Source organism: Photobacterium indicum, assembly GCF_003026215.1.
GTDB lineage: Bacteria > Pseudomonadota > Gammaproteobacteria > Enterobacterales > Vibrionaceae > Photobacterium > Photobacterium indicum.
Window position 1 is genome coordinate 57,672 of record NZ_PYOC01000010.1, and the last position, 57,671, is coordinate 115,342.

The 57,671-nt window shown below is 42.1% G+C and carries 50 protein-coding genes (2 of these 50 cut by a window edge); 22 read left to right on the forward strand and 28 right to left on the reverse strand.

The window, feature by feature from the left end:
- The 4 genes from pdhA to ppsA form a co-directional block, all read left to right on the forward strand.
- On the forward strand, positions 1-1,751 hold the 3' portion of the coding sequence (gene pdhA / locus C9J47_RS20820) for a pyruvate dehydrogenase (acetyl-transferring) E1 component subunit alpha (RefSeq protein ID WP_107255219.1). The gene continues 277 nt to the left of window position 1, outside the view; 1,751 of the gene's 2,028 nt are visible here — the last part of the coding sequence; its start codon lies beyond the left edge, outside the window; its stop codon occupies positions 1,749-1,751.
- Positions 1,744-2,976, forward strand: a complete 1,233-nt coding sequence (locus C9J47_RS20825) for a dihydrolipoamide acetyltransferase family protein (protein ID WP_211321780.1) — start codon at positions 1,744-1,746, stop codon at positions 2,974-2,976. Before pdhA ends, C9J47_RS20825 begins: the two co-directional genes overlap by 8 nt.
- Entirely contained in the window at positions 2,973-3,218 is a 246-nt protein-coding gene (locus tag C9J47_RS20830) for an acyl carrier protein (RefSeq protein WP_107255220.1), read from the forward strand. The genes C9J47_RS20825 and C9J47_RS20830 overlap by 4 nt, the downstream gene beginning before the upstream one ends.
- Positions 3,219-3,285: 67 nt before the next feature.
- Positions 3,286-5,694 (forward strand): phosphoenolpyruvate synthase, encoded by a 2,409-nt coding sequence (ppsA, locus tag C9J47_RS20835; protein WP_107255221.1) that lies wholly within the window; start codon positions 3,286-3,288, stop codon positions 5,692-5,694.
- A 53-nt stretch (positions 5,695-5,747) separates the two neighbouring features.
- Here ppsA and C9J47_RS20840 read toward each other — a convergent pair whose 3' ends face one another.
- The 4 genes from C9J47_RS20840 to C9J47_RS20855 all read right to left on the reverse strand — a co-directional run bounded on the left by C9J47_RS20840 (position 5,748) and on the right by C9J47_RS20855 (position 10,647).
- Positions 5,748-6,599: an iron-sulfur cluster-binding protein gene (locus C9J47_RS20840; protein WP_245903561.1), complete on the reverse strand. Its 852-nt coding sequence runs from the start codon at positions 6,597-6,599 to the stop codon at positions 5,748-5,750.
- Positions 6,589-7,650, reverse strand: a complete 1,062-nt coding sequence (locus tag C9J47_RS20845; protein ID WP_107255222.1) for a 4Fe-4S dicluster domain-containing protein — start codon at positions 7,648-7,650, stop codon at positions 6,589-6,591. The genes C9J47_RS20840 and C9J47_RS20845 overlap by 11 nt, the downstream gene beginning before the upstream one ends.
- A gap of 1 nt (position 7,651) precedes the next feature.
- Positions 7,652-9,742, reverse strand: coding sequence for a formate dehydrogenase subunit alpha (gene fdhF / locus C9J47_RS20850; RefSeq protein ID WP_107255223.1), 2,091 nt, complete (start codon positions 9,740-9,742; stop codon positions 7,652-7,654).
- Positions 9,743-9,831: 89 nt separating this feature from the next.
- Positions 9,832-10,647 carry a formate/nitrite transporter family protein gene (locus tag C9J47_RS20855; RefSeq protein ID WP_107255224.1) on the reverse strand — a complete coding sequence of 272 codons (816 nt, stop codon included), beginning with the start codon at positions 10,645-10,647 and terminating at the stop codon, positions 9,832-9,834.
- A 96-nt stretch (positions 10,648-10,743) separates the two neighbouring features.
- On the opposite strand from C9J47_RS20855, the gene C9J47_RS20860 reads away from it, so the two are divergent.
- Together C9J47_RS20860 and C9J47_RS20865 are read left to right on the forward strand one after the other, a co-directional pair.
- Positions 10,744-13,449, forward strand: a complete 2,706-nt coding sequence (locus tag C9J47_RS20860) for a cation-transporting P-type ATPase (RefSeq protein ID WP_107255225.1) — start codon at positions 10,744-10,746, stop codon at positions 13,447-13,449.
- Between the two features lie 405 nt (positions 13,450-13,854).
- Complete coding sequence (locus tag C9J47_RS20865) at positions 13,855-14,844, forward strand: lipid A deacylase LpxR family protein (RefSeq protein WP_107255226.1); 990 nt, start codon at positions 13,855-13,857, stop codon at positions 14,842-14,844.
- A 72-nt stretch (positions 14,845-14,916) separates the two neighbouring features.
- On the opposite strand, the gene C9J47_RS20870 is transcribed toward C9J47_RS20865, so the two are convergent.
- Entirely contained in the window at positions 14,917-15,540 is a 624-nt protein-coding gene (locus tag C9J47_RS20870; RefSeq protein ID WP_107255227.1) for a nucleotidyltransferase family protein, read from the reverse strand.
- Between the two features lie 74 nt (positions 15,541-15,614).
- Positions 15,615-16,439, reverse strand: a complete 825-nt coding sequence (locus C9J47_RS20875) for a DUF5718 family protein (RefSeq protein WP_107255228.1) — start codon at positions 16,437-16,439, stop codon at positions 15,615-15,617.
- Between the two features lie 276 nt (positions 16,440-16,715).
- On the opposite strand from C9J47_RS20875, the gene C9J47_RS20880 reads away from it, so the two are divergent.
- Positions 16,716-17,804: a trypsin-like serine protease gene (locus tag C9J47_RS20880; RefSeq protein WP_107255229.1), complete on the forward strand. Its 1,089-nt coding sequence runs from the start codon at positions 16,716-16,718 to the stop codon at positions 17,802-17,804.
- A 168-nt stretch (positions 17,805-17,972) separates the two neighbouring features.
- Here the strand turns inward: C9J47_RS20880 and C9J47_RS20885 are convergent, their stop codons facing one another.
- Positions 17,973-21,128 (reverse strand): efflux RND transporter permease subunit, encoded by a 3,156-nt coding sequence (locus tag C9J47_RS20885; protein ID WP_107255230.1) that lies wholly within the window; start codon positions 21,126-21,128, stop codon positions 17,973-17,975.
- Complete coding sequence (locus tag C9J47_RS20890; RefSeq protein WP_107255231.1) at positions 21,128-22,252, reverse strand: efflux RND transporter periplasmic adaptor subunit; 1,125 nt, start codon at positions 22,250-22,252, stop codon at positions 21,128-21,130. The genes C9J47_RS20885 and C9J47_RS20890 overlap by 1 nt, the downstream gene beginning before the upstream one ends.
- 287 nt (positions 22,253-22,539) lie before the next feature.
- Here C9J47_RS20890 and C9J47_RS20895 point away from each other — a divergent pair, with 287 nt between their 5' ends.
- Positions 22,540-23,475 carry a precorrin-2 dehydrogenase/sirohydrochlorin ferrochelatase family protein gene (locus C9J47_RS20895; protein WP_107255232.1) on the forward strand — a complete coding sequence of 312 codons (936 nt, stop codon included), beginning with the start codon at positions 22,540-22,542 and terminating at the stop codon, positions 23,473-23,475.
- Between the two features lie 119 nt (positions 23,476-23,594).
- Here the strand turns inward: C9J47_RS20895 and C9J47_RS20900 are convergent, their stop codons facing one another.
- On the reverse strand, positions 23,595-24,080 hold the full coding sequence (locus tag C9J47_RS20900; protein WP_107255233.1) for a DUF1097 domain-containing protein: 486 nt from the start codon (positions 24,078-24,080) through the stop codon (positions 23,595-23,597).
- Positions 24,081-24,452: 372 nt separating this feature from the next.
- Between C9J47_RS20900 and nagZ the strand changes: the two genes are divergently transcribed.
- Positions 24,453-25,457, forward strand: a complete 1,005-nt coding sequence (nagZ, locus tag C9J47_RS20905; protein ID WP_107255234.1) for a beta-N-acetylhexosaminidase — start codon at positions 24,453-24,455, stop codon at positions 25,455-25,457.
- A gap of 92 nt (positions 25,458-25,549) precedes the next feature.
- Here nagZ and C9J47_RS20910 read toward each other — a convergent pair whose 3' ends face one another.
- From C9J47_RS20910 to C9J47_RS20930, 5 genes are all read right to left on the reverse strand, one after another.
- Complete coding sequence (locus C9J47_RS20910) at positions 25,550-27,091, reverse strand: EAL domain-containing protein (protein WP_245903565.1); 1,542 nt, start codon at positions 27,089-27,091, stop codon at positions 25,550-25,552.
- 986 nt (positions 27,092-28,077) lie between these two features.
- The gene (locus C9J47_RS20915; RefSeq protein WP_107255236.1) at positions 28,078-28,992 is read right to left on the reverse strand and encodes a cation diffusion facilitator family transporter; all 915 of its coding nucleotides are present in this window, start codon (positions 28,990-28,992) and stop codon (positions 28,078-28,080) included.
- Between the two features lie 216 nt (positions 28,993-29,208).
- Complete coding sequence (gene trxC / locus C9J47_RS20920; protein ID WP_107255237.1) at positions 29,209-29,691, reverse strand: thioredoxin TrxC; 483 nt, start codon at positions 29,689-29,691, stop codon at positions 29,209-29,211.
- 309 nt (positions 29,692-30,000) lie between these two features.
- Positions 30,001-30,456: a hypothetical protein gene (locus tag C9J47_RS20925; RefSeq protein WP_107255238.1), complete on the reverse strand. Its 456-nt coding sequence runs from the start codon at positions 30,454-30,456 to the stop codon at positions 30,001-30,003.
- A 298-nt stretch (positions 30,457-30,754) separates the two neighbouring features.
- Positions 30,755-31,441, reverse strand: coding sequence for a VC0807 family protein (locus C9J47_RS20930; RefSeq protein ID WP_006229656.1), 687 nt, complete (start codon positions 31,439-31,441; stop codon positions 30,755-30,757).
- A 309-nt stretch (positions 31,442-31,750) separates the two neighbouring features.
- Here C9J47_RS20930 and C9J47_RS20935 point away from each other — a divergent pair, with 309 nt between their 5' ends.
- On the forward strand, positions 31,751-33,088 hold the full coding sequence (locus C9J47_RS20935) for an MATE family efflux transporter (protein ID WP_107255239.1): 1,338 nt from the start codon (positions 31,751-31,753) through the stop codon (positions 33,086-33,088).
- A gap of 205 nt (positions 33,089-33,293) precedes the next feature.
- Complete coding sequence (locus C9J47_RS20940) at positions 33,294-34,700, forward strand: amidohydrolase (protein WP_107255240.1); 1,407 nt, start codon at positions 33,294-33,296, stop codon at positions 34,698-34,700.
- Positions 34,701-34,794: 94 nt separating this feature from the next.
- Here the strand turns inward: C9J47_RS20940 and C9J47_RS20945 are convergent, their stop codons facing one another.
- Both C9J47_RS20945 and C9J47_RS20950 read right to left on the reverse strand, forming a co-directional pair.
- Positions 34,795-35,634, reverse strand: a complete 840-nt coding sequence (locus C9J47_RS20945) for an isopenicillin N synthase family dioxygenase (protein ID WP_107255241.1) — start codon at positions 35,632-35,634, stop codon at positions 34,795-34,797.
- A gap of 395 nt (positions 35,635-36,029) precedes the next feature.
- Entirely contained in the window at positions 36,030-36,332 is a 303-nt protein-coding gene (locus C9J47_RS20950) for a hypothetical protein (protein ID WP_107255242.1), read from the reverse strand.
- Positions 36,333-36,555: 223 nt separating this feature from the next.
- Here C9J47_RS20950 and ltaE point away from each other — a divergent pair, with 223 nt between their 5' ends.
- A complete protein-coding gene (gene ltaE, locus C9J47_RS20955) occupies positions 36,556-37,560 on the forward strand; it encodes a low-specificity L-threonine aldolase (protein ID WP_211321782.1) in 1,005 nt (334 codons plus the stop codon).
- Positions 37,561-37,598: 38 nt separating this feature from the next.
- On the opposite strand, the gene C9J47_RS20960 is transcribed toward ltaE, so the two are convergent.
- Positions 37,599-38,246, reverse strand: coding sequence for a hypothetical protein (locus C9J47_RS20960; RefSeq protein ID WP_107255244.1), 648 nt, complete (start codon positions 38,244-38,246; stop codon positions 37,599-37,601).
- A gap of 263 nt (positions 38,247-38,509) precedes the next feature.
- Entirely contained in the window at positions 38,510-39,940 is a 1,431-nt protein-coding gene (gene nhaD / locus C9J47_RS20965) for a sodium:proton antiporter NhaD (protein WP_107255245.1), read from the reverse strand.
- Positions 39,941-40,188: 248 nt separating this feature from the next.
- Here nhaD and C9J47_RS20970 point away from each other — a divergent pair, with 248 nt between their 5' ends.
- The 3 genes from C9J47_RS20970 (at position 40,189) to C9J47_RS20980 (ending at position 43,058) form a co-directional block, all read left to right on the forward strand.
- A complete protein-coding gene (locus tag C9J47_RS20970) occupies positions 40,189-40,647 on the forward strand; it encodes a hypothetical protein (protein WP_107255246.1) in 459 nt (152 codons plus the stop codon).
- A gap of 89 nt (positions 40,648-40,736) precedes the next feature.
- Positions 40,737-41,936, forward strand: a complete 1,200-nt coding sequence (locus tag C9J47_RS20975; protein ID WP_107255247.1) for a D-alanyl-D-alanine carboxypeptidase family protein — start codon at positions 40,737-40,739, stop codon at positions 41,934-41,936.
- Between the two features lie 525 nt (positions 41,937-42,461).
- Complete coding sequence (locus tag C9J47_RS20980) at positions 42,462-43,058, forward strand: protein-tyrosine phosphatase family protein (protein WP_107255248.1); 597 nt, start codon at positions 42,462-42,464, stop codon at positions 43,056-43,058.
- Positions 43,059-43,079: 21 nt separating this feature from the next.
- Here C9J47_RS20980 and sgrR read toward each other — a convergent pair whose 3' ends face one another.
- Complete coding sequence (gene sgrR, locus C9J47_RS20985) at positions 43,080-44,780, reverse strand: HTH-type transcriptional regulator SgrR (RefSeq protein ID WP_107255249.1); 1,701 nt, start codon at positions 44,778-44,780, stop codon at positions 43,080-43,082.
- A 93-nt stretch (positions 44,781-44,873) separates the two neighbouring features.
- Here sgrR and sgrT point away from each other — a divergent pair, with 93 nt between their 5' ends.
- On the forward strand, positions 44,874-45,026 hold the full coding sequence (sgrT, locus tag C9J47_RS27470) for a glucose uptake inhibitor SgrT (RefSeq protein WP_342749878.1): 153 nt from the start codon (positions 44,874-44,876) through the stop codon (positions 45,024-45,026).
- A gap of 216 nt (positions 45,027-45,242) precedes the next feature.
- Here the strand turns inward: sgrT and C9J47_RS20990 are convergent, their stop codons facing one another.
- Positions 45,243-45,890: a coiled-coil domain-containing protein gene (locus C9J47_RS20990; protein WP_107255250.1), complete on the reverse strand. Its 648-nt coding sequence runs from the start codon at positions 45,888-45,890 to the stop codon at positions 45,243-45,245.
- 538 nt (positions 45,891-46,428) lie between these two features.
- Here C9J47_RS20990 and C9J47_RS20995 point away from each other — a divergent pair.
- The 3 genes from C9J47_RS20995 (at position 46,429) to C9J47_RS21005 (ending at position 48,751) form a co-directional block, all read left to right on the forward strand.
- Positions 46,429-47,175, forward strand: coding sequence for a nitroreductase family protein (locus tag C9J47_RS20995; RefSeq protein ID WP_107255306.1), 747 nt, complete (start codon positions 46,429-46,431; stop codon positions 47,173-47,175).
- Between the two features lie 94 nt (positions 47,176-47,269).
- A complete protein-coding gene (locus tag C9J47_RS21000; protein WP_107255251.1) occupies positions 47,270-47,782 on the forward strand; it encodes a hypothetical protein in 513 nt (170 codons plus the stop codon).
- A 300-nt stretch (positions 47,783-48,082) separates the two neighbouring features.
- Positions 48,083-48,751: a hypothetical protein gene (locus C9J47_RS21005; RefSeq protein ID WP_107255252.1), complete on the forward strand. Its 669-nt coding sequence runs from the start codon at positions 48,083-48,085 to the stop codon at positions 48,749-48,751.
- 318 nt (positions 48,752-49,069) lie between these two features.
- Here C9J47_RS21005 and C9J47_RS21010 read toward each other — a convergent pair whose 3' ends face one another.
- Positions 49,070-50,344 (reverse strand): lipopolysaccharide biosynthesis protein, encoded by a 1,275-nt coding sequence (locus C9J47_RS21010; protein WP_107255253.1) that lies wholly within the window; start codon positions 50,342-50,344, stop codon positions 49,070-49,072.
- Positions 50,345-50,551: 207 nt separating this feature from the next.
- On the opposite strand from C9J47_RS21010, the gene C9J47_RS21015 reads away from it, so the two are divergent.
- Positions 50,552-50,869, forward strand: a complete 318-nt coding sequence (locus C9J47_RS21015) for a DOPA 4,5-dioxygenase family protein (protein WP_107255254.1) — start codon at positions 50,552-50,554, stop codon at positions 50,867-50,869.
- 50 nt (positions 50,870-50,919) lie between these two features.
- On the opposite strand, the gene C9J47_RS21020 is transcribed toward C9J47_RS21015, so the two are convergent.
- From C9J47_RS21020 to arfB, 5 genes are all read right to left on the reverse strand, one after another.
- Positions 50,920-51,807 carry a DMT family transporter gene (locus C9J47_RS21020; RefSeq protein WP_211321781.1) on the reverse strand — a complete coding sequence of 296 codons (888 nt, stop codon included), beginning with the start codon at positions 51,805-51,807 and terminating at the stop codon, positions 50,920-50,922.
- Entirely contained in the window at positions 51,801-52,235 is a 435-nt protein-coding gene (locus tag C9J47_RS21025; RefSeq protein WP_107255255.1) for a VOC family protein, read from the reverse strand. The genes C9J47_RS21020 and C9J47_RS21025 overlap by 7 nt, the downstream gene beginning before the upstream one ends.
- Positions 52,236-52,370: 135 nt before the next feature.
- A complete protein-coding gene (locus C9J47_RS21030) occupies positions 52,371-53,255 on the reverse strand; it encodes an aspartoacylase (RefSeq protein WP_107255256.1) in 885 nt (294 codons plus the stop codon).
- A gap of 98 nt (positions 53,256-53,353) precedes the next feature.
- Positions 53,354-53,803, reverse strand: a complete 450-nt coding sequence (locus tag C9J47_RS21035; RefSeq protein WP_107255257.1) for a hypothetical protein — start codon at positions 53,801-53,803, stop codon at positions 53,354-53,356.
- Between the two features lie 147 nt (positions 53,804-53,950).
- Positions 53,951-54,364: an alternative ribosome rescue aminoacyl-tRNA hydrolase ArfB gene (gene arfB / locus C9J47_RS21040; protein WP_006229630.1), complete on the reverse strand. Its 414-nt coding sequence runs from the start codon at positions 54,362-54,364 to the stop codon at positions 53,951-53,953.
- Positions 54,365-54,567: 203 nt separating this feature from the next.
- Here arfB and C9J47_RS21045 point away from each other — a divergent pair, with 203 nt between their 5' ends.
- Positions 54,568-54,900, forward strand: coding sequence for a DUF3392 domain-containing protein (locus C9J47_RS21045; protein WP_107255258.1), 333 nt, complete (start codon positions 54,568-54,570; stop codon positions 54,898-54,900).
- A gap of 142 nt (positions 54,901-55,042) precedes the next feature.
- Positions 55,043-56,149: a M20/M25/M40 family metallo-hydrolase gene (locus C9J47_RS21050; RefSeq protein WP_006229628.1), complete on the forward strand. Its 1,107-nt coding sequence runs from the start codon at positions 55,043-55,045 to the stop codon at positions 56,147-56,149.
- A gap of 106 nt (positions 56,150-56,255) precedes the next feature.
- Here C9J47_RS21050 and cyaB read toward each other — a convergent pair whose 3' ends face one another.
- Both cyaB and C9J47_RS21060 read right to left on the reverse strand, forming a co-directional pair.
- Positions 56,256-56,804, reverse strand: a complete 549-nt coding sequence (gene cyaB, locus C9J47_RS21055; RefSeq protein ID WP_107255259.1) for a class IV adenylate cyclase — start codon at positions 56,802-56,804, stop codon at positions 56,256-56,258.
- Positions 56,805-56,926: 122 nt separating this feature from the next.
- A protein-coding gene (locus tag C9J47_RS21060) for a YfcC family protein (RefSeq protein WP_107255260.1) crosses the window boundary here: on the reverse strand, positions 56,927-57,671 show its 3' portion. It continues 662 nt past the right edge of the window; only the last 745 of its 1,407 coding nucleotides appear in the window; the start codon falls outside the window, past its right edge; it ends in the stop codon at positions 56,927-56,929.

Genomic DNA, 57,671 nt, shown 5'->3' on the forward strand with positions numbered 1-57,671 from the left:
CCAATGGCTGCAGCCGCGGGCGGGGTGGCTCGATGCACCTGTTTGATAAAGACCATCACTTCTATGGCGGTAATGCCATCGTCGGCGGTGGACTCCCGCTGGCAACCGGTTTGGCAATGGCCAATAAAAAGCGGCAACGCGATGCCATTGCGGTCTGCTTTTTTGGCGAAGGGGCAGTAGCAGAAGGTGAGTTCCATGAAAGCCTAAATTTGGCCGCCCTGTGGCAGTTGCCTATCCTGTTTATCTGTGAAAACAATCGCTATGCGATGGGTACCGCCCTCGCGTTATCGGAGTCAAAAACCAATATAGCCAAAAAGGCCGAAAGCTACGGTATTAGCGCCGTTCAGGTTGATGGCATGAATGTGGTGGATGTTGAAGCCGCTACCTGCGATGCCCTCGATTATATCCGCGAACAGAATAAGCCGTTTTTTATCGAATGTCAGACCTACCGCTTTCGGGGCCACTCCAGCTTTGATACTCAGCTCTACCGCGATAAGACCGAAGTCGCGCAGTGGGAAAAGAAAGGGCCAGTTAAAAAGCTGATCCAGTGGCTACAAAAAAATAACCATTTTCACGATCAAGAGCTGAAAGATATGGAGGCTGAGATCGCCCAAGAGGTAGCTGACGCCATCGCTTTTGCAGAGGCTGGCGCGTGGGAGCCGATTGAAGAGCTAACCCGTTTCGTCCATAGCCCCACCAGCCAATCGGCGCCCCCCGCAATAACATGTACCCAGCAAGCGGCTGAGCTCACTTACCGCGAAGCGCTGCACAATAGCCTAAGTGATGCCTTAAACGATGATCCGCGCATCTTTCTTATGGGCGAGGATGTTGGCCGTTACGGCGGTTGTTATGCGGTGAGTAAAGAGCTGATTGATCAATACGGGCCAGATCGGGTCATCGACACCCCACTGTGCGAGTCCGGTTTTGTTGGCGTTGGCATTGGTGCAGCCCTTGGTGGTATGCGACCAATAGTCGAAGTGATGACGGTTAACTTCAGTCTGCTCGCCATGGATCAAATCATCAACAGCGCCGCCACCTTACTGCATATGTCCGGTGGTCAGTTTAATGTCCCGCTGGTAATACGTATGGCGTGTGGTGCGGGCAAACAGCTCGCCGCCCAGCATTCGCATAGCTGGGAGAACTTTTATGCCCATGTGCCTGGCCTGAAAGTGCTCAGTCCGGCAACCCACAATGATGCGCGCCATATGCTCGCTCAGGCACTGTTGGACCCTGATCCTGTGCTGATATTCGAACATGTCATGCTACTTAATGAGAGCGGCTTGGTTAGCAGTTCTGCCGATGCACCGATGCATCAAGCTGTGGTAAGACGCACTGGCACCGACATCAGTCTGATCACTTACGGCGGCAGCCTTGGCAAAACCTTGCAAGCCGCAGAGCAACTTGGTAGTGCGGGGATCAGCGCTGAGGTCATTGACCTTCGCTCGCTGCGACCACTCGACAGTAAGGTAATTGTTGCCAGCGTCAGTAAGACTAACCGTGCCGTGATCATCGATGAGGGGTGGTACACCGGCAGCCTAGCGGGTGAAATCAGTGCCGTCATCATGGAACAGGCATTCTGGCAGCTGGATGCGCCTGTCGGTCGGGTTTGCACCGCAGAGGTACCTATACCCTATCCTCATCACTTAGAGCAGGCTGCCATTCCTCAGATCGACAAAATTATTTCCGCCGCCAGAGCAACCTTCGCCGCGCGCGACTTAGAGGAGAGAAACAGGAATCCACGCCATGAATAGCAGCCAAGCAACCGACAACCTAATTGATATCACCATGCCCGCCCTCGGCGCAGATATGCGAGACGGTACGCTGATTGAGTGGCAGATCAAACCAGGAGACAGGGTTGAAAAAGGTGATACGATTGCGGTGGTTGAAACCAGCAAGGGTGCTATCGAGATGGAGGTCTATCATAGCGGCACCATTTCCGAGCTATTGATCACCCCAGACACTAAACTTCCGGTCGGCAGTGTGCTGGCCCGAATGACAACGACAGATGCACCTGTATCTTCAATACCTAAACCAACAGCGCCTATGCCTTCAACACCTGAAACAGCAGCGTCGGCCACCAGCGCCGATAGTCACGACACGATCGAGAGCGCTGCAGAGCTAAACCCAGATATCGGCTCAAATACCGAGCGGCGATTCATCTCCCCCGCCGCCCATATGCAGGCTCAGGCGACGGGTATCGATATTGGCCAGCTACAGGGGAGCGGGCCACAAGGGGCGATATTGCTACGGGATCTCCCTTCCCGCACGGAGCAACATGTCGAAAAACCCTGCCCAACAGAGACAGCGCAACCAGCCTCAAGTATGCGTCAGGCGATTAGCGAAGCGATGGCGCGCTCAAAGCAGACGATCCCGCACTATTATCTGACCATGGATATCGACCTGACCAACGCCCAGCACTGGCTAGCAGAACAAAACCAGTCACGGGACCCAGAACAGAGATTGCTACTGCCTGCCCTGCTAATTTCCGTCATTGCCCGCCTGTTACCACGTTATCCAGCACTAAACGGGACTTTTATCAACGGACAGCTTACCCCCTCCGATACAGTTAATATCGGCAATACCATCAGTCTGCGCCAAGGGGGACTCGTGGTCCCTGCTATCCTTAATGCCAACACACTGACTGTCGATGAGACAATGGCCGTTCTGCGAGATCTGACCGAGAGGAGTCGCCGCGGTCGTCTGCGTAGCTCTGAGATCAGTGAAGCGACGATTACCGTCACCAGTATTGGTGAGCGCGGTGCCGACAGCATTACTGGCGTCATTTATCCTCCGCAAGTGGCGATTATCGGCCTTGGCCGAGTGCGTAACGCCGCCGTTGTTTCCGAGGGCCAACTGGCGATTGGCGAGATAATGACCGTAACACTTGCCGCGGATCATAGAGTCAGCGACGGACTCACTGGGGCTCGTTTCTTACATGCCCTTGCCAAACAACTTCAGCAACCGGAGGCGTTATGACTTCACTCGACATTCCGACCCATATTGCCAATGCCATCAAACGTATCGCCCCTGAAATTGATTTACTCGATATCGATCAGAATGAGGACTTACGAGAAGAATGTGATCTGGACTCAATGGATTTCCTTAACCTGCTGGCCGACCTGAAACAACAGACCAGAACCAGTATTCCCGAAAGCGATTATCCCAAGATCAGAAGCTATAACCAGCTGTTGGCCTATTTGCGAAACCACGCCGAGTAAAGCCAGCATGACCTAGTGACGGCCTCAATAGATACAAATAACTAGGGACACATTATTAGGAGCGACAATGAACATGCCAGCCTCGCAGCCCCTGATTTACTGGTACCAACAACTTCGAGCTACAGACGTTGGCCTTGTCGGCGGTAAAAATGCCAGCCTAGGTGAAATGCTAAGTCAACTCGACCAAGTCGGCATTCGAGTGCCCAACGGCTTTGCCACCAGCGCCCAGCTCTACCGTGACTTCTTACACCAAAACCAACTTGACACGCCGATTAGCCAGTTGCTTGCCGCCATGGACAACGGTTCCATCCCCCTTTCAGAGGCAGGCCAGAAAATTCGTCGCCTGATCCTTGAAGGCCACTTCACCGTAGAGCAAGAACAAGCTATCACCAATGCGTATCATCAACTGAGTCAACAGGCAGATACGGATCCCCTCTCCGTTGCGGTACGTAGCTCCGCCACCGCGGAAGATCTGCCCCAAGCCAGCTTTGCTGGGCAGCAGGAGAGCTACCTCAATATTGCAGGCGCAGTGCACGTGATTGACGCCTGCAGAGAGTGCTTTTCCTCGCTATATACCGACCGAGCGATTGTCTATCGCCAAGAGCAGGGCTTTGTCCACCAAAAAGTCGCCCTATCGGTTGGCGTACAACAGATGGTGGAGTCTGAATGCGCAGGGGTCATGTTTAGTCTCGATACTGAAAACGGCTTTCCCGATGTAGTGCTCATCAATGGCAGCTGGGGGCTGGGTGAAACCATCGTTAAAGGCACCGTCACCCCTGACCGATTTATGGTGTATAAACCGCTGCTCGATACGCCAAACAAGCGCCCGATCATTGAAAAGCAGCGCGGTAATAAACGCGAGAAAATGCTGTTTGCAAGTGACGGTAGCCTTGAGCCAACAGTGACAACGCCCACCAGTATGGATGAGCGCAACAGCCTAGTACTCAGTGATGACGAGATCCTACACCTGAGCTGCTGGGCGGTGATAATCGAGCGCCATTATGGTTGCGCCATGGATATAGAGTGGGCCAAAGACCGTCATAGTCAGCAACTGTTTATCGTCCAAGCCAGACCAGAAACGGTTGAGACATCAAAAGACAGCGCGGTACTGGTGAACTACCAACTGAAAAAAACCGCTGCGCCGATTTTATTGCAAGGATCGAGTGTCGGGAGCGCCGTCGCTTGCGGTAAGACGTTTACCCTACTTTCGCCCGATGATAGCGACCAGTTCCCCGATGGCGCGATTCTGGTCACCGAACGCACCGATCCCGACTGGGTGCCAATTATGCGCAAGGCCGCGGGGATCATTACCGACTCTGGCGGCCCAACCAGCCATGCTGCAATTGTCAGCCGCGAGCTGAAAGTGCCCGCTATCGTCGGCACTGAACATGCCACTCGTGTTCTGTCATCAGGAAAAGCGGTCACCTTGAACTGCAGCGAAGGTGCTGTGGGTCAAGTGTATGACGGCATCATCAACTACACCACCCAGCAAATTGATCTCAACACCCTACCTACGACCCAAACCCAAATCATGATCAATGCTGCGATGCCCGACGGCATTTTTCACTGGTGGCAGCTCCCCACGGCAGGGATCGGCCTGACCCGAATAGAGTTCATTATCTCAAGCCAAATCGGACTCCATCCGATGGCGCTGATCCACCCAGAGCAGGTCACCGATCCCGCAATAGCGCAAACCCTCCGCCAACGCTGCGCGGGCTCTGCCACCCTACCCGATTTCTTCGTCGATAATTTGGCTCTTGGGGTGGGTAAAATCGCCGCCAGCCAGTACCCAAAACCGGTCATCGTTCGGATGTCTGATTTCAAATCGAATGAGTACCGCGGCTTGATAGGCGGCAAGTTCTTTGAGCTCCATGAAGAGAACCCAATGCTCGGCCTACGCGGCGCCTCGCGCTACTATCATCCTCGTTATCAAGAAGCATTCCAGCTAGAATGCAGAGCGATTATCAAAGCACGCGATGAGATGGGCTTTGACAATATTATCGTTATGATCCCATTTTGTCGCACGGTCAGCGAAGCCGATAAGGTACTTGAGGTGATGGCCCTAGCGGGACTGAAGCGCGGTGATAAAGGGCTGCAAGTGTATGTGATGTGCGAGATCCCCTCGAACATCATCCTCGCCGAGCGTTTTGCCGATCGCTTTGATGGCTTTTCTATTGGCAGTAACGATTTAACGCAGCTGATATTGGGGATAGACCGTGACTCAGCCGAGCTAAAACCGATGTTTGATGCCCGCGATGATGCGGTTAAAAAAGTGATTGAACAGGTGATCAAGGTCGCCCACAGCAAAGGCTGTAAAGTGGGGATCTGCGGTCAAGCACCTTCTGACCACCCAGAGTTTGCTGAGTTTCTGGTGGCGTGTGGCATCGACTCCATCTCCCTTAATCCTGACTCCTTTGCCAAAGGCTGTGAGGTGGTCGCAAAAGCCGAACGCACGCAGCTCAATAAGCGAGACTAGTCAACAATAGACTAGAATCAACGACAGAACCTGAGCAGAAAGCGAGGGCAGGCTCAACCAACAGCCTGGTATTGCCGAATATCGGCCCACCTAAAGGTGGGTCCATCGGTACAGACATAGCGATCTTGCAGATAACAGTGACCGCACAGGCCAACCGCACAGTGCATTCGGCGCTCAATCGAGAGATTTATCGCGTCTGGCTGAATACCGTAAGCAACCAGGTACTCCGCTGCCGCCTCCATCATTGCCTCCGGTCCAGCCATCAGCACCAGATCGGGCTGGGTATCAAAGCTATGCAGTACCGTCGGCAGTAGCCCCAGTGCTGTTCCTTGGTAATAATCTGGATAGCTCAAGCCAGCGGTATCCTCTACCACGTTGAACAGTGGAATAAAGTGCCGCCAACGCGCCCGCTCTGGATTAAGCATCAAAGTGGTACTGTTTCGCGTGGCATAAATCACTTCAAGCTGACGATAGTTTTGCGTTTCAATCAGCTCATTTATCACACTGGCCAGTGGCGCAATACCACAACCACCGCCGATGATCAGGATGCGCTGTTCAGCCATGGCTGCCATCGGCCACCCTTTTCCAAACGGGCCTCGTGCACCGATAATATCACCGACGGCGCACTCAAAAAGGGCGTGGGTCACACTGCCCATCTGACGCACTAAGGCACCAAACTTCCCCTGCTCATTTGGCAACTCGGTAAACGTAAACGGCGCTTCCCCCACACCGGGCAGCGATAACATAAAAAATTGACCACTTTGCGCTTTTTGCCACGCTGCTAGCGTCTCCTTTTCAACGCCATTTTCAAGGCTATGTAAACGAAAATGATAATGGCGAGTATCTTGACCATCATCATAAAAATCGACCACCTCTATCGGTACAGGAGTCAGGTTAAACATCATCTGCGATCCTTTTCATTATCGAGTGTACGCCAATGACACCGGGGCAGGTCTGCTCACAACGTCCGCAACCAACACAGCCGTAACGGCCAAATTCAGGGAGATAGTCTTCACTAAATTTGTGGTACCAAAAGCGTTTTACCCGCTGCCCCACTTGTTTGGCTGGGTTGTGAAAACTCGCTTCACGCTGAAAGCCCTCATACAGGCAGGAGTCCCAAAACCGCACTTGGCTAACCGTCTCCTCACTGTTGTCCGTGCTAGAACCAGTATTAACGTCAGCGCCTGCATTGGCAACAGACCGAGTACCAAAGCAAGAGCAGGTGGGGCAGAGCGTGGTACACCCTGAGCACCCCAAACATTGGATCCCCACCTGCGCCCAGAACGCGTCCGAGACCTGGCCACAATTAAGCTTAGCGATGCCATCAAGCAGATAGGTATGATCTGGAAATGCCTGCTCGCAGTGATTGATATTGTCCCAGCGCTGGCTAATATCGTTCGTTGATGCCAGCGTCAGTCCCATGCCTTGCAGCGCCTCGTTGCCCCCCTCTGTCAGCACCACTAACAGCCAATGTTGCTCATCCAACGGGTGCAATACCAGATCTGCGGTTTCATCGCGAACACTCGGGCCGGCATTCACCGTCGAGCAGAAGCCTTGCGAGCATGGCTGGACACAATCTAGCCCGACCAACAGCGCCTGCTTCCGCCGCGCTTGGTAATAAGGGTCTTGTTCAAAAAAGGAGTCTTGGTAGTGGATCGCCATCAGATCGCAGCTCTGCACCCCAAACAACACGAATGGCTCAGGATCCGGCAAGGTCTCTTTAAACAATTGACCATCGAAAACATACAGCGGCTCCTGCTCAGCAAAGAAAAATTTCTTGGCGGAGTGGAGCGGCTTATGGTGCTGTAGCGGCGGCCACGCTGGCTCGGTCACATGCTGCCAATGGACGTCTTGCTGACCATCTGCTGATTGGGCAACCACCTGATATAACGCCCAAGAGCGCGCCAAGTGTGCCCGCAAACCATCCAATGAATCCAACAAGTAAGTGTTGTGCATACTAAGGCTCCTCCTTTAACTGCCACACGGCACTAGGGATATGGTCTACGGGTAGCGCAATCACCGCGACAGCACACGCTTTCAACTCGGGCATCTTGGTGACCGGATCTTGGGCGGTATTGGTCAACTGATTTGAGGGCGCCTCTTTGAAGTGGTAAGGCATGCTCACCAGCCCAGGCTGGACGTCTTCGGTGATCATGGCACGGGTTTCGATATAACCACGCCGTGACCGCACGCCCACCGGCCCATATAGTTGAATGGACAGCGCGCTGGCATCTTGCGGGTTAATAAATAAAATCCCGGGCGGGGTTTCCCGCTCCAACAGCGGCGACTTACGGCTCATCGAGCCACAGCCATAGTGGAAATGCAGTCGATTGGTGGTTAGCAGCAGTGGAAATAGTTCATCGGCGGGTTCATCAATAGGAACATAGTGAACTGGTGTCAGCCGCGCCCGGCCAATCGGGAACTGCTGTTGGTGCAATATCGCCGTCCCTTGCGGGGCGTTCGCATTGCAGGGCCACTGCAGACCATGATTGCGGTCCAAGTTCTGATAGTTCATCCCTTGATAAGAGGGGGTTAGTGAAGCCATCTCATCAAACACCGCTTCGCTACTGTGCCAGTTAAGTACGCGACTCCCCATCGCTTCTGCCAAGGCTTGCAACCACTGCCAATCCCCCATCGCTTCGCCCGGAGGCGGGATCACCGGATTGATCCGCTGTACCCTGCGCTCACAATTGGTAAAGGTACCAGCTTTCTCTGCAAATGAGGCGGCTGGCAAAATATAGTCTGCCAGCTTGGCCGTCTCGGTCATCGTCAGCTCAGCGACCACCAGCAGATCCATCGCCTTATAAGCTGCGCGGACATGGTTCTGATCAGGGTCAGTCACAACCGGATCTTCACCAAATAAAATTTGCGCCCTGAAGTCACCAGCTTGTGCCGCTTTGGTCATGCCCAACGAGGTCAAACCGGGGGCAGTTGCGACGTCGTCGCCCCACGCTGCCGCGAACCACTGTTGAGTATCGACTTCATCAGCCAACTGATAACCGGGGTACACATTTGGCAAGCAGCCCATATCACAGGCACCCTGCACGTTATTTTGCCCCCGTAACGGGTTGATACCAGTACCAGGCTTACCGATATGCCCACAAATCAGCGCCAAATCGGCCAGTGCAATCACACTGTTGGTACCACTGACAAACTGAGTAATCCCCATACCGTACAGAATCATCGCCCTATTAGCACGACTATAGCGCTCTGCCGCCTGACGGATCAGTGGGCCATCGACCCCCGTTATCTCTGCAACCGACTCTGGGGTTATCTTCTCGACATTGCTCTTTAAAGCATAAAAACCATCACAACGATTGTCGATAAAGTCACGGTCATGCCAATCGTTGCTGATGATCTCGTGCAGCAGCGCATTAATCAGCGCAATATTGGTGCCCGGCTTGAGCTGAAGATGGATATCTGCCAACTTGGCCAAGCGTGTCACCCTCGGGTCCACCACGATTAGCGTCGCCCCTGCCAACTTAGCCTCGATGATCTGCCCGCCCAACACACTGTGGTTTTCGGTTGGATCGGCACCAAAGACCACGATAACCTCGGTGTCGAACAGATCCTTGGTACTGTTGGTCATCGCCCCAGAGCCCAACACTTGCTTTAAACCCGCGACGGTTGGGCTATGACAGATACGCGCGCAGTGGTCAACATTGTTGGTTTTTAGCACTGCGCGAGCAAACTTCTGCGCCGCATAGTTATCTTCATTGGTGGCTCGGGCACTGCTGATCACGCCTACCGCTTGCGGGCCTGATTCTTCGAGAATGTCTTGAAGGAAGGTACTAATTTCTGCCAGCGCTTGATCCCAGCTAATGGTGACAAACCTATCGCGCTTGCGTTTGAGGGGGTGATGAATACGGTTATCAGGCGAGATAGCATAGACACTACTCCAGCCTTTTTCACAAAGCTTGCCCAGACTGATAGGGTGATCTTGCTCGGGCGCCACCCCACAAACGTTACCCTGCCCATCACTGGTCAAATACATACCGCAACCGACCCCACAAAACGGGCAGACGGTTTTTACAACTCTGGAGTGCATACTCGTTGCCTGACTATTAATATCTGCCTACATTATAGTCGCCACGGCCGATCCTAATGCGCCAATACGCACCGTCAGGTAGCGAAATCTCAATTTTGATTTCTGAGGTAAATAATGTGATACACCAGCCCCACCAACACGCTGCCACCGACCAGGTTGCCTAAGATGACAGGGAGTAGGTTATTGATAAAGCCCCATAAGTTGACCGAATCTGCCACTTCCACCGCCCCCGACATCTTAAGCATCATTCCGAGAGGGATAAAAAACATATTGGCGATACTGTGTTCAAACCCCGCCGCGACAAAGGCCGAGATCGGAAACACAATCGCTACCGCTTTATCTATCACACTGCGTCCCGCCAAGGCCATCCACACCGCCATACACACTAAGACATTACACAGCACTCCACGGAAAAACGCCGTCCAAAATGGCATCTCGCACTTGGCTGCGGCGATCTTGGCATATGTCAGTGCAATCGCCCCGTTGTTCATCTGCGGGTGGTCAGACAGAAACACCAACAGCGCAACCCCTAATGCGCCGACTAAATTCGCCAGACAGACCACCAGCCAATTTTTCAGCAGCTCAGCAGTGGTAATTTTTCTATCGGCCCACGCCATGGCTAATAGATTATTACCTGTAAACAACTCAGCCCCAGCCACAATCACCAATAGCAAGCCGAGAGAGAAAACCAGCCCGCCAACAACTTGTTGAGTGGCAAACCCAAGCGAAGGATCAGATTTAACCAAGGTATAATAGAGACCGCCCAAGCCAATAAAGACGCCAGCCAAAATCCCCAACATCACCATCGACAGAAGCGGCAACCGGGCTTTCGCTACCCCTATCTTGTCGACCTTTTCAGCAATTTGTTTTGGAGAGAATGCATCAAAACCGTACATATCAGCCATTAGCTATTTCCCATTTCCCATAACTTATACACACAACCTAGTTCAAAATGCCTAATAATCAATTAAACGACGATTCACGTAGCAGGGCATATCGGCATGAGCGAGTCCCCTCACCACTGGCACCACGACTCGGTGCAAGGCACGTTCGACACCGTGGATAGCAGTCCTGATGGACTAACCCTCCTCGACGCCGTGCAGCGCCTTGCCCTGCACGGCCCTAACAAGCTGCCTGATTCCGCAACCCGGTCTCCATTAATGCGCTTTATCAGCCAGTTCAACAACGTTCTGATCTATGTTCTGGTTGCCGTAATGGTTATCACCACCCTGTTCGGTCACTGGTTAGACGCCGGGGTGATTGCAGGCGTGGTTTTGATCAATGCGGTGATAGGCTTTATTCAGGAAGGGCGGGCAGAAGATGCCCTTAAAGCGATTAAAGATATGTTATCACCGACGGCAGAAGTGCTGCGCGACGGGAAACAGGTCACCGTTGAGGTAGAACAGCTCGTCGTCGGAGATGTGGTATTACTGCAGTCTGGAGACAAAATACCCGCCGATATGCGTCTTTGCCACTGCAAAGGATTACAGATCTCCGAAGCGACCTTAACTGGCGAGTCTGTCGCAGTCGATAAACAGAGCGAACCGGTTGCCCTCGCCGCCGATCTGGCTGAACGTAAATCGATGGCCTATTCCGGTACGCTTGTCACCCATGGTCTTGGCACTGGTATTGTCGTAGCTACTGGAGCCCAAACCGAACTAGGACAAATCAGCACCCTTGTCTCAAACGTCCAGCCCACAACAACACCGTTACTAAGACAAATAGCGCAGTTCAGTCACTGGCTAACAGCCACGATCCTTGCGGTTGCAGTCGCCACCTTCACATTTGGGGTGATGATCCGAAGCTACCCCGTCACCGACATGTTTCTTGCCGCGGTTAGCCTTGTTGTCGCCGCCATACCTGAAGGACTGCCAGCTATCATTACCATCACCTTGGCTATCGGTGTAGAAAGGATGGCACGGCGCAATGCAGTTATCCGTAGTCTTCCTGCTGTTGAAACGCTCGGCGCTGTCACTGTCATCTGTACTGATAAAACAGGAACTCTGACCCGCAACGAAATGACCGTCTGCAATATCGTCACGGCAGACCACCACGTAATCCTTAGCGGCATAGGTTACGACCCACATGGCGTGATTACCATCGATCAACACACCGTCTTTCCCGAACAGATGCCTCTGCTAACTGAGGTTATCCGAGCAGCCGTCTTATGCAATGACGCCACTCTCCACCAACACGGTGGGCAATGGCAAATACACGGGGATCCCATGGAGGGCGCCCTATTAGTTGCAGGGGTTAAGGCAGGCTTTGATGCTGACAGCGAAATCAAACACTACCCACGCACCGATCTCATCCCATTTGAGTCAGAGCATCGATTCATGGCCACCTTGCACCATAGCCACAGCGGCGACGCATTCATCTTCCTTAAAGGTGCGCCAGAGCAAGTGCTTGAGATGTGCAGCCAGCAACTCTCTGCCACCGGCCCCAGTCCCATAGACCGCAACTATTGGCACGCCAAAATTGAACAACTGGCACATAACGGCGAGCGAGTGCTGGCAATAGCCTATCGACCAACCCATAGTGAGCAAGTTGAACTCACCTTTGATGACGTTAACGATCAGCTGATCATGCTTGGCATTTTTGGCATGATTGATCCCCCTCGCGAAGAGGCCATAGATGCTATCAATGCATGTAACAATGCCGGGATCAGAGTAAAAATCATTACTGGAGACCATGCCCTAACCGCCCGCGCCGTCGCCTACCACCTCGGTATCATCAACAACCTAGATGCGCTGACTGGCCAGCAAATTGACCAACTGAGTAACGATGAGTTATTCAAACTTGCGACCAAAATTGATATTTATGCGCGGGTGAGTCCCGAGCACAAAATGCGGCTTATCGATATTTTCCAGCAACATAATCATGTCGTTGCGATGACAGGTGATGGAGTGAATGATGCCCCGGCGCTTAAACGCTCCGATGTCGGTACCGCGATGGGGAAAAATGGCACCGAAGCGGCCAAGGAAGCGGCTGATATCGTCTTGGCTGACGACAACTTCGTCACCATCACTGCTGCCGTCGAAGAAGGTAGGGCCGTTTACGATAACTTGAAAAAAGCGATTTTATTCATTCTCCCCACCAATGGCGGGGAAGCACTGATCATCCTCGCGGCAGTCTTGCTCGGCTTTAAAGATCTGCCACTAACGCCAGTACAAATCCTTTGGGTTAATATGGTAACAGCGGTAACACTTGCGCTATCGCTCGCTTTTGAGCCCAAAGAGAAGGATCTGATGCGGCGTCCTCCCCGCCCGCCCTCTCAGCCACTCCTTACTCGCCACCTTATCTGGCGAGTAGGGTTTGTTTCGGTGATCCTTATGGGGGGTACACTGAGCTTGTTCCTGTGGGAGATCGGTCACGATGCGGATATTGCCCGAGCCAGAACCATCGCGGTGAATACTTTAGTGATGTTCGAGGTCTTTTACCTCTTTAACTCCCGCTATATTTTCGACTCCATTTTCAGTCACCGGGGACTAACGGGTAATCACTATGTATTAGTTGCCATTGCGGTACTGGCAATATTCCAGCTCTGCTTTACCTATTTGCCAATAATGCAAACCATCTTTGGTTCTTGCGCAATCGAGCTGAAAGTATGGCTTCAAATCACCCTTGTCGCTTCCTCTATCTTATTCTTGGTCGAAATTGAAAAAGCAGTAATGCGTAAGTTACGTTCAGCAAACAATAAAGTCTGAATCAATCCATTTCGTTATTTAGTAGCGGCGAAAGACTTCCAGCGGCGCCAACCGCTACCCAATCATCACCCTTCCACTTCTTCGTAATATTTCCCTATATAAGGTAGCTCAGGCTTGTTCAACACTTCAGATAGGTGTCGGCTTCGCGGCACATATCCTTATCTGTTATGTACTTTAACTCACTGCTACCTCATATAATTCCTTACAAATTAATGCTCAGTGTTAGTGCATTTTTCACACTATAATGCACGACCTCTGATTTTGTTAACAGTTCCACTAATAAGGCTAGCTACTGCTAACGTGCATTCGGTAAAATGTTGATGATATTAAACAACATACTCACTTTTGTATCAAAGCTAAACTCTGCATTTTTTGTTATATTTCCCCTGCTACAAAGGATTGTAAATGAATCACTTTTCTCTCGGTATTGTTGCTATCACCACGCTCTTTTCATCAACTACAATGGCGTATAATTCGGGTAGCTTCTCGTTTGCGATTGATAATGACGGTATCGTAGGTACTGACCAAAATTACAGCAACGGCATTTTCTTAGAATACAACTCTGCTGCAACAAACCGCGTCGCCATGAGTGCACCGACCCCTATACGACAAATTGCGTCTATTTTGCCGTTAAGTTCTGGTGCACAAGGCTGGAGTCTACGCCTAGGTCAACAAATGTGGACACCGGAAGACATTGAAGCAACAGAGCCCCCGCCTAATGAGCGCCCTTACGCTGGGCTGTTATTTTTAGAAACGGGTATTTATCAATATTCAGCAAGTGCGGTTGATAAATTCAGCTTTATGTTAGGCACTGTCGGGCCCAATTCTTTCGCAGAAGATGGCCAAAAGTTTATTCACAGCATAGTTGGTTCAGACGAGCCTATGGGCTGGGATGATCAAATCGAAAACCAAGTCGTATTCAACCTTGGATACCAAGGACACCGCCTACTCACTCGAAATAATGCATGGTTGATGCAGCATTATGATTTAAGTAGTGTTGGTCGTGTCAATGTGGGGAATTTTCAGAGTGAGTTAGCCGTTGGTACCGTTGCTCGCTGGGGTAAAAACTTAGATTCAAACTTTGGTAGTGTCGGGTTTACGCCTGGTAAACTATTCGATGTCAGCGTGATTTCATCTAGTGCATCAGGTTATTTTGTATTTACAGGTATAGAAGGCCGTTATCGTTTCAATGATATAACGATCGACGGTGATCGCCCAGCCCATGTGCCTGATACTAATGTTGAGAACCTACAAGCCACAGCTGTTTTAGGCTTTGTATATTACGAACCTAGCTGGGGCACAAGTTTAAGCTTTGCAACCAGCACACCAGATTTTGAAGAAGATATTCGCTCATCTACCTCTATGGGATCGTTCGAAATATTCTGGCGTTTATAGCTCAAGACCCAAGAATCATTATTTAGGCTAAGCAAAGGCTATTTGCTTAGCCTTTTTCTACCAGAAGCAACCTTAACAGCTATGAATATTACACTCTTTATCTGTCGGTATAATATTGAGTAACGGCCAAATACGCAGCCAACTCTTTTCTTCTATACGCCGATAAAAAATATCAGGTATCGGCCTCTTAGGGTTAATTTCAACATTAAGAACCCAATTGTGTGCCAAACCAAATGGAGCTGTAAAAATGAGTTGTTCTCCCTCATCAAGCTTAACGCCCACACAAGTCGGGATTTCTACCCAGCGCGAAATTGCATCTGTTGTATTACGATAAGGTTGGTCATTATGTTTAACATGCATTCGTGCTTGGTTTCGCACTTCCCAGTTCATTGATGGAACGAGCACTTTAAGTTTCGCTGTTAATTCTTGTTCTGTTTTACATGAAATATCTTCTGTATCGAAATACACAACATCAATATCGTTTAGTGGTGTCATCTCGGCTTTGTTATGCAAACTATCCCAAATAGCATTACGCAGAAAACCGGCACCTAAAAAACAATCAGGTAAATTCAAACTTCTAACTGCACGTAAACATTTCATTCTTAACATATCTGAAAGTAGAAGCTGCTGTGTTTTGTTTTGATATTCTTGTTCAGAATTACTCATATTTAATTTAAACAACCATACTGCATTCATGAAAAAAGCCTGACAAATCAGGCTTAATATTCTGTAAATTTACACTTCGTATACTAGTGCATTTACAACAATGTTTAGGCTACATGCTGAACCAATGCAGATAAACCTTCGGCAGAAAATTCATTTGTTGCTGCCATTGCCGTAATTTCATCTTGGCTGTATTGGCTACCATCGTAAACAACAACAATACTCGTATCACCAGACTGCAAAAACGTTGTTTCACCAAACTCTGTATAACGGGTTGCGCCTATACTGATTAACGCTTGAGCCGGATAATCAGCATTAGCTAAATGCATTGCGATATCTTCCGTTGGACCAACATCTTGCTGATTGTTCATACGATCAACAATCCAAGTTAATAGCTTTTCATGAAAATAGCTGTAACCCACTACTGGGCTGTCTTCACCATAGCGAGAAACAAGATCACCACGCTTATGAAAACTGGCAATCCGGTAACTATCTAACACTCCACCTTCTGCAAGTGAATCAATATCAAACATTGTACTCGCGACACCCTTCGTGTGTTCGCCCCAGTTTTTCTTTTCACTGATTTTTTTTGCATTAGGCTTTCGTATAGAGCAATCGTTATATGCAGCAAATTTACGCGGTGTTAAAGAGACTACGCGATTATCTTGATATTCGATATCGCAAAGTAACGCGACTTCAGGTTCGATCTGAAGGTTATCGGCATCATTTGGTGGAATAATTGTATCGTGAGATAGCGGGTATGTTGATAAAAACCCTGCTTTGTCTGAAGGCACATAAAAAGGAAAAATGGCTTTAGGTTGAATCGCTTCTTTTACTTCGACGGCAAGAAAATCTGTCGCTTCACCTGCTTGTTCAAGATGACCAGCAAAGTTACCCGCCACACCAAAACCAATTACATTTTTAAACGTCATAACTATCCTAATACAGTTTAAAGAGATACCTCTAGATAGTAACGTTCTTGCCATTATGAATCACTCGAATGAGATGAATAACTTGTTCTAGCTCAACATTTTTAGTTAAGCTTTACAATCGATGATATATAAACTAAACATACAAACAGAACACCATGCAAAATAATAAAGAATTGCTCACAAGAATCATTCGCAAAGCAAATAGATATAGACAGAGCAACGCCCTAATCATATAGTTAGCGAAAATTAAAAAAACAAAATTCAGTGGATGACAGGATGTATAAAACCACCGCTATAGCAGCACTTATTTCATTTGCATTAGCGCCACAATTGGCTTTCAGCGCAACCCCTCAAACCAAAGCGATTAATGGTACGAATGCTACCAATTACGATAGCTTGTTATTACCATGGCAAGCCGCAATAAAACAAACTAATGCTGATGCTACTGGATGTGGAGCCGTTGTTATTGCTTCAAACTGGGTTGTAACCGCCGCACACTGTGATGTGTCAGCATTAGGCGATGTGGTTATTGCAGGTACATCTTATATCCCTCAAGGTGATTTTTCGAAGCTTGATGCTAAGTATAAGTTCACTGTTATCAAGCGTTTTCATCATTCAGCATACAACAGTACAACATTCGAAAATGACGTTGCCCTGTTTCAAGTTGATCGTAGTATGTTAAACGTCGCGCAACCCATTAAAATAGCGACAGTTGGTGAACAACAATCTGCCGATAATAATTTCGATAATACATGGAGTCAGGGCTCAGATTCAAAGGCCAATCTCATCGCATCAGGCTGGGGGGATACCGTAGCCAATGGAGCATTTCCTTCCGAATTACAAGTGGTAAAACTGGGCGGTATTCCTGACGGTAAATGCAATAACAAAATCTATAACAGCGATTATTTTGTTTGTGCTGATTCCAATATTGCTGATTTAGTAAAAGATGTTTGTGCTGGCGATTCTGGCGGCCCTTTAATTTGGCAGAACCCATTGAACATCGCAGATACAGATAAAGGGTTACGCCTTGTTGGCATCACCAGTAACGGGGCTGATTGTAAAATCAAAAATGACAATCAAAATAATCCATACTATCAATTACATGGCCAATTCACGCAGCTTTCAAGCTATAGAGATTGGATTGAAGGCACAATTCACGCAACTGAAGGTGATAACAGTTTTTCACTTAACGCAGTAGATGCACCAACCATTACAAAAGACCCATTTATGGTTGTTGCTGATAGGCCTAGCGCTAAAAGCCAACCTGTAGACTCAGGCTCATCGGGCGGTTCAGTACCATTGTTTGGCTTGTTTAGCTTAGCTGCTATTGGTTTAATGCGTCGTAAAGATATTCATCAAAAGTAAAAAAGCTCATCAAAAATAGACGAGCTGGCGATTAATAATAAACACGTTGTACATTAAACGCTAAACATTAAAAAAGGGTTCCAACTTTTACAGTTAACGTAAAAGAGGAACCCTTTTTGTCTTTTATTTATAGAGCCAGAACTAAACGGCTCTATAGGTGCTTAGCTTCTACTTTTCATCTTCAAGTGCAATAAGCTTTGTTGAACCACCATGGAATTTCTCACGACGTTTCTGAACCAGAGCAAAGAAGCCTGGAATCAAGAAGGTACCTGCAAGTAACACACAAAGTAGACCACCTGTTAGGGAAATACCTAACGAGTTCTGACTAATATGGCCCGCACCAGATGCAAAAATTAATGGCAAAATACCCAAGATAAATGACCACGATGTCATATTCACCGCACGGAAACGTAATTTACCACCACGTACCGCTGCCTTCCCGATATCCAGCTCGTTTTCTTCTCGTTCAATCTTGGCGAATTCTACAATCAATATCGCATTCTTCGCGGCCAAGGCTATCAAGAGAACCAAACCAATCTGAGCATACAGATTCAACGGTGTACCTGTCATGGCAAGAGCCAAGAACGACCCTAATGTCGCTACAGGAACAACCAGAATGATAGCAAGAGGTATACTCCAGCTTTCGTACTGAGCAACCATGAACAAGTAAATGAAGATTAGAGCCAGTGCAAACGCATAGATCGCTTGGTTACCAGCTTTTACTTCTTGGTAAGCCATACCTGTCCATTCATACTGATAACCTTGCGGCAACACTTCAGCTGCTACACGCTCCATTGCAGCAATCGCATCACCACTAGAATAACCCGGTGCTGGGCTACCTTGAATGACTGCCGAACGATACATGTTATAACGCCATGCCACATCAGGTTCAAATACTTGCTCAATAGAAGTAAGCGTACTCAATGGAATCATATCGCCAGAGGCTGAACGCACATGAAAACGCTCAAGTGTATCTAAATTATCTCGGTATTCACTGTCTGCCTGTACTGTTACACGGAAGTTTTTACCGTATAAAGTAAAGTCATTCACATACATGGAACCTAAGTTACCCTGTAGCGTCTGGAAAATATCTGTTAGTGGTATGCCTAGTTGCTTCGCTTTCACACGGTCTATATCAACATAGAAGTGAGGAACATTGGCACGGAATGTACTAAAGGTGAATTGAATTTCAGGCTGCGCATTCGCTTTCTGAATCATCTCTCCCATGACATTCGCCAAGTCGGTACGGCTTCGACCTAAGGTATCTTCAAGAACAAACTCGAAGCCTGAAGCTGCGCCCATTCCTGGCACGGCTGGGGCGCCCATCGCGAATACTATCGCTTCTGGTAACTCATTTGCTGAACGAGCATTTATGCGATTTGAAATAGCAAATGATGAATGATCACCTTCCATTTCATTTCGTACACCCCACTCTTTTAACTTAATAAACAGTGATGCACCGTTTGATGCAGCGGCTCCCGTTAAGAACGCATAACCATTTGCAACAGTAATACCTTCAATACCTGGCTCTTCTGCAAGAATATCTTGAAGCTTGATGGTTGTTTCTTCAGTACGAGATAACGAGGCTGAATCTGGCAGCTGAACGTTAACAAGTAAAATACCTTTATCTTCTGTTGGAACAAACGCAGTTGATGTCGTCTTGGATAAGTAGGTTACCGCCCCCACAGCCAAGATGAAGAATGTAACTAACAGTACAGATTTACGAACCAAATAACCGGCAATAGCACCATATTTTAATGTAACTTTATCAAGACCTTGGTTAAATACCTTAAACCAACGCGACTTATTACCATCACCTTGTTTCAGCACTAAAGAACATAGAGCAGGTGAAAGTGTTAATGCGTTAATAGATGAAATTACAACAGAAATACAAATGGTTAATGCAAACTGACGGTACATAATACCGGTAATACCAGGAAGCATTGCGACCGGTATGAATACAGCCAACAGAACCATTGTGGAGGTAATTATCGGACCTGTTACTTCTTTCATTGCAATCAAGGTTGCTTGACGAGGTGACAGGCTTGGATCTCGCGCCATATTGGTATCAACATTCTCGATAACCAAGATAGCATCATCGACCACAATACCAATGGCAAGGATTAAGCCAAATAACGTTACTGTATTTATCGTAAACCCAGCAGCAAGCATAATAGCAAACGTACCAATCAACGATACAGGTATAGCCACAACTGGGATTAATGTCGATCGCATACTACCTAAGAACATATAAGTAACTGCGATAACCAATATAATGGCTTGAATCAGAGTAACAACTACCCCTTTAATCGATTCAGCAACGAACAAAGTTGTATCGTAGCTTGTTTCGTATGCCATACCTTCAGGAAAATCTTTATTCATTCCATCGAGTAAACTCATTACTGCTTCACCACTTTCCAATGCGTTTGCATCAGACTGAAGGTTTAGCGTAACAATAGCTGCTGGCTGCCCACGGAACATGCCATTACCAGTGTAGAATTTCTTACCTAGCTCTACACGTGCAACGTCTTTTAAGAATACAATCGAACCATCATTGTTAGCACGAAGCACAACATCTTCGAATTCTTCGACGGTCTCCAATCGTCCTTTTGTTACAAGGTTAAACTGGACTTCTTGAGCATTATTGTATGGAGGAGCACCCACCTGACCCGCAGCAACCTGAACGTTTTGTTCAGCAAGAGCCGCGTTCACATCAGATGTCGTAAGACCAAGGTTAGCCATTTTTTCAGGGTCAAGCCAAACACGCATCGCATATTCGCCACCACCAAGAACATTAACCTCACTAATCCCTTTCACGCGAGCAAGTTGATCTTTTACATTTAAATTAATGTAGTTAACCAAGAATTGGTCGCCATACTTACCATCAGGTGAGTAGAAATTCAGCACCATCAATAAATCAGGAGAACGCTTTTTAACCGTTACACCCACCATACGAACTTCAGCCGGAAGCTTAGATTCGATTTGGGAAATACGGTTTTGGACGTTAACCTGAGCCATATCTGGGTCAGTACCAATATCAAAAGTTACATTCAGGCTGTATGAACCATCGTTGGCACTTTTAGAAGACATGTAAATCATGTTTTCTACGCCATTCACCGATGCTTCAATCGGATCTGCAATTGCCTCTTCAACAACCTCAGCACTTGCACCTGAGTAATAAGCAGTCACACCAACAGAAGGTGGACTAATTTTCGGGTATTCCGCCACAGGCAGGCTTAAGGCAGCAATTGCCCCTGCTAGGGTAAGAATAATAGATATAACCAACGCAAACTTTGGGCGTTGGATAAAAAAGCGACTTAGCATTATTTGTCCTTCGCTTCAGTTGCTTCAACACGAACCGTGATACCGTTACGTACACGCTGTAAGCCTTTAGTCATCACAATATCAGTCGCATCAATACCATCAGCAATGATGATACCCTGCACTGTTTGAGGGCCCATAATCACGTTACGACGCTCAGCTACATTGTCTTCTTTTAATACCATCACAAAATCACCTTCAAGATCACTTTGTACTGCACGGCGAGGAATCACAATTTTTTGAACTGGAATTTTCTCACGTAAAAAAACTTGTACGTGCTGACCTGGAAGTAGGCGTTGTTCTGGGTTATCGAATTTAGCGCGCATTGCAATCGTCCCCGTATTCAAATCAATACGATTACCAATAAAATCGACTTCACCTAGGTGTTCATATTCTTCGCCATTGTTTAATGTAAGCAGTACTTCAACATTACCCTTGCCTTCACCACTGCCATCTAAGTAATCAATACCTAAATCAAGACGTTCACGTTCACTTAGGTTAAATGTGGTTTGCATTGGGTTTAGGCTAACCAAGGTAGTAAGTACACCCGAAGAAGGCGACACTAAATCACCAAGGCTCACTTTACTATCACTGATTCGACCACTGAAAGGAGCAGAAATACTTGTATATGATAAGTCGACTTCAGCAGAATGATATTGTGCCTTCGCCGCTTTTAATTGGGCAATTGCACTTAAGTTTTCAGCCGTTAATCGGTCAAATTCCGATTCACTAATACTGCCTTTTGGTAATAGATTTTGACCACGTTTAAAATCGAGGTCTGCTTTTTTTAAATTTGCTTCTGCTTGAGAAATGGCCGCTTGTGCACTCGCTAATTTAGCCTCATAAGCTGCCGGTTCAATTTGAAATAACAGTTGTCCTTTTTCTACTAATTGCCCTTCAGTAAAAAAGCGCTCTTTTAAATACCCAGATACTTGTGCTGTAATTAACACATCTTCAAGTGCTTCTGTACGACCCACATATTGCTTACCTTGCTGATAATCAATAACTGTTACGGGCTCTACAACAACTAAAGGACCTTGTGGAGATTTTTGTCCCGAGACTTTATCGCCACACCCAGCAAGTAGGCTCGCGCTTACCAGCGTTGCGATAATAAGTTTTTTATTCATTTATGCTGACCATCGATTTAAATAAAACATACAAAAAAACGAACACAATAAAAGTGCGTTCAAATTAAAATAACATTGAGAAAACATATACTTTTTTAATAAGAATAAGGTAACAATTCAGCTTTAATGAAAGCTGAATGGTAGGAAATAATACACACCTTTTGAAGGTAATTTGTTTCAAAATATTTCAAAATTGGATATATATAACAAATAGCTTAATAATGGTTTAAATAGCCACAAACATTAGCCGCAATCAGCATAAACAATACTTAGGAAGCATAGATGTAATGGATTTTTTCCCAGTTTTTTTGAATTTGAAGAGTAAAAAAATCTTAGTTATTGGCGGCGGTGAAGTTGCTTGTAGAAAAGTTGACCTATTACTGAAAGCAAAAGCAGATATCACGCTTGTATCGCCTAAGTTGCATCCTCACTTATCCCGCTTAGTCGATAACAAAAAGCTCAATTACATAAGCAGAGAATATCAATCGAATGATGTAATCGGTTTTCATCAAGTGTGGGCAACAACGGATGTGCGAGAACTGAATCACCAAGTATTTAATGACGCTAACGCATTAGGTATCTGGACCAACGTTGTCGACGATCCAAACTATTGTAATTTCATTACGCCATCAATGATCGATAGAACCCCTATTCAAGTGGCCGTTTCTAGTGGTGGTGCTTCACCTGTTTTGGTGCGTTTTATACGAGAAAAACTAGAAACTCAACTACCTCAGAATTTGAGTCTGCTTGCTGCTTATTCCGGTAAACAACGCAGTCGCATTAAGCAATACTTTGGTACCGTAGATGAAAGGCGTAAGTTTTGGGAAGCTTACTTTCGATTACCAGCCGTTGAGAATGCAGCGACAGAAAATGATCTAGAAGCAGCGTTTACCTCGCTGCTTGAAAACAATACCGTGCAAACGGGTAACTTGTATCTGATTGAAACAGGTGATGACACAGAAATGCTGTCATTAAAAGCCCTTCGACTCATGCAGCAATCAGAATATGTATTATTTCCTGAGGCTAAAGATGATATTTTCGTCGACCTATGTCGCCGTGATGCTGAACGTGAAAGCTATTCTAATGAAACGGTTGTTAATCAAGTGCAACACTTACTGAATAAAGATTTAAGAGTATGTGTACTCGCCCCTAAAGGCACCCATATTGAATCACTAATAGCATTAAACACAAGCTTTGGTGGTCAGTTTGTGCCTTGCTTATAGCTGTCTATTTCTAAAAAAACGATAAAAAAAACCGCATTTACATTATTCAAATAACGTAAATGCGGCAACAGTTACACTCAGTGGATTTTTTTGAATTATATCGGGGATGTTTCGAATATCTACTCGGCTTTCGCTGCCGTTAGATTGGAATTTGGATGTTGTAGCTTCTCATGTAACCATAACCCTGACGTTTTCATGGTATAACCAAATAAAGCGCCCAAAATTAATGATGGAATAACTAACTGCCAATCACCGTTAGATGCGAATGTTGCGCAAGAACCAATAAAAGTACCAGGAATAAAATTTAACCATGATTTTTTAGCCTGAACACACATCATGAATGCAACAACAGCCGTTACAACGTAACCAATAATTTCAAGGCTAAACATACTTGAGAGATGGATTATCACCATTGCCCAAAATACACCACTCAGATTAGTAACAATACTTAGACCTAAGCCTTTCATGCCATCTTTCGGTGATGCAAAGTAAGTAGTACAGCCTAAAAACCCTGCCCAGCTTAGCAAACCGAGTGAAATGGCGACCCAGCCCCAGATACCTGACAAAATACCTGTTGTTAATGCAATCGCTACTAATACCGTCATGATGTGATCTCATATCTAAAGAAAATAGTCTTAATCTGTAAACAGTGTAAGCGTTAAGACCAAAAACACACGAGATCAAGATCACAGTTAAAGCCTTTTTGTTACATGCAACCTCGCATTAATTAGACTTAAGTCTCACTTTATCGGTGTTTATCAACAGGAACGTACCAAGCCAGTAAGAAAGAAGAAGACATTATAATTATACCAATAAACACAGTGTTTACCTGTGAGGACAATACTGTGCAACGAAACTGCATTTAACACCTCTTCAGCAATAATTATTTCACAGCAAATCATAATTCAAATTGCGGATATCTCGGGCTGTGGTAATTTACCCATATCTTTGATATTCCCCTATTTCGGAGCACATCCATGGGTCCATTAATGCTTGATGTATTAGGCTATGAACTTAATGCAGAAGAACGTGAAATAATCCAACACCCAACAGTGGGAGGTATCATATTCTTCGCACGCAACTATCACGATCGTGCTCAATTACGTGCTCTCACCAAAGACATTCGAAAAACGGCTGCTAAGCCCCTTCTTATTGCCGTTGATCAAGAAGGTGGACGAGTACAACGTTTTCGTGAAGAATTCACGCAACTGCCTCCTGCTCGCGCATTCGAACAACATAACAATGGCGTTGAGCTCGCTAAAAAGGGGGGATGGTTAATGGCTGCTGAATTGCTGGCTATGGATATCGACCTAAGCCTTGCCCCTGTATTGGATCTTGGCTTTGATTGTAAGGCAATTGGTGATCGTGCTTTTTCTGATGATCCAAAGAAAATCATCAAATATGCTAGCCAATTTATTAAAGGAATGAAACAAGCAGGCATGGCAACAACGGGGAAACATTTCCCAGGTCATGGCGGTGTTATTGCTGATTCTCATCTCGAAACACCGTTTGACTCAAGAGAGAACATTAAAGAGCACGATATGATCGTGTTTAAATACCTTATTGAAAATAACTTATTAGATGCAATGATGCCTGCGCACGTTGTATTTGATGCTTATGATGACAAACCAGCAAGTGGTTCTGATTACTGGTTAAAACGAGTATTACGCCAAGATTTACAATTTAAAGGCGTCGTATTTTCAGACGATCTAAATATGAAAGGTGCAGATGTTATGGGCAGTTATAGCGAACGCGCTATAGCAGCTCAGCAAGCTGGCTGTGACATGGTTATGCTATGCAATAATCGAGATGGTGCTATTCAGGCTTTAGACGGTCTGCCCCAAATTAATATACCCATTCTGGATACGCTGTTAAAACGGCCAACAGGTGAATATCGAGAGCTTATTAAAACAAGTATGTGGAAAGAGACTGAACGAGAAATTAGTCGCTTAAGTTTAGAATGGCGAGAAAAGCACAGTTAATTGCATATTTTGATAAAAAGACTTCGCATAAAACAAGTTGAAGGCGAGCATAATGCTCGCCTCAAATGTAACGGTATATTAATAGCTACGCCTTACCCAACACGTAGTATCTCTTCCTCTGCTAAAGGGAGGTGCGAGGCAATCCCTTTACAGAAATAAGCAAAATCGCGAAATACCATCGGTCGCCCAAAGTAGTAACCTTGTTGTAAATACACACCTTGTTCAGCTAAATATTCAGACTGCTCTTTTGTTTCAACACCTTCGGCAATCATTTCCATTCCGGCTTGTTTACCAAATGCAATAATCGAATCCAATAGAGATAATTTGATATCTGATGTGCCTATGTTTTCAACAAACATTTTATCAATTTTAAGACTTCTAATATTTAGCTCTTGTATATAACTGAACCCACCATAACCCGTACCAGCATCATCCAACTTCACATCAATACCCTTATCTCTTAGGTATTCGATGACATCAGATGCCATTGTTAAGTTGTTAAACGGCTTACGCTCGGTCACTTCAAAAGCTAACTGTGTCGCCTCTAATTTGGAGGATCTTAATAAATCGAGTGAACGATCAATAATTTCAATACTTTCTAATTGTTCAGGTACCACATTAATACTAATAATCTGCTTTGTGTTTTGCCAATTCAGCTTACCAATTTCATCAACTGCTTTTTTAATTAATTGTTCTGTTATGGGTAATATTTGACCACTTTTTTCTACATATGGAATGAATTCCATGGGGGAAATCAATTCTTGCCCCGGTCGTTTCCAACGAGCAAGCATTTCGCAACCATACAATGATTGGCTCGTTACATTCACAATAGGTTGATAGTAAGGAACAAACTCTTTATTGACTAAACCTTGCTCAACCATTGAATGTAGTGACATTCTTCGTCGATCAAATAGTCGGTGCATCGCAATAAATAGAACACCAATAGCCCCCCCAAATAAAAATAAAGGCAACCATAATGCTTCTTTATATTTTGCTAATAATTCAGGTTTTACAAAAGTATCAATACGAAGGTTATTCGCAAATTCAGAGCTCATTAATGGCTTTACTTCTAATAAAGAAGCGTCACCACGCCAAAACGATGTTGCCGGATGATCAGTTGAAGTTATTGAACTTAGTACGCAATTATCACAATATTTATTTTTCAATATATCGGAAATCAACGGTTCCATATGGACCAGCATTGAGCCTCGTTTATCTTTCCATTCTACAACCAACAGGTTTTCCTTATCACCTAATTCAGAGGTTACCCACAAAGAAAGATTTGCACTCAGCTGATCAATTAATGGTAACAGTTTACTTTCTGCACTTGCCCCTTTAAAGCTTGTACACTGCTCGCCATCATTTGTTGTTAATGTAACACGGCGAATAAAGTAATCATCGTAAACAACTTGTTGAATTTTATTTTCATCTAAAGCTTTACAATTAAATTGAAAATTATCAGAAATGTCTTTCATCATTGGATGATAATTATCAATTCGAAGCATATATGTATTAAGAAGATCTTTAGAATCAGAGCTGATTACATAGGAAAGTTGTACACGAGAAAAGAAGCTTGCAGATAACGAGAAAAGAAAAGCTAACCCTATCACGAGAGAGAGTGATAAAAATTCCATTCTACATTTTTTAAACCAATCATCCTTTTTAACACCTTTAACTCTCAACTTACAACTAACACACATAGCTCTTGAACCTTCGTAATCATGCCTTACTTAGCAAAGCACCATCGTCTCAATAACTTGTTAACGAATAACTATTGAGTTCAATCATAATAATTGACTCACTTTATTCACTCCTGCATTGAGAAACAAGCGATTAATTTAATATGATAACGATATAGATCACGACTTTGACAATAAAATTTTCATCGAAAATAAAGTCACAAGAATTGATGGTAACTATCTGATAAATATCAAAGTTAAAGGATTCTATACAGGAATAACATAAGGGAATGCAGTGAACTTATTGACGATGGATCATGCGAGAGAGGAATAGAAAGCGCTTAGAACAGCGCCTTATCTTTTAAAGAGCATCACGAGAGCGATCAATCCCTTTAGTACACTTTTTTTCTTTTACTATGATGAAGGCAGCACCGATAATAAAGGCTAAAACTAAAATGATTTCCATACATTACCTGATAAGGTCGCAGTTATAAGTTACTAACATGGCTGTTAGTTAATTATCTTTACTTTGCCTCAAAGTAATTTGTAACAAAATGTTTTAAAGAGGCATGAGAAAGATACTCCATTTTATTGTTCTTTGCACGGAAAAACATCAATTTAAACCCACAAAATTTAACATTACAACACACCCATTAAATCAATTCACATTCGAAACGCACTCATTTAATCTATATCATATTGAATACAAATATAATTATAGCTTAAGATCTATTATTTGTTAGAAGAATTGGTATTGAAATGATTTGTACGCTTGCATCTTCTCACTGAACAAATAAGCATAACATTTGATTTTTACACCCAAGCAGTAAGAAACGAAACACTCTGTAACTTACTGTTACATAAACTATCATGCTAAAAAATACGGCTTTCGCCGTATTTAAAATATTCATCAATGCGTGGATAATCGTTTAACTCAATTATCACAACCAGCGCTCTTGACCTGTAAAACTGACTGATAACCATGTTTCGCCCAAATCATCTGATAACTCATCCCAGATGATCTGACGTATATGGTCTTGCCGCTTTGTCGTCCATAATGAGTCATCTTTCACTAAGATATTAATCTCAAGGTCATATTGACGACCCGTCTTAGCAAGGTGGTGCGTATATCCATCAAAACGGTATGCTTTTGAGAGCCTTTCTATTGTACGATCTACATGACGTTGTGCTTTGTTTTGTGGTGCGACTAATAGCACCTCTTTTAAGTTACGACGTAACACTTTAATCGGTAATATTGAAGCAGCGATAGAAAGAGTTGAAACCAAAATCGGATCGATATAAGCGTTCCAGCGGGTATACCCCATAGAATCGAATATGAGCACTAAAATAAAACCCACTAAAATTGCTGCACTCAATATTCCGTCAACTAGCCATTCTTGAGAGTCAACTTTAACTAACTCTGAATCAACACTTTTCGCGATAGATGTTTCAACAAAATAAATACCAAAACAGCAGATTGTTGAAAGCACCGCATATATCAATGCATGTTCTAAGACGATTTCATGCCCACCATCAATAATGGTGTTTACACCACTTATAAATGCAAATAAACAAGTAATTAAGATAAGTAAGCCATTAATTACATTAATAAGTGGCTCTATATGGGCATAGCCAAATTGAAATTGTTTGTCATCAGGTTTTGTTACTAGAAATGCAGTATAAAGACTTAGCCCTGTCATCCCCATACTTAAAAGTGAAAACATACCATCGAGTAAAATGGCGTTTGAATCAACATAAAGTCCGTAGCCAATACCTAAGCTTGCCACTAAAATAGTGCCAGCTAAAGATAACTTTAATGCCATTCGCTCTTTACTAATTTTACGACTAATCGTCATAAATTCCTCCAGCTAACTATCTTCATTGATTAAAAGAATAGTTGTTGTTCATAGTGTTACCCCACAGTAACACTAATCTTGCTTGTTAGTAAAATGTAACTGAATGTGGCGCTTATACTATTTAAGCGTTAGAGATATCATCTTTTTAACGTTGTGGGCTTTCATTATCTAACGCGATTGAACATTTAGCCAATCGGACATTTTGACTGTGAGCGATTACGACTGTAGGACATCGTCTAGCCATAGGCAGAACTCTTTCTTTTTTAACCCCGTATTCAATACTGCTTGCTGCCTACCCTTTTTAAACACCATAACGGTAGGTACACCGCGAACTCTATACTTCGTCGCAATTGCTTTATTTTGTACACTATTAACACGCAAGAAACGTTGTTGTGACTGACGTTCAGAGGCTACTTTTTCAAAGATTGGTTTAAATGTATTACACGGCGAACAATTAGGCCCCCAAAATGCGACAACGACAGGTTTTGGGCTTAAAACCAATTTATCAAAATTTTGCGTATTGGCCTCAACGGGTTTTCCATCAAGTAACGGTTTTCGGCAGTATTCACAAGAGACCGTATTAGACAGTGATTGCGGTGAGATCGCATTAGCTTTATTACAATGTGGGCAATCAACAGTGATTAACTTCATTTCTACTTCCATTGCACTCGCCATCGCTGGGTATAAGTGCTTATTCATTTTATAATGCCTATACCCAAGTTACCTCAAGATGCTCGTTTCAGCGAGAATTTGTTGGGCTCTAGGCAAGGCACTTATTTATAGACCTAGTCGTTCTACGTTGAAAATAAGTAACACCGCATAGAGTCCAACAAAACTCGCCCTTCGGGAGTGATTCAGCGTATCTACTTCTGTGTCAAATGTCTTTGAAAGGGAATGCCATTCCTACACACATTTTCCTTGAATTAAATACGCTGAGATCACTCTGAATCCTGCACCTTGAGGTAGCTTGGGTATACAATACTGACCTTGTACAATCGCATCAAGTCTTTACTCCTCCAACCTCTGAAGTTCTATTCGCTCAAGGTCATTGAAGAAGGTAAGCAGTTTTGCTCGGCTAACATTGTATTTAAAATTATTGCTCTCACAAACGTCGACAGAATAATCTTGGGTTTTATGGTTTTTGGTTTTGTCGTATACACATGTCGCTAACTGCTCACATGCCATATATCTTTCTGTTCGAAGTAAAGCCCAATGATTAGAGAAATCCTTTAAAGCAAAATTAAGCTGGTTATAATTTTCTGTCGTTATTTCTGGCTTTAATACCACCAATTCACGTTGCCTTTCATTGATAAATTGATCAAAGGAAACGGAAAGGTTGGAGACAGAATGGCTATTACATTCCTCTTTTATAAACTGACTCTGTTGGCTTAAAAGATTACTGTTATGGGGTTGAGAGCTGCAAGCAACCAGAAAAAATGAGAATAAAAAAGAATATGCTTTCATAACACACCACAAAAAGTTAAGAGCATCCAATGCCAAACCAAGCTGATTCAATAAGTATCGACGATTTCTACTAAAAAGTATGATTTCCCTTAATAATTCTTACTTATGGGGCAGTTCTTTTAAATATAGAATCATTCGCTATTCATCATAATTAGCTGGTATTTAACACGTTATTACCCTCCCCTGCTAATAGGTAACGCTTTTTTCACCTTCGATTTAAGCTTCAATTTACTCACAAAAAAACCGGAACCTTTCGATTCCGGTAATCTTGTTTAAACTCTAGGGCGTGTAGTTTCTACTATTTTGTATTGAATATTTGTTCTGTTTCAAGCTGCGTCATTTGACGGATCTGACGCCAAACAAAATAGAAGATCCCCATCATCATCAACATTGATGGAATAGCAATCACGGGATAACTCATCAATGTTAAACGACCTAACTCTTCATTAAAGCCAGCTGTACCTGCAGGACTAGTGACAATAACGGTTGCAAGTATGTAATTCATTACTGATGAAAAAACAAATGTGCTCGCAAACAAGTAGTTTGATTGCATTAAACAGCGATCAAACTTTGCTTGCTGATTAGTTTCAGCAAGACGTTCTTTAATGGTTGGTAAATTAAGTACTTTCTCATTTAACAATAACTTACTCACCACTGGGTATTTCGTAAAAGTTGAAATGAACACACCAAGACCAATTAGGCCAGGGATGAATGCTTCTTTAATCGCTAGCCACTTGGTATCAAGCTCTAGCAGTCCGATCCCACCCGTTAATAACACGCTAACGAAGCCAAGTAACGAAATGAAATTGAATTTCTTATACCTAATGAGTTCATAACCACCAAATATAATCGGAAATGCTAATGCAACAACCAGTGCACCTACAGAACCAAGGTATTCATCACCACTCAACTTCATCAAAACCACAGAGGGAATGATAATGTTAAAGATTAAATCACTAAATGGGTTTGCTTTTTTTTCAGCCATAATCTCTTTCAAACGTTACTTAAACATTAATTCTTGCCCATTGTTCCGCTATTTTTACGCGCTGTAAAGAAGAAGAGCGTTACAAAGCATGAAGCACCTCTTTAAACGAGTCATAAAATGAAGCAAAACACAGCATGAATATTAGTCGATACCTAAGGTCTGTTGCTCTTTTAAGCATTATAGTTGTAAAAATTAAAACGTGATAACTACTCGACTAAAAGGTCTTTTTCAATAAAAACAATCGACATTTTTAGTCACATTCACTACCGTACTCAAGAATTTCAATTCGGCTCAACATAGAAGTACTTTATGTCAATAACAGCATCTAATAACTCGCAACCATTATCACTTCGCGATGCATCCATTTTTAGTTTGTTTTGGCGTTATACCTTGCCAACCATCGCCGCAATGCTTGTTACAGGCATTTATGTTGCCATTGATGGGATGTTTGTTGGGCATTTTATTGGTGAACAAGGGCTAGCGGCTATTATGCTTGGCTACCCTATTGGTTCAACGCTTTATGCCGTTGGTGCAATGATTGGTATGGGGGCGTCAGCGCTTGTATCTATAAAGTTAGGACAAAATGATACCGCCCAAGCACGAAAAATCGTTGGGAATACGCTCATTCTCAGCATTTTAGCTTCAGCGTTACTCAGTGTTATCGGTCTGTTGTATGGCCGAGATATTCTACTTTGGGTCGGTGCCGAAGGTCAGATTTTAGAAATGGCGTCTGATTACCTCTTCTGGTATTTCTTGATGGGATCATTTGCCGTTATCTCTATGGCGTTTTCATCACTTTTGCGAAACGACGGCCAACCCAAGCGTGTCACGTATATCATGATATTCGGTGGTATATTAAACATCGTTTTAGATTGGCTGCTTATCGTTGTTTTCCCTTACGCTTTAACGGGTGCAGCTATTGCGACTATGCTCTCTCAAGCAGCAACTTGCTTACTTTGCTTGCAACATTTCTTTAGCGATAAAAGCACACTACGTATTGGCTGGGATAGCATTCGCTTAAAACTTGATACCGTTATTCAGATTTTACAATTGGGTACTTCAAGCTTATTAATGTACTTATACTTATCGGTTGTACTGGTTCTGCACAATAAAGCATTTCTATGGGTTGGTGACGCAATTCATGTTGCTGCTTATGGCATCGTTAGCTATACGGAAGCTTTCTTCTATTTGATTTTTGAAGGCATTGCACTCGGCATTCAACCCATCACCAGTTACAACACTGGTGCAGGGCTTCATGATCGTGTTATTCAAGCTCGCAATATCGCATTTGGCGTAACGCTACTTATTGCGGTAATTGGTCTCTTGGTTATTTATGGTTTATCCGATTGGGTGGTCTACCTATTTGCTGGAGATAACCCTACGCTTAAACCTGAAGCGATTAATGGTATGTACCGTTATTTCTGGGGATTGCCAATGGAAGGGTTATTACTCGTAGGTGCGACGTACTTCCAATCAATCAACAAAGCGAAAGAAGCATCGATACTCACTGGCGGTAAGCTAATCTTCATTTCAGTTTTTATCTTTGTACTCGCTAAATATTTTGGTGTAAATGGTGTTTGGGTTGCCTTGCCTATTTGCAGCGCAATACTGACGAGTTGGATGATTTACGCGTTAAAGAAGCAGTAAAAATAAGTGTCGACATTACGAACAATATACCGAAGCAATCGTTTCGCTGTTCGTAATATCGGCAAAATCTTGCGTAGAACTGAATTAGGCGCAACAAAAACATGATGCTGTTCACGTTTTGTTAGTAAGCTACAAAATACTAATTTTCAACGACAACTGAATGCGTATTATCAGCGTCATCTTTGTCGACTCCGAGTAGTTATCGATGTTCAAAAAAACACTTATTGCTGTATCACTGGCAGCTACAACCCTTGCTAGCACATCTGCTTTGGCTCTAGAAAAAGTAGATTTATTAATTAAAAATGCAACTGTACTAACCATGAACGAAGACAGAACTGTTTTTGAACAAGGCCTTGTTGCAGTTAAAGGTAATAAAATCGTTGCGGTAACGAATGGTAAAGATGTAGAAGATTATCAAGCAAAAAGAACGATTGATGCTGATGGCGATATCGTAATGCCAGGGCTAATTAATACTCACACCCACGTTTCTATGACGGTATTTCGCTCGCTAGCCGATGATGTGCCAGATCGTCTACACCGTTATATATTCCCATTAGAAAAGAAGTTAGTGTCGCGTAATATGGTACGCATTGGTGCACAATTGGGTAACGTTGAAATGGTAAAAGGTGGCGTAACCACATACGCTGACATGTACTATTTTGAAGATGAAGTAGCAAAAACTGTCGATAAAATTGGCATGCGCGCTATCTTAGGTGAATCCGTCATTAAATTCCCTGTAGCTGATGCGGCAAATGCTGAGGAAGGCATTCAATATGCGCTCAATTTTATTGAAGAGTATAAAGACCACCCTCGTATTACACCGGCTTTTGCCCCTCACGCACCTTATACAAATACCACTGAAATACTTCAAAAAATAACAAAGCTATCATTAGAACATGATGTACCTGTAATGATTCATTTAGCTGAATCTGATCGTGAAAATGAAGTTATAGCAGAACGCAGTGGTGGTAAATCACCTGTTGCTTACATGGCTGACATTGGCGCTTTAACACCTAACCTTATTGGTGCGCATGTAATCAATGTCGACGACAGTGACATTGCTTTACTCAAAAAGCACGATGTAGGTGTTGCACATAATATGAGTGCAAATATCAAATCAGCGAAAGGTGTTGCACCCGTCATTAAAATGCAAGAGCAAGGTATTCGTGTTGGTTTAGGTACTGATGGCCCTATGTCTGGTAACACATTAAGCACGATTGATGAATTCAACCAAGTAGCAAAGGTGCATAAATTGGTTAATCATGATCGCGCAGCCATGCCACCACTTAACGTTATTGAAATGGCGACAATTGGTGCAGCCCGTGCATTGCATATGGAAGACACCATTGGATCTCTTGAAAATGGCAAGCTTGCAGATATTATCGTCATTGATACTAAAGCACCTAATATGGTTCCTGTTTACAACCCATATTCTGCTTTAGTTTACTCTGCGTATGCGACTAACGTAAAACACACTATCGTAGACGGTAAAGTGTTAATGGAAAATCGTAATATGCTGACTATTGATGAAACAGCGATTCGTAAAGAAGCATTAGAATTTGCCGACAAAGTACGTAAAACAGTTGTAGAAAGCGGTGAAGTGGTTCAGTAACCCTCTTACTCACTCTGACAACAAATGGTCATAGAGTAATAACGATAATAAAAAAGAGCCTTCTGGCTCTTTTTATTATATAACGCACAAGAACTTAGATAACACCTAGCTCACGTAAACGTTCCATCAAGTATTCATTCGCGGTATAGCGCTCAGATAAAATGACTTCTGGTTTAGGGTGAAGGAACAAAGGCAAAGAAATACGTGATTTCGTTTTATCTGCACCATCTGGATTCACAACACGGTGTGTTGTAGACGGGAAGTAACCACCAGAAGCTTCTTGCAGCATGTCACCGATGTTGATGATCAAATTACCAAAATCACAAGGTACATCCAACCAATCGCCTTCTTTAGATTTAACCTGAAGACCAGGCTCATTTGCAGCAGGCAAGATAGTTAATAAGTTGATATCTTCATGCGCGCCAGCACGAATTGCACCCAACTCTTCATCCCCTTTTAACGGTGGATAATGAAGCACACGCAATAACGTTTGAGAGCTATCTTCAACCATACTTGAAAGAGGCTGATAATATTTATTAGCTACATCTTCTGGAGAATGTTTTTCTACCCAAGACAATAGCTCACCAGCAAGTTTATTCGCTTCATCGTAATAGTTTTGTAGCTCTTCTTTTAACGCTTCGGGGCACTGACCCCAAGGATAGTAATGGAAATATTCCTTTATATCTTTTTGGGTATGACCTTTTGCCGTTTCAGAAATTTCGGAAGGGAAGAAACCATCTTGAGTTTCTACATTGAAACGAAAACCATCTTTGTTTTCACTAGCGAAAAAGTTATACCAATTTTCATAAATAGCACTAACAAGTTTCTGTTGAATCGGGTGGTTTTTCAACACACCAAATCCAGTATTTCGTAAAGACTCAACAAAAAGCTCTTCGGCGTTATCTGCCGTATAATCTACCGCTTCCAATTTCATAGTATGTTCTTTCTTTGGCTGACTTTATAGGTATATGTGTACACTTTATCTACAACAAATGGTACACAACTTTTTAATTAAATGAATTCTATTGGCTAACAAGCAGACTAACAAGATCACGCTGGTAAGAATTTAGGAAACAGTCTGTTTACATCAGGAAACAAGTGCACCTGAAAGCCAATCGTTTGCTTAATAGCTTCATTACAAAAATGAATAAACATTAAATATTACAAATCATCACGTTAAATACTTTTTAGACGAAACGAATGCCTTTCATACCGCTCATCTGTCAATAACATGAAAAAACCCTACATAATGCGTAGGGCACGGTAGTAAATAGCCATAGAATTACATCAACATAACAATTAAAAAAATAATATAGAATGCCTTAACACTTACAGATCTCGCATTAAGATTTCAAACTCTTCTTCAGCTTGCTCGATCAACTGTGATAGCTCTCGAGCATCGGCATTTGATAGCTCTAAATACCAGTTAACATCATCACAACTCACACTATTTCGACAAACCAGCTCTGTTTTTTCACCCGTAGAGCTAAACAACAGTTGAGCAAATTCTGCCTGCATCTTGTCATTTTCATCTTGAATACTGACTTCTAGCACTCCAGTGGGAATGACACGTATATTGGCATGACGGGCTCTGCTATCAAGTAAAATGAATTCTCGATATTCAGCTAACATATTCCTCTCTCCAAGTTGAGTTATACCTAACCTATCAAGGTATCTTAAGTGTAGTGAAAATCAGGCATGTTCAATAAATATTCACAATAAATACACATATATTCCTCACAAAAATGGACTGCAATTACACTGTAAGACAAAGAATTTAAGATTTTTATGCAGTAGCAAAATTCTATATTTGAGTGATATAGTCAGAAGAATATAAAAGGAAGTAAATATTATGATTGATTTTCGCTCAGACACAGTGACACGCCCATCAGCCTCAATGCTGGAAACAATGATGAAAGCCCCTGTAGGCGATGATGTATATGGTGATGACCCTACAGTAAATGATTTGGAACAGTGGACAGCGGAACGCCACGGCTTTGAAGCAGCAATTTTTTGTAGTTCAGGCACGCAAGCAAACTTATTGGGTTTAATGGCACATTGTGAACGTGGTGATGAGTACCTTTGCGGTCAGCAAGCGCACAATTATAAGTTTGAAGGTGGTGGTGCAGCAGTATTAGGTTCTATTCAACCACAACCTATCGAAAATGAAAAAGACGGTTCAATTTCTATTGATAAGCTGAAAGCTGCCATTAAGCCAATAGACCCTCACTTTGCGCGTACTACCCTACTCAGCCTTGAAAATACCATTAATGGTAAAGTACTGCCGTTATCATATTTGAAAGAAGCACGTGAATTTGTCAATCTGCACGGCTTAAAATTGCATTTAGATGGCGCTCGCGTATATAACGCATCGGTAGCATTAGAAGTAGACATCAAAGAGGTCTCACAATACTTCGATTCAATGACAATCTGTTTATCAAAAGGGTTAGGAGCACCGATTGGGTCATTGCTACTAGGCAGCCATGAGTTAATAGCCAAAGCACATCGTTGGAGAAAAGTATTGGGTGGCGGTATGCGCCAAGCTGGTATTTTAGCGGCAGCAGGAAAAATAGCCCTTACAGAAAATGTTACTCGTTTAGCTGATGATCATGCCAACGCCCGTTATCTTGCAGAAGAATTAGCAAAGGTTAACGGTTTTTCAGTTAACCTTGAACATGTTCAAACGAATATGCTTTTTGCTAAGGTTGACTCAACTATCAATCAACAGCAGTTAGTTGATAACTTAAAAGAGCAAGGTATCTTATTTAGCGCGGGGAACCCTATGCGTTTAGTCACTCATTTAGATATAAGCCGAGCAGACATCGATACCTTTATAACGGCGTTAAAGCGCGCTTTATAATGCAAGAATAAGCTAAGGAAAGGAGTGAGCATTGCGTTCTAAAATCGGTATGCAATGTTCACATTTGATAAAGCATGACGTGCTTTTACTTCATCATCAATTCGTGTCGGCACCACAAGCCTTAATCCCAATTCCCATTGATGATAATTCACCACCGTACCCACATGTGAATTAAAACCAAAGCCAGAACTTGAAAAGTCTGTTTTATCTCCATTTATACTCTTTACATCGCCATCTGAATATAAATAGTTAACACCTGCTCCAACCTCTACTCGCCAGCTTCGACATGATTCACACAGTTTTTTATGACCCCACTGATAAAATAATACGGGTGTTAAAGATGCGGAATAACCTTCAAGTTCACCATCAACAAAGTCACTGCTTTTATCATCATAATCTAACTTGAAATAACGAGCATTTATTTCAGTGTGGTATCCCCAGCGCGTTTCATCATTAAAATAATAAGGAGATTGAATCAGAGTAATTAATGGTGATATTGAAGATGTCGATTTAAATTTCACATCATGGAGTGTATTACCATCTGAAACCTCGACACTTCCAGCCCCACTTGCTATACCAAGCTTAAACGTTGGCATACGAAATAGTGTCTCAAGGTCCATTGCAGCAAAAGACTGTAACGGGCTCAGTAGAATCGTACCAACACATAACAATTCCATTTTTTTCATATGCGATTCCTTCTGCATCAAAAGCTTGCGGTAACATTCAAATTTGAAATTAACCAGTTGATACCGACCAATTAATAAAAATTAATACCTTTACTATCTTAGTACTAGAACATGACATACAAGAAAACAAAAATCCCTAATCAATTATCGCCTTAGTGCGAAAAAGTGATAGACAACCCAAATTTACCAGTGGTAACAATTAAAAAAAGCTGGATCAAATGACCCAGCTATTCGATGTTAAACACTCGAATACAAACGAGGTATTACGTAAATAACGCACCATTAATCATAAGGTGCGCAACAATACTGAGCACATACCCTATTGCGATAACAGGCATCCATTTTAAATGGCCAAAAAAGGTGTATTTACCATGAGCAGCGCCCATTAAGGCCACGCCAGCCGCCGAACCAATTGACAGTAAACTTCCCCCCACACCAGCGGTTAACGTAACAAGCAACCAATTACCTATCGACATATCAGGCATCATGGTTAACACCGCAAACATAACGGGAATGTTATCAACAATGGCAGACAGAATACCAACAACAATATTCGCCCAAATTGGATTCCATTCTGAATACATAACCTCAGATACTGACCCTAAATACCCTAATAAGCTTAAGCCACCAACACACATTACGACGCCATAGAAAAACAGTAATGTATCCCACTCGGCATGAGAAACACGCTTAAATACATCAAAAGGAACCACCGAACCTAATCGCTTAAGTGCAGCGTCATCATGCACTTCTAACGCATGTGCTTTTTTCTTTGCCAGCGATCTTGATAACGTTTTACGCAGGAAAAAGCCAAAGAACTGAAGATAAGCCAATCCCATCATCATGCCGATAACGGGTGGAAAATGCAGTACACCGTGAAATGCAACAGCCGTTGCAATAGTTAATAGGAATAAAAATACAATACGGCGCGCACCACGTTTCAATTCGACATGTTCACTTAATGCGTCAGGTTGAATTTTAGGCACGAAGAAAGACATAATTAATGCTGGAACAACGTAGTTCACTACCGAAGGAATAAACAACGCTAAAAACTCATTAAAAGACACCAACCCAGCTTGCCAAACCATTAAAGTTGTAATATCACCAAATGGGCTAAACGCACCACCAGCATTAGCGGCTACAACAATATTAATACACGCAAGGTTAATAAACTTAGTATTGGTTCCACCGACTTTCATTACTACGGCACACATCAACAGTGCTGTCGTTAAATTATCTGCTATCGGTGAAATAAAGAAAGAGAGGATACCTGTAAGCCAAAATAAAGTGCGAAGATTAAATCCTTTACTCACCATCCAAGCCTGTAATGCATCGAATAATCGGCGTTCCTCCATTGCGCTGATATACGTCATTGCCACTAAAAGGAACAACAGTAATTCTGAGTATTCAAGTAAGTTATGCTCTAACGCTGCTTTTGCAACATCAATTTGCCCTTGCTGCTGAAATACATAACCAATCAATATCCAAATTAAGCCTGCAGCAAGTAAAACAGGCTTTGATTTACGTAATTGTAAATACTCTTCCCCCATCACCAAACAATAAGCCAAACCAAAAATAACCAGTGAAGCGTAACCAATTGTTGATTGTGTTAAATCGATAGAAGAGTCAACCGCAAATGCCGGAGATGCAAAAACTATCCCTAAAATGATAAATATAAAAGCTCGGATTTTCATATCTGCTCTCAACTCCCTGAGAAATAATAACTGGCTAAATTCTACATAAATACACATTTCATTAACGTGAAGTAAACCTGCAAGCTGCAAAACCCTTACACACTCAATTTCATCAAATACGCCAATCCTGTATAATTCTTGTACACATCTACAATAGATCTACCCTTATGGCTTAACTATTTGCCAAAATTTGAACCAAACTATTTATCAGTAAGAGTAATTAAATGCCGTAGAAGAAGGACAGGTTTATGACAGAAATAAGCTATTGGTTAGATGGGATTAAAATTTGGTTCCAACCAAATCAAAGTCAAAATATTGAAATACTTATCGATCATGTAAACCTAGTACCTAGCACTCTTTTCGAAAATGTTGCTTCAGATATGAATAGTGAGGCTCTTGCTTACTGGTTTGACGCTTGCCAGCGTTTAAGCCTCTATTACCAAGATCAAGGTGACCCAGACAAAGCATTCTCATATCTACAATTTGCGTATGCCAAGTTACAAGGAATGATATGTCACCCTTCACACAGTGATGACATCAAACGTTGGAGCCTAAAAAAAATAGAACGAATGATCGTTGTAATGATGGAGTTTTGCCAAATACAGCAACAAAGTAAATGGCAGCAAGAAAGTATTCAACTCATTAATCTACACGTTATTTTTATGGAGGGGCAAAACAATTTAAATCTTGTCTATCGTAATGATTAAATCAGTTTCGTAAATTTATCTTACAGTTCGCAAGTTTTTACTAAGCTAGAAGTAGCACTAATTAATTGCTACTTAAGGAAAATAGAGCAATGATAAAAACGACTATTTTAAAACATCTCTCTCTATTTACTCTTTGCACTATGATCAGCCTGCCGTTCTCGGCAAGCGCTGATGTTTTACCTTCACCTCCCGTTATTGATGCAAAAGCTTGGCTATTAATGAGCTATGAATCTGGCCAAGTCATCGCAAGTTTTAAAGAGAACGAACCATTAGCCCCTGCCAGCTTAACCAAAATAATGACGTCGTACGTGGTGGGTAAAGAAATAAACGCAGGGCATATCAATAATGATGATCTTGTGATCATCAGTGAGAATGCTTGGGGTAAAAAATTTCCTGGTTCTTCTAAGATGTTTTTAAACATTGGCGATAATGTGACTGTCGACCAACTCAATAAAGGCGTAATTATTTCATCAGGTAATGATGCTACCGTCGCGTTAGCTGAACATGTTGCAGGTCACCAAGCGGCTTTTATTGAAATGATGAATCGTCAGGCTGAAGTCATCGGTATGCAAAATACCTATTTCACTAACCCACATGGTTTAGATGCTGACGAACAATTCACAACCGCCTATGACATGGCGATTTTAACCAGAGCACTAATCAAAGATTTACCAGTGATGTACGGACTATTTAAAGAAAAATCATTCACCTTTCAGGATATAAAACAAGGAAATAGAAACGGACTTCTATGGGATACCACATTAAATGTAGACGGCGTAAAAACAGGGCATACATCGAAAGCAGGCTATAGCTTAGTATCATCAGCAGAACAAAGCGGCCAACGGTTTATTGCCGTCGTAATGGGCACTAAAAGTACGGGCACAAGGCGTTCAGAAAGTAAAAAGTTACTGACTTGGGGGTTTCGTTTCTATCAAGATCTTACCCCTACATTTGATGGTAAAGAGCTAGAGCCAGTAAAAGTATGGTATGGATCGCCGTCAAAAGTGTCGGTTGAATTAGGTGATGGTGGCGTAATCACCGTTCCTCGCCGACAACGTAAAAACCTTGAACATAAAGTGTTTTATAATAGTAACCTTGAAGCACCCATTTCTAAAGGTGCACAAGTAGGTAAAATTGAATGGTACTTAGATGAAGAAATACTCATCGTTCAACCTATTCTTGCGCTAGAAGATGTTGTAGAAGCACCTTGGTATGGCGCAGCCGTTGACACAGTATGGCGACCAATTAGCCAATGGTTTTCAACCCAAAACTGGGAACCAAAAAAATAACCTAACGCCAATGTACATATCAACTGACTTAAAATAACTAATGCCACCCACTTTCATTAACCTGCTGGGTGGCATATCAATAACTTAATTGGTTGTTCTTACAGTTATTTCTTAATCGTCAAACTCTAAGTCTATATCGTCGAATTCAGCCCAGTCATCAAAATCTGAGCCCTTAAAATTAGAGTCTAATTCTTTCCATATATTAGGGTCATCATCAAACATAATATTTCCTCATTAATACTGAATATGGCTTATTGCTGGAGTAAAACAACAAGTGCAACAGACTTAACAGCTGAGTTTGCGAGATACACAGCAACTGAATGTCATGTTCAATATTGTTATAAGCATAAAAAGTGACGGTCCCATGAATGAAAAGTGGCAGTTTGATGACACGTGAATTATGTATGAAATATCGCCAAACAGAATCTTCGTAATAAAACTGTCTTATTTCAATGTAACTATTGCCCGCAAGAAAAGAGCAATACATCACTCTTTATTTACACCTAAAAGTACAAAGGAAATATCATGTCACGATTACACCCGATATGGTCAATTACAGCTGGGCGTTCACAAGCAAAAATTGGTTTAACGCCCTGCCCTGGCACTAAAGACGCCGACGTTATTGAATCATTAATAGAGTTTAGACGTTGGGGAACCTCAGCCATTCTTTCGTTATTGCCTAAAGAAGAAGTGGCAAAACTGAATACAAGAGAAATTGAGTCTCATGCAAAACAAGCTGGGATGGTTTGGTTTCATTTACCATTACCAGACAATGACTCACAGCTAGAACTAGTACAAAATCACTTTGAGGAACGCTGGCTGGCAATCATACCTTCAATTCATCAACTGTTAGATGATAACAAATCGGTAATTATTCACTGCCGACGCGGCTCCTCTCAGACAGGCTTGGTTGCAATACGCCTACAATTAGAACGAGGTATCACATTCGCGAAGGCGACTGAAGAAGTAATTTCAGTACGACCAAGTGCACTGGAGCCACAAGCACATCTGGCATATATCAATTATTTACACGAAAACCTTTCACAAAATATCTCAAAGGGTATTTTACAAAAGGCCTCGCAAGATATTTCATCTTGCGGCACAAACAAGCTAATAGCCTAGATACATTACGATTAAAGGCTATTATTCATCAAGCTCTGGTCGCATCCATACGGATTTAAAATCGAACCACCCCATCGAATTGGATGTCATTCCTTGGATAATCCCCGAGTTATCAACACCTAGCCAGTTATGGAACAAAGGAAGTATTTGCCCGCTGTGGACGAGCTTTGTCCCTATTTGCTGGGCTGGAAATTCACCATTTTTATCTGCTCGCCATGCCATTATATCCCGCTCAATTGTATCAAATTCTTCTTTTGGCATTACACGCGATATATGATCGAAATTATAAATCCAAGGTAGAATTGCATCATTACGGTAATTGCTCAGGCTCATACCACCCAACCAAAGATCAATCTTATCGGTATGCTTACCCAATAAAATATCCGTTGATGTTTGTTCGATAACTTTCAGCTTTAAACCATCTTCAGCAAATAACGCTCTTATTGTTTCAGCTACATGTGGATAAACAGGATGCTCTTGAGGATAAGCAAGCGTTACCGTGCGTTTCGTTGGTGCCGATTCAACAACAGGTGCAGATAATACGTGCATCCACCCTGGCAGTAAGCCATAAGCGTTGTTTAATCTAAAATCACCAATTTTATCTTGATCAAGTAACCGTAAAATATTAATGGGTGCCAAGCGAGATTGAAAATATTCTGCCCACTCACGGTTATTTGCCAAGCCGCAATTACGGTTAAACAGTAAATAATTACACCCTTCGTCTAACTTTAGGCGTGAAGATACATTGGTAAAATCGAAGGTGTTTGCATCCGTTGTCGGTTTTAGGTAGCAAGCGGTAAAATTAGATAAAATCCAGATATCAACCATGTCTATCAACGCCCGAAGCCCAAAATACTGATCAAAAGCTTCTAACTTAAGGCGTTGTTTATCATTCATAGCCACTTTATAAGGGCCGGTACCAACAGGATAAAGTTTATAATCTGGGCGTTGTAAAGCGTCGGCAGGCTGAATCATTGCAAGTATATTCGAGAGTAAATCGGCTAAACGAAAGTCATCTTTACTCAGGTGAATATCAATCACATTAAGAAACGGTGAATCTATCCCTTTTATATGCTTGAAAAGCCGATGTGTCTTCACTTGCTCAAGCGTTGAGATAATATCTTTGCTTTCCAGAAGCTTACCATCATGAAATCGAACCGCTGGACGTATATAAAAGCGCCAATGCCTAGGGGTTAAAGCCTCCCAGTGATGGGCTAAATCCCCTTCGACTTCCTCTTTTTCCTCATTAATGCGCGTCAGTCCATTAAAAATCTGACGAACAAGATGCTGTTCAGACCGTCGTAATGGGAAAATCGGGTTAATATTATTGAATGGGCGATAGTAAGGAAGACGGACAATCTGCTTACCCTTTTGAGTTGTAACACCCAATTGCTCTTGAATTAAAAGTACGAGTTTTTCAGCATTATGATCTAATGCAGCCAAAGCAGGTTCTAACTTCCCTTCTGCGACAAGTTTTCTCGCATGTAGCACCTGTAACTCATTGTCACTGCTATGAAAGGTTAATCGTGACTTTTTCCCACGTCCTACTGCTGGTTCCCAATCAATCCAGCCGTTCTCAACCATTTTATTCATGACCATACGAACATTACGTCGAGTACAAAAAAGAACTTCAGCTATTACCTGTAAGTTCGTTTCACTATCCTCACCAGAGAAGTGATTGTACAAACGTTGAAATTGCAGCTTGAGGCGTTGACCTGTCATAAAAGGGGAACCTTCTTTATGGTTTTCTTCTGTTTTAACTTTCCTATTTTAACGCAAAAATAGACTCGAATAAAAACCATTAGGACATTAATTATGAAAAGTTTTTTTTGGAAGTTTTTCATGAACAGTAAAAAGTTCGATCGCAAGTATTTACCAAAACAAGAACACCGTTTGGCGATACTTAGTTCAGTATGCCAATGGAATATTGATAAAATGGACGCTAAAGAATACCAGTCACACTTCTAGTGAATAACAATACACAGTAACGCTTTCCCCCCAAAAGATGTTGCTCCTGAGTGATTATTGTTAACTCTCGTCTTTCAGCCAGCCCTTGTGGCTGGCTATTTCTATTCAATGCTAAAAGTAAAGCGCCTTTAACTCAGTTAATTTGAGTAAAAGACGCTTTAGATATGTTGTAATGATGATTAATCAATAAGCTCAAATAACGGTAGCGCCATTAAGTTATACTTTTTCTTTTATTAATTCATCACAAACAGCTTGAAGTCGAATAATCTCTTCATTTTGCTGTTGTTCTGTACTCTGAACATGATTAAGTGACTCAGTTAGGGTATTAATCTGTACTTGTAATGCACTGTTAACCCCTTCAAGTTCTTTTCCATGTGTTAACGAATCACTTAATTCACTACTAAGCTGCAGCACTTTTTTTGCACTTTCTTCAAATTCTGCTTTTTGCTTTCGAGCATTACGTTGCGCAGCTTGCTTTGCTTTTACCGCTTTATCTAACTCTGCTTCATGCGCTTCAAATTGACGTCTATTATCGATAATTTTCTTTTCTAAGATCTTAATTGATTCTTGATAAATCGCTTCTTCACTACTGACTTGCAGCTTCTCTGTTTCATACTGTTTAACTAATTTAGCTTCAGCCTGAGTACCTAACCCCATCACAACACGCCATGCATCAAACATTGTATTGTGAGCGTGATTCATTGCATCAAACGGAAATATTAATCCGCTTTTAGGTGCCATACTTTTTTCAGCCATAGCAACCTCAAACTCTTTCAGCACAGAAAGAGTATTATGGTAGCTACCCAGAAATGGATTATTTGATGATAAATTTGTAAATGACTGGTCTTTCAATTCTGCATCCATGTAAGAATTCCCTAATAAAATAACTGGCAATATCAATAATATTCCTAACAACTAAAATACGTAATTACATTGCATAAAAATAGAGCTAACACAGCGTATTCTGCATAAAACATAAAAATAACGCTCTGCAGCACGCCATCAGACATATTATGCAACTAATACCTTAACATTACATGTAAACCCTTTCTATGAAGATTTATAGACATGACGTTAAAGCTAAAGCTCTATATTTAGTATTTCTTATACCCAGCAGAGTAAGTAAATAGTCATAAAGTTGTTAAATAGTCACGCTATGCTTTCGTTATCAAAACGAACGTTATGCCATTATTTGTCATGTTGTTACTACTCACATGGATGTTGATAAATTACCGTTCGTTAGGGACTTACCTTGCCTATAGCCCAACAAATTCTCGCTGAAACGAGCATCTTGAGGTAACTTGGGTATACACTTTAAAGCGACAGAAAGAATATGACTGACTGTACCCATGCTGATACAACTATAAATACCCAAAACACATTAAATCCTGGCGTGATTAAAATGAATAACTCACTTAATCAAAATCAACAAGCTGATGTTTTTTCATCGCTAATGCATAGCCGTCGTTCTGTCCGAAAGTATGATCAAACGGCTAATTTTGATCATGATGCCGTTGCTCGTGCCTTAGCCCTCACAACGCTTTCACCCAACAGCTCTAACATGCAACTTTGGGAATTTCATCGCGTTATCAGTGATGACAAGCGTATAACTCTCGCATCATATTGCATGGGGCAAAATGCAGCAAAAACAGCGAATGAATTAGTTGCCTTTGTTGTTACGCCGTACAAATGGAAAGAAAGAGCCGCTATGAATGCCAATCAGATACGCGAGGCATTCGATGGCAGAGAAGATGAAACATCAAAACGCGCCCTTAAATATTATGAAAAGCTGATCCCATTCGTTTATAACAATGACCGCTTCGGGCTGTTTGGATTAGCCCGTAAAGCCATCAGTTACTTTCTTGGCCGCAATAAACCAATGGTACGAGAAGTCAGTAAAGCCGATTTACGTGTATGCCTTCATAAAAGTAGTTCATTAGCCGCTATGACCTTTATGACGGCAATGCGGGCTGAAGGCTATGACACGTGCCCGATGGAAGGGTTTGACTCTACACGCACTAAACAATTATTAGGGCTGCCAAATACGGCAGAAATAACAATGATAATAAGTTGTGGAAAGCGCCTTGAGGAAGGGATCTATGGTGACCGCCATCGCGTTGATAATCAAGATGTCATCATTAACCATTAAGAAATTACCCTTTCTCTAAATATCTCATACCTTATTGAATTTATTTACGGTAAGGTATGATGAATTACGTTTAAGAATCTATGATAAGCAGTTTATGATTGAACAAATCACCGAGTTAAAGAATAGCTGGATGGCAAGTCACATTACAGATGCTGAGTTCCCAACACCTTTAAGTGTAAAAGGGTTAAATCTTTATCAAAGCCGATTGGAACAACTATCAACCCAATTATTATCAACGATTCCAAGCAATTCAGATTCAGAGTTGACCTACTACCGTGTCGATTGTCACCCTCTCACTATACGATTTTCAATGGTACTTGCCAGTCAGTGGGAGGATGAGAGTGAGAGAGAAGCCGTTTTTGAATATCTAACACAAATTATGTTTGAAGATAATTCACCTGCACATCTGTATGTAGGTTTCCATAAAGGTAAGCCAGCAGCATGCGGAATGATTTTCCGTCAAGAAACAGAGCAAGGTCTGTGCACTCTCGTTTCTGATGTTATGGCTCTTCCTCTTTCGAATAAAGCTAATTTAATGCAGATGATGGAAAATCACCTGTTAGCACTAGCAGATCAAGATAGCCAATTTTTTGCCACACAAAAATAGCATTATCTCTTATACCCAATAAATTTAATAAAAGTCGCGAACAATGGTTACTTTTGGCTCGCGCTTTTACTCCGCCACCACATCCTTTGCATTATTTTATCATAGCTGATAATAAAATGGCGATAAATACAGCGACTACATAGAAAAACGTACACCTGTGTCATACCTTCAAACCTAACATATAGAATACTTTTTACTGAGTCAGTAAACTGTCACAATATTCGCATAAAATAAGTATCCACCTAGAAGCGAATTAAATTACAGTTAGAATAGAAAAATTAGCGCGACAAGGAATGTGTCATGAGATATTTGTTCATTTGTTTTTGTAGTTTAATGCTTCTTGGTTGTACTTCTGGTTTGAAGATCTCGATACCAGATAAATATACTGACACACAGAATCAACCTATAGGATTCCTTGTTGGTACTCTTGGCGCAGCAACCGTTTGGCCATCAACTGGCGAAACCTTAATTACAACATTACATATTCGAGAAGTCAGCACTAAAAGCCCAACTCTAATGACTGACGATGAGATTGAAAGTGAAGTAATAACGTTAACGAATGAAAATCAACACTTTGATTTTAAAAATAAAAAAGAAATGGGACAGCTTTTTACTTTACCATTGCCTGTTGGCGAGTATGAAATATTTCAAGTCACAATTAAAGGTTCAAATGGTAATCAAACGTTTACCCAAAAAACAGATGAGGATCTTTCACTAAAGTTTGAAGTAACTGCGGCTAATGCCAGCTACATTGGCGAGTTCATTGCAAAAAGTCGTGTTGCTGAAAGTCAATTATGGAATCTAAAATTCCCCAGCGGTTACGGTTACTTCTTACATAGCTATAATAAAGCCCGTGACGAAGTCCTTTTCTACGAGTTAAATCCACAGCTCACAGATATTCAATTCGACGTTAAAACACTAGCAACGATTAAAAACCGTCTGATTTATACAAAGATTAATAAATCCTAGTCAAACATAAACCCGACTCTACTCTGATTCGGGTGCTTCACCTTGGCGTTTTAAATGTTTCTGTTTTGTTTTATCTGATATATCTTTCACTAACTTTCTCACTTTTGGTGCAGTATATATTCTATCTTTCATACTTCATCACCTTTCTATACTAATAAATCGACGATACACAACATTCGCACAATCGTCATACTCATTTCATATTTTATAAATACTAGTATATACCGTGAATCCATAATGCGCGTAAAAAAATCACCTTTCTACATACTTTGCTTAATCTTCTCAATGTTATTATTTAGCATATTGTTGATTTTTTGCTTAGTCGGCTATGTAAGTTTCTTTTTTATACCTTGCTAAAATTTTATGTTCAATAAAACTCGAAAGGATAAACATCACAACATACCCTGTACACAGTGCAATAATTATCGCTACAACGTTAGCTGTAAATTGCGCAAACAAGTAATAAGAAACAACAAGGGTCACAATACCGCTCAAACGAATAATTAAACTTTCGGTAAAGCAACCATGTGCTTTGATATAGGCCAGCTGATAAGCATTGAGCATTAAAAATACGAAAAAGATTGAAAAATGGAATAATACAGGAACCGCACCTTTATATTCGTCAGGAAAAACAAACAATACAATGTCTTTTCCGAAAAATAACATGCTTAAAAAGAAAGTAGACCCAACGATAAAGCTCAATTTATAGATCCATTTTTTAATTTTCCGTATTTGATCATGCTTGCCTTCACGAACACATACAGCTAACTCTGGTAAAACGAAACGGTAAATAGGAAAAACAAATAGCATCGTAAGGTAGGTAAATATTGGTCGGACAACCACTTGGAAATCCCCTAACTCATCGATACTAAAGTGACTGATCGTTAATAACACGGTGATATAGATCATAAGGATACTTGCACCAGCTTCAAGCGATGCTGTAACACTTTTTTTTACATAGCTGATTAACAGAGGGTCAAGCTGCACTGTCGCTAAAGGGCGTGTAGATATTTCTTTTCGACGCCGTATAAACATATACCCTGCCGTACCTAAAGATGACAACGTTAACCCATAAAAGAGAGAGGTAAGAGCATCAAAGCCTAAACCATAATAGCAAGTAACAAACATTACCACATTGCTAATGGGTTCAATCCAAGTCACCTTATTAGAAATACTGTACAAGCGATACATCGCAATTAAATTAGTAAAATAGACTTTTAACCCCATACCAAAAATGATACCCACCAACTGTATGTAGCTCACATTGATATTTAACTCATGCTTTATATAGGGAATAACGACTCCCCATGTAATCAATACCATTGCAATTAAGCTATATCGGAAAATATTGATGATGTCTCGATCATTATTCGTTTGTGAGTAACTCACTACCATCGATGAGCGGAAGCCTGTCATCAATATTAAAGAGAGTGAAATGATATCAACAACACTGTGATACAGGGCTAAATCAGCTTTAGGCACCCATTGTGCTAACCAAATCTTAAACGAAAAACCAACTAAAATACTGGCAAGCGTTGCCCACACTCCAGTAATGAATGCTTTTTTTAGGCGAGAGAGTGAATCATTTTCCATGGTAGTGCCATCTTTGGGTTAACTTCCATTGCATAGTAATGAAATTAATTCTCATTTGAAACGTATTTACTTCATAAACCCTCTTTTCTTTGTGATATATCAACATCAACAAAACTGATGAAGAACACCAACTCAGCCTACTGGATGTAGAGCCTCAGAGGGTTAAAATACATATATACCCTATAAAATATTCAAAAGGAAAGCAGCATGTATCACGCCCATGTTTACTTTGACTTATCACAAGAGTCATTAGCCACACACCTTCACCATGAAATCACAGCTAACCGCGATGATATTTTGAGAATATTCCCACTCGTCATGCATAAAGTAGGGCCTCATGATAAGCCAATGTTTGAAATACATTTCAATGATAATCAACAGGGGTTTGTTAACTGGTTAGATCAACACCGTAAGGGGTTATCTGTACTTATTCATCCTAATACAGGTAATGATTTACAAGATCATACTGATAACGCTGTATGGCTCGGTGAAGAACTCCCAGTGCGCGTCGATATATTCAAATAGAACAGAAATACACGACTCTTTAAAACATTCTCCGTTTTTTATTGCTGTTTTCAATTACTGTCTTCATTTTTTCGGGTGCTGTTTGATGCATTTATCAGTACTAACGCGATTCCACCAAGAATCGCAATAGATGCAAACATAAAGCGAAAAGATAACGCTTCACCCAAAAAAAGAATACCAGCGACAGCAGCTAATACGGGCACACTTAGCTGAATCGTGGCGGCGTTTGTTGCTTTTAAAAAAGGCAAAACTGAATACCACAACGCGTAACCGACACCTGATGTTAACGCACCTGAAGCAATGGCATACCAAAATCCACTCAGATCAGTATCAGCATTTTTAAATGAAAGAGCACTCAACACTAGCGCTATCGGTATTGACCTTAAAAAATTTCCCGTAGTAACAAGCGTTGGGTTACCAACCCCTCTACCACGTAGTGAATAGATCCCCCAAGCCACGCCTGCTCCCATCATTAAAATAGCGCCTAATAATGGTGGGGAGGATAGCCCTGGAAACAATAAGCCAATAAGCCCAGCAAGCGCCAGCGTTAATCCAGCCCCTTGTTGCTTACTTAATCGCTCACCTTTATATATACCGTGCCCAATCATTGTTGCTTGCACTGCGCCAAACAACAACAATGCTCCCATCCCGGTCGACAGGCTGACATAAGCAAAAGAGAAACCTGCGGCATACATAAATAAAGCACAAGCAGATATCCAACTACCCTCACCTTTGTATGGTTGATGATTAATAAATGAAATCAACCACAACATAACAAAACCAGATAACAATCGAAGCGAAGTAAAACTTGCTGGATCTATCGCCGTTTCTAAGAAAGCGGCTCGACTCAGTAATGAATTACCTGCAAAGGCCATCATGGCAATTGCAGTTAGTATAACTACCTGCTTACTTGGCATTTTGGCGTTTATCTTCACCATCTTATATCATTCGAATCTTCAGGGCCTATCCAACAGAAGGGGTTATAGGCAACCTCCCACAAGTAGCCATCAAGATCTTTGAAATAACCAGAATACCCACCCCAAAACACTTTCTGACCACGCTTGGTAATAGTAGCGCCCGCGGCTTCTACTTCAGCCAACACTTGATCAACTTCAGCTTCAGACCTCACATTATGCGCAAATGCAAAACCAGAGAAAGATTGCTCAGTATTATCACTTGGAGCCACTTGAGCATCTTCAGCTAAGGCATCACGATCATACAATCCTAACCATGTACCATTTAGAGTAAAAAAGGCGACCGATGGTGGCGATTCTTTTTGAGGAAATCCTAAGCCATCGCGATAAAAAGCGACTGACTTTTCAAGATTTTTAACACCGAGAGTAATCATGCTGATTCTTGGTTGCATAACATCATTCCTTATTGTTATTTTTTGAGGCTCCATAGAGAAAAGATAGCATTAGCAAACACTTTACCACCAATTCAAAAAGCAAAAGACTCACAAATTAGTGAGTCTTTTTAATACGGGGTTGAAGCTGGTGGTTTAAATTTCCACTATTCGCTTCTTCGCTAATGACATGGCTAAATTATTATCATAATAAGCGGCTTCATTAATGAAGTGTGGATAGGCTTCATAATCACCTTCCCAACTGATTTCAGAGCCATCAAATAATGTAAAAATAGGGTCACCTGAATTCAATTGTTTAAAATCACCGTCTTGAACGTTTTTATGAACCATACCAATTCGCTCACCATTTTCATTTTCTGGTAATTTTAGCGTTTCGGTATATTCAAATGCTTCATAGCTCGATGGCAACTCCGGCAAGGTATTGGTGTTATGTAGGTCAACATAATCCAAAATATGACGAGTCATATCTTCCATCCAGTCAAGTACATCTTGACGGATAACAGATTGAGGTTGTGGACCAATTTCGACAATCACACCTTGCGGCGTAATAGAACTTAAAAAGTAATGTTCTTCTACAGAAGCATGATCTTCAAATACAACAACCGCTTCAGGCATGCGAGATTTTACATAAGCACCCATTTTGCAGTTAAACTCATCAGATTGAAGCAGAATCAACGATGGCCCCATGTTACTGGTCGTATTATGTAAATCGATAATAAAGTCTGTTTTTGCATCACCCTTAGGACCAAGCTGATTATTGATAACCTTGGCACGACTTTGTTCATAGTTAGCCAGATCGAGATTTGCAAGCTCAGAAATATCAAATTGTCGGTTTAAATCGCTATCAACGTAACGTTTATTCTCTTCGTGCGCTTTAGGGTTAGCAAGTACTGTTTGAACAGAAAAGCTGCTACGAGATATCAAATTATGGTTATTTTGCCACTTACGTAACAAGTAGATACCGCTAAATTCATTACCATGCGTACCGCCAACAACGGCAACACTGTTAATTTTAGTCATCCTTGTTTCTCTTAACTAGTTATTCAAAATTGAGCATAATTTCAGTGTACTCAATTTCAATCTAGATACCAACGAAAGTTAACCTTAAAGTAATAAAATTACACAGATAACGGTAGTGTCTGGGCTAATTTAAGATATGAATGTAACTCGTTATTTTTATACTCAATGGCTGAATGAATATTCACATTACGATTAGCAATAATAGAACAGTTGTAATCGTTATCCTCCTTTGTGATCGCCAATTCAATAACACCATCGTCTAACTTCCAACTGCCCACCGTTTTGATCCGTGTAAATAAGGTGTATTCCTCTAATCGTCCGTCTGAGTGCAGAATGACTTCGGTGATATGACCTGCACTACATGTTTTGATCCAATGTTGAGCTGTAATATCAGCGATTGTAAAGTTGCGTTTAGTTTCTAACCATTGATGCATCAATTGTTGCTGTTCTGTATCGAGTTCGGGCAGAGCATCAATATCAAGTAAACGTACACGACCCGTTTCACGATAAAACAGCTGTAACAATTGAAGGGTTTTCTTTTCGAACATTCAGCTTACCTTACGCAAGGAAATCATAAACATAGGATAGGTATAACCCTAAACATGCCGAATTGCGAAAGGTGTTAATGAATGAAATAAGAAATTGCAGTATTTATCACAATAATAAATGTGTTTATGATAAATACCCTTTTCGATTTAATGATCCACTTTTCCGCGTAATGACTTCGTATTTCCACGCTGGGTTTTCTTATCCATGCGGCGTCGCTTTGACCCCATAGTAGGTCTAGTTGCACGTCGTGCCTTTTGTTGAACAACGGCCGCTTGAATAAACTCTTTTAGGCGCTGTAACGCGTCTTCCCGATTTTTTTCTTGAGTACGAAATTGCTGAGCTTTAATCACGATAACACCGTCTTTCGTTATGCGATGATCCGAGATTCTCAACAAACGTTCTTTATAGAAATCAGGCAATGTTGACCGCTTAATATCAAAGCGTAAGTGTATGGCACTTGATACCTTGTTTACATTTTGACCTCCCGCTCCTTGCGAGCGAATAGCCGTAATTTCGATTTCCCAATCGGCAAGTTCTACATTATTAGAAATGGTAAGCATAGTTGTTCAATAGTCAATTCAAATACAGGGTTAGTATAATCGTTAACGACTTTCAAATAACCTTTCTTGAAGAAATTAAATGATCATCAATAAATATCACCTTACTGTGATCTTGTTTACAGGCCGACATGACCAATATTTAACTTATCATCATAAATCAGTAAAGTAGCGCATTATTCAAATCAATGGATTACGAGAACAAAATGGACACTCTTATTTCACTCTTCGCTCAAGCTGGACACACCTTTAAACCTTGGTTAGGTGAAATATCACTCACTATCGTCGCTTGTTCATTGATTATTTTTGGTTCAGATATTAATCACTTCCTACGTCGTCTTTTGTCAGGTAAGAGCATTTTTATTCGAACGAGTGCTTTTATATTAGTTAATTCATTCGGTTACGGCTTGCTTCTCATTAAGGTTTCTCCTTGGTTAACCCAACAATTGAGCACAATGCCAAGTCAATGGATGTTTGCTTCAGTAATAACAACATTCATTGTCATCGGATTATGGGCACAAAAAACACGCCACTATTAAGCGCCGCTCATTAAAAAATATATTTATGTCTCAATTTGTTACCAATTATCGGTATGATCGACCATTTTATTGACCTCAAACAGCTAAAAACAGGGTTACTTCAGTTTAAAGTACTAACTCCTGTTCCTAAAAAAGCATAATCATGACTAACATTAACCAAGAAAGATTGATCGAACATTTCATCGAGCTTATTAAGATCAACAGTGAATCCCAAAACGAGAAAGCTATCGCTGAAACCCTTGCAGAGCAACTGGGCGGTATTGGCTTCGACGTTACTAAATTACCAGTACCTGAAAATATTTCGAATGGCTTCAACATTTACGCAACGCTACCAGGCTCGCTTGAAGGTAGTATTGTACTAAGTTGCCATATGGATACCGTTGCACCAGGTAATGACATAGAGCCAATTATCGTCGATGGCATTATCAGCTCGAAGGGTGACACAATTCTTGGTGGTGATGATAAATCAGGTATTGCCGCGATAATGGAAGCGGTTCGTTGTATCAAAGCTAACAATTTACCCCATAAGACTATCGAGATCGCCTTCACTGTCTATGAAGAAGGTGGTTTGCACGGTTCAAAACACTTCGACATGTCATTCGTTAAATCGACAGAAGCTATTGTGCTTGATTCAGGCGGCGCTATTGGCACTATTATTACAACTGCACCTGGTCAGCAAAATCTAAAAATCAATATCACAGGCAAGCCTGCCCACGCTGGTTTAGCACCAGAAACGGGGATCAATGCGCTAACCGTTGCTGCTGATGCAATTGGCCAAATGAAGCTATCTCGTATTGATGCAGAAACAACAGCAAACATTGGTGTTGTTCAAGGCGGCCAAGCAACTAACATTGTAATGCCTGCTTTATATATCGAAGCAGAAGCGCGTTCTTTGAATGATGTGAAATTAGCGAACCAAGTTGAACACATGGTAACAACATTTGAAGCCGCGGCTGAAAAGCACGGTGCACAAATTGATATCGTATCAACTCGTGCATATAACGCTTATAACATTGATGATAACGACGTATTTATTGATGATATAAAAGCGGCTTTCTCTGCTAATGGTGTTGAGCCTAAAACCAACTCTACTGGTGGCGGAAGCGATGCAAACATCTTCAATGAAAAAGGGTTAAAAACAGTTAACCTTTCAACAGGTATGGCAAAAGTACATACCACTGAAGAATATATTGCCATTGCCGATATGGTGAGCATCACTGACTTTATGTATACCTATTTAACGCGCTAATTTGCCGTTATATTGACATAAGTAAACAGAAATGAATAAACCGGACAAACTAGAATAAAACTAGATGCCCGGTTTTTCTTTGCAATGAATATATTACCTAATACTTCTAACCTTGCAGTGTTTGCATCTCGCGGTAAGAGCGGCTTTCCAATTGTGCATCCGTCAATCCTAACTTGGCTGCCAACTCGAGTAATTCTTGCTTATATTGACCTAGCATTGATTCATCGTCAGTCATGATAGCAAGTTCAGCAAAATCCCCCAGCCCTTCCAAGTGATCAACGGTTGCGTGAAATTTACCTATAAAATAGATGCTTCGGGTCTTCCTCAATTCCAAAACAAGGTTAAACCCCATCGTTAGCAACATGCTTTTTGCTTTATCACTATCAGTAATATTTACAGCCTCACACCGATCGGCTTCAGGGCCTTTTACAATCCATAATTTAATACCAGATGGCTGCATATTACGAATACAAACACTCTTATTTTGCTCTTTTAGCGGGCTGCCGCCTACAAAGTCAAAATAGCAATCATGTTCAAGGTTATCTTCCAACATAATCTCTGGATTCATGCCCTGTAAATATGATAAAAACTGTGTTTTTGAGGTTAATTTGTATTTTAACTCTACTTCGTATTTGCCTTTAAAGTGCTGTGTCATGCTGCGATCCATTGAAAATAACATTAGTAATATACACAGCTATTATAACGTGAAGCCTCATTTGAAAACACGAGATGGCGCAACCCGTTAAGGTTACGCCACAGTGTTAAACAAACTTATTATTAACCAATTACAACACCCAAGCTTAGTAACGCCATTACCATCAAACTCAGCATACCAATTAAAGGGCCAATGAATTTAAGCCAAGATGAGTATGCTACACGACCAATAGCTAAGCCCCCCATTACCACACCCGATGTTGGCGTTACTAAATTGGGTAAACCAGATGCTGACTGAAAAGCCGTCACAACAAGCTCGCGTCCAACCCCTGCAAAGTCAGCTAACGGTGCAAGTACTGGCATAGAAAGAACAGCCAGACCAGAAGATGACGGAACAACAAGACAAAGTACCGCTTCAATCCAATAAATCGCATTAATGAAGGCGATTTCATGTAAACCACCTAGAAGACCTTCAGCATAATTCAAAATAGTATGTGTGATATTGCCATTATCCATTACGACCACTAAACCGCGAGCAATGGCGATGATTAAGGCGACACCCAGTAAATCTCGTGCACCTTCAATGAAGCTATCGGTAATTTCAACTTCAGATAATCGGCCGACAAAACCGACAATGATACTTGCACCGATAAATAGCGCAGATAGTTCAGCCATCCACCAGCCTGCGATAGAAACACCCCACATCATGACGGCAAACGTTAAACCGAATATTGCTAATACGGCTTTACGAATACCAGTAAGCTCTGGCGCTTGTTGTTCTTTACTGTGTAAAAAATGACGTTCATTGTCTTCTTTTTGATGAGCAACAAGTGAGGCTGATGGGTCATGCTTTACCTTCGCGGCATAA

Bases quoted from the DNA above. Each gene is read 5' to 3' on its own strand.
- C9J47_RS21005 (WP_107255252.1), top strand. From the start codon at position 48,083: ATGAGATATTTGTTCATTTGTTTTTGTAGTTTAATGCTTCTTGGTTGT.
- C9J47_RS20910 (WP_245903565.1), bottom strand. From the start codon at position 27,091: ATGGAATTTTTATCACTCTCTCTCGTGATAGGGTTAGCTTTTCTTTTC.
- trxC (WP_107255237.1), bottom strand. From the start codon at position 29,691: ATGAATAAGCACTTATACCCAGCGATGGCGAGTGCAATGGAAGTAGAA.
- C9J47_RS21035 (WP_107255257.1), bottom strand. From the start codon at position 53,803: ATGTTCGAAAAGAAAACCCTTCAATTGTTACAGCTGTTTTATCGTGAA.
- C9J47_RS20950 (WP_107255242.1), bottom strand. From the start codon at position 36,332: ATGTTAGCTGAATATCGAGAATTCATTTTACTTGATAGCAGAGCCCGT.
- C9J47_RS20875 (WP_107255228.1), bottom strand. From the start codon at position 16,439: ATGACGTTTAAAAATGTAATTGGTTTTGGTGTGGCGGGTAACTTTGCT.
- C9J47_RS20940 (WP_107255240.1), top strand. From the start codon at position 33,294: ATGTTCAAAAAAACACTTATTGCTGTATCACTGGCAGCTACAACCCTT.
- C9J47_RS20935 (WP_107255239.1), top strand. From the start codon at position 31,751: ATGTCAATAACAGCATCTAATAACTCGCAACCATTATCACTTCGCGAT.
- arfB (WP_006229630.1), bottom strand. From the start codon at position 54,364: ATGCTTACCATTTCTAATAATGTAGAACTTGCCGATTGGGAAATCGAA.
- C9J47_RS20990 (WP_107255250.1), bottom strand. From the start codon at position 45,890: ATGGATGCAGAATTGAAAGACCAGTCATTTACAAATTTATCATCAAAT.
- C9J47_RS20980 (WP_107255248.1), top strand. From the start codon at position 42,462: ATGTCACGATTACACCCGATATGGTCAATTACAGCTGGGCGTTCACAA.
- C9J47_RS20915 (WP_107255236.1), bottom strand. From the start codon at position 28,992: ATGACGATTAGTCGTAAAATTAGTAAAGAGCGAATGGCATTAAAGTTA.
- C9J47_RS20895 (WP_107255232.1), top strand. From the start codon at position 22,540: ATGGATTTTTTCCCAGTTTTTTTGAATTTGAAGAGTAAAAAAATCTTA.
- ppsA (WP_107255221.1), top strand. From the start codon at position 3,286: ATGAACATGCCAGCCTCGCAGCCCCTGATTTACTGGTACCAACAACTT.
- nhaD (WP_107255245.1), bottom strand. From the start codon at position 39,940: ATGAAAATCCGAGCTTTTATATTTATCATTTTAGGGATAGTTTTTGCA.
- C9J47_RS21025 (WP_107255255.1), bottom strand. From the start codon at position 52,235: ATGCAACCAAGAATCAGCATGATTACTCTCGGTGTTAAAAATCTTGAA.
- C9J47_RS21020 (WP_211321781.1), bottom strand. From the start codon at position 51,807: ATGGTGAAGATAAACGCCAAAATGCCAAGTAAGCAGGTAGTTATACTA.
- C9J47_RS20960 (WP_107255244.1), bottom strand. From the start codon at position 38,246: ATGAAAAAAATGGAATTGTTATGTGTTGGTACGATTCTACTGAGCCCG.
- C9J47_RS20945 (WP_107255241.1), bottom strand. From the start codon at position 35,634: ATGAAATTGGAAGCGGTAGATTATACGGCAGATAACGCCGAAGAGCTT.
- C9J47_RS21010 (WP_107255253.1), bottom strand. From the start codon at position 50,344: ATGGAAAATGATTCACTCTCTCGCCTAAAAAAAGCATTCATTACTGGA.
- C9J47_RS20890 (WP_107255231.1), bottom strand. From the start codon at position 22,252: ATGAATAAAAAACTTATTATCGCAACGCTGGTAAGCGCGAGCCTACTT.
- C9J47_RS20900 (WP_107255233.1), bottom strand. From the start codon at position 24,080: ATGACGGTATTAGTAGCGATTGCATTAACAACAGGTATTTTGTCAGGT.
- C9J47_RS20970 (WP_107255246.1), top strand. From the start codon at position 40,189: ATGACAGAAATAAGCTATTGGTTAGATGGGATTAAAATTTGGTTCCAA.
- sgrR (WP_107255249.1), bottom strand. From the start codon at position 44,780: ATGACAGGTCAACGCCTCAAGCTGCAATTTCAACGTTTGTACAATCAC.
- C9J47_RS21045 (WP_107255258.1), top strand. From the start codon at position 54,568: ATGGACACTCTTATTTCACTCTTCGCTCAAGCTGGACACACCTTTAAA.
- C9J47_RS20845 (WP_107255222.1), bottom strand. From the start codon at position 7,650: ATGCACAACACTTACTTGTTGGATTCATTGGATGGTTTGCGGGCACAC.
- C9J47_RS20855 (WP_107255224.1), bottom strand. From the start codon at position 10,647: ATGGCTGATATGTACGGTTTTGATGCATTCTCTCCAAAACAAATTGCT.
- C9J47_RS20825 (WP_211321780.1), top strand. From the start codon at position 1,744: ATGAATAGCAGCCAAGCAACCGACAACCTAATTGATATCACCATGCCC.
- C9J47_RS21050 (WP_006229628.1), top strand. From the start codon at position 55,043: ATGACTAACATTAACCAAGAAAGATTGATCGAACATTTCATCGAGCTT.
- C9J47_RS20995 (WP_107255306.1), top strand. From the start codon at position 46,429: ATGAATAACTCACTTAATCAAAATCAACAAGCTGATGTTTTTTCATCG.
- C9J47_RS21000 (WP_107255251.1), top strand. From the start codon at position 47,270: ATGATTGAACAAATCACCGAGTTAAAGAATAGCTGGATGGCAAGTCAC.
- C9J47_RS21030 (WP_107255256.1), bottom strand. From the start codon at position 53,255: ATGACTAAAATTAACAGTGTTGCCGTTGTTGGCGGTACGCATGGTAAT.
- C9J47_RS20870 (WP_107255227.1), bottom strand. From the start codon at position 15,540: ATGAATGCAGTATGGTTGTTTAAATTAAATATGAGTAATTCTGAACAA.
- C9J47_RS20975 (WP_107255247.1), top strand. From the start codon at position 40,737: ATGATAAAAACGACTATTTTAAAACATCTCTCTCTATTTACTCTTTGC.
- C9J47_RS20830 (WP_107255220.1), top strand. From the start codon at position 2,973: ATGACTTCACTCGACATTCCGACCCATATTGCCAATGCCATCAAACGT.
- C9J47_RS20860 (WP_107255225.1), top strand. From the start codon at position 10,744: ATGAGCGAGTCCCCTCACCACTGGCACCACGACTCGGTGCAAGGCACG.
- C9J47_RS20925 (WP_107255238.1), bottom strand. From the start codon at position 30,456: ATGAAAGCATATTCTTTTTTATTCTCATTTTTTCTGGTTGCTTGCAGC.
- sgrT (WP_342749878.1), top strand. From the start codon at position 44,874: ATGAAAAGTTTTTTTTGGAAGTTTTTCATGAACAGTAAAAAGTTCGAT.
- nagZ (WP_107255234.1), top strand. From the start codon at position 24,453: ATGGGTCCATTAATGCTTGATGTATTAGGCTATGAACTTAATGCAGAA.
- C9J47_RS20880 (WP_107255229.1), top strand. From the start codon at position 16,716: ATGTATAAAACCACCGCTATAGCAGCACTTATTTCATTTGCATTAGCG.
- fdhF (WP_107255223.1), bottom strand. From the start codon at position 9,742: ATGCACTCCAGAGTTGTAAAAACCGTCTGCCCGTTTTGTGGGGTCGGT.
- C9J47_RS20865 (WP_107255226.1), top strand. From the start codon at position 13,855: ATGAATCACTTTTCTCTCGGTATTGTTGCTATCACCACGCTCTTTTCA.
- C9J47_RS20840 (WP_245903561.1), bottom strand. From the start codon at position 6,599: ATGATGTTTAACCTGACTCCTGTACCGATAGAGGTGGTCGATTTTTAT.
- C9J47_RS20885 (WP_107255230.1), bottom strand. From the start codon at position 21,128: ATGCTAAGTCGCTTTTTTATCCAACGCCCAAAGTTTGCGTTGGTTATA.
- C9J47_RS21015 (WP_107255254.1), top strand. From the start codon at position 50,552: ATGTATCACGCCCATGTTTACTTTGACTTATCACAAGAGTCATTAGCC.
- C9J47_RS20930 (WP_006229656.1), bottom strand. From the start codon at position 31,441: ATGGCTGAAAAAAAAGCAAACCCATTTAGTGATTTAATCTTTAACATT.
- cyaB (WP_107255259.1), bottom strand. From the start codon at position 56,804: ATGACACAGCACTTTAAAGGCAAATACGAAGTAGAGTTAAAATACAAA.